This is a genomic window from Arthrobacter sp. zg-Y769, assembly GCF_020907405.1.
Lineage (GTDB): Bacteria > Actinomycetota > Actinomycetes > Actinomycetales > Micrococcaceae > Arthrobacter_B.
Genome location: NZ_JAJJOE010000010.1, coordinates 1 through 57,036, shown reverse-complemented (window position 1 = coordinate 57,036; position 57,036 = coordinate 1). Strand labels below are relative to the sequence as shown.

Here is a 57,036-nt window from a genome sequence, read left to right as displayed (position 1 = left end):
AGCCGATGTTCTGTACGGCGGACTTCGCCCGCGCACCCGCACCCGCAGCCGTCTCATCATTCTGCGACAGCGTCTGCTTCACCAACGCAATAATGTTCCGCGTCTCATTGGCAGCATTCCGGAAACGGTTCTCCACCGCCTGGTAATCCTCCGACACACCATCAGCCTGGAAATCCGACATAGCCGCATTCACGGCCTTCTCACGCTCACCGATCAACGACTCCAGCCGGGCAACAATCGACTGGATATCCCCCTGCACCGCAGAGGAAGTATCAGTGTCATAGCTCAAACGATCCTGGGACATGGCAAATCCTTTCAACACCGGCACCCACGCGCCGGAAAGCAACGAACTAAGGAAGAACTGGAAAAGGGAAGGAAGAACTAGCGCGAGGAACCAAAACGCGCAGAGTCGAACGACGCCGACCCCTGCTGCTGGGCCGCATTGTCCGCAGCCTCCTGGTCGCCGGCCTGGAAGTGCCGGTCCATCTCCGACTGACCCGTCAGGATCGCCGACAGCGAGCTGTTCAGCTCATTGGCAACCTCATCCGTGCGTGCCTTGAACTCGTCGAACTTCACCCGGCCGGCACCGTTGAACTTGCCCTCCAGCGGCGCCGCAGCCTCCATCAGGCTCCGCACCAGCTGACCCAGATCCTCATTCGAGGAACTCGTCTGCTGCGTCAACGTCCCAAGGGTCGAAGAACCCATATCAAACTTCATGGCAAACCACCTTTTCGGCGCCCCTCGGCGCCCTCGTCCGAACTGTTCCCCCGAGCAGCCGGACGAATTCACCCCAAGATAAATTCCGTTCCATTTGCCGGTAACCCCCATCAAACCCACAGAATCCAAACCGGTCAAGGAAAACACATGGGCAGAACTACCCATCAAGACTCAGGTCCGATAAGGCAGCTATGCACACGTGCACATTAAAACAACAACGGCGCCGGATCCAGCCCGGCGCCGTTGTTTTGTGTACTCAGTAATTAGCCGATGTTCTGTACGGCGGACTTCGCCCGCGCACCCGCACCCGCAGCCGTCTCATCATTCTGCGACAGCGTCTGCTTCACCAACGCAATAATGTTCCGCGTCTCATTGGCAGCATTCCGGAAACGGTTCTCCACCGCCTGGTAATCCTCCGACACACCATCAGCCTGGAAATCCGACATAGCCGCATTCACGGCCTTCTCACGCTCACCGATCAACGACTCCAGCCGGGCAACAATCGACTGGATATCCCCCTGCACCGCAGAGGAAGTATCAGTGTCATAGCTCAAACGATCCTGGGACATGGCAAATCCTTTCAACACCGGCACCCACGCGCCGGAAAGCAACGAACTAAGGAAGAACTGGAAAAGGGAAGGAAGAACTAGCGCGAGGAACCAAAACGCGCAGAGTCGAACGACGCCGACCCCTGCTGCTGGGCCGCATTGTCCGCAGCCTCCTGGTCGCCGGCCTGGAAGTGCCGGTCCATCTCCGACTGACCCGTCAGGATCGCCGACAGCGAGCTGTTCAGCTCATTGGCAACCTCATCCGTGCGTGCCTTGAACTCGTCGAACTTCACCCGGCCGGCACCGTTGAACTTGCCCTCCAGCGGCGCCGCAGCCTCCATCAGGCTCCGCACCAGCTGACCCAGATCCTCATTCGAGGAACTCGTCTGCTGCGTCAACGTCCCAAGGGTCGAAGAACCCATATCAAACTTCATGGCAAACCACCTTTTCGGCGCCCCTCGGCGCCCTCGTCCGAACTGTTCCCCCGAGCAGCCGGACGAATTCACCCCAAGATAAATTCCGTTCCATTTGCCGGTAACCCCCATCAAACCCACAGAATCCAAACCGGTCAAGGAAAACACATGGGCAGAACTACCCATGGGCAGCGCGGCTGGATGATGCTCCGGCTGTTGCCACTCAGGTACCCGCTGGCGCAAGGGACCGGCGCGGTCCTTGCGGCGGTGCGCCCTGACTGTTAGGCCTGTTGGTAGATAAACTGCGAGGGAAGCAGTTGCCGTCCGCGGCAGACTTGCAGCTAAGCGATGAAGGGAAGTGCGGCGTGGCCAGGAAAGAACCCCGCGTAAAAGAAGTGAACGAGAGCGACATAGAGGTTAAGGGGCATCCGAAGGAATGGGCAGCCGGCATCCCTGCCGTCTACCACTCCATGAAACCGGCCATTGAGAACATGGGGCTCTCCCGTGCCCTGGGGGCTACTTTCAAGATGAACCAGAAGCACGGGTTCGACTGCCCCAGCTGTGCCTGGCCCGATCCCAAGGACCGCAGTCCCTTTGAATACTGCGAGGAAGGCGTCAAGGCCGTCACGTGGGAAGCCACGCCGGTTGTCATTTCCTCGGAGTTCTGGGCCGAACACAGCCTCACCGAGCTGCGCGAACGCAGCGAATACTGGATGGGCATGCAGGGCCGGCTCACCGAGCCCCTGTACAAGCCTGAGGGCGAGGACCACTACCGTCCCGTCAGCTGGGATGAGGCGCTCGGCATTGTGGCCGACCGGCTCAAGGCTCTGGACTCCCCCGACGAGGCCGCGTTCTACACCAGCGGGCGTACCTCCAACGAGGCCGCTTTCCTCTACCAGTTGTTCATCCGTGCCTACGGTACGAACAACCTGCCGGACTGCTCCAACATGTGCCACGAGTCCTCGGGCTGGGGCATGGGCCAGACCATCGGCATCGGTAAGGCCACGGTGGCCTATGACGACTTCGAACAAGCCGACCTGATCATCCTGATGGGCCAGAACCCGGGCACCAACCATCCGCGTATGCTGACGGCACTGGAGCACTGCAAGCGCAACGGCGGCAACATCGTCGCCGTCAACCCGCTCCCCGAAGCAGGACTGAAGCGCTACAAGAACCCGCAGAAACCCCGCGGCATCGCCGGCAAGGGCACGGAACTGGCCGACCAGTTCCTGCAGATCCGGCTCGGCGGCGACATGGCCCTGCTCCAGGCCATCTCCAAGCGGGTCTTCGAGGCCGAGGAAAAGAATCCGGGAACCGTCCTGGACCACGACTTCCTCGAAAAGCACTGCGAGGGCCTCGCGGACCTCAAGGAGCACATCATGCTCCTTGACGACGACGAAGTCCTTGAAGCCACCGGGCTGCGCGTCGAGGAAATCGACGAGCTGGCCGACCGCTACCTGCGCGCGGAAAAGGTGATCATCACTTGGGCCATGGGCATCACCCAGCAGAAAAAGGGTGTCGCCACCATCAAGGAGATCATCAACCTGCTGCTGCTGCGCGGGAACATCGGCAAGCCCGGCGCCGGCGCCGCACCGATCCGCGGGCACAGCAACGTCCAGGGCGACCGCACCATGGGTATCTGGGAGCAGATGCCGCCGGCGTTCCTCGATTCGCTGGGCAAGGAGTTCAACTTCGACCCGCCCCGCGAACACGGGGCCGACGCCGTCGAAACGTTCTACCGGATGCATGACGGACGCATCAAGTTCTTCATGGCGCTGGGCGGCAACCTGATCTCCGCCATCTCGGACACCCAGTTCGCCGAGGCTGCCATGGAGAAGACGGACATGACGGTGCAGATATCCATCAAGCTGAACCGTTCGCACCTCGTCACCGGCAAGGAAGCACTCATCCTTCCGGTCCTGGGACGCACGGAATTCGACGACCAGGAGTCCGGCCGCCAATTCGTCTCCGTGGAGGACACCGTCTGCGTGGTCCATGCCTCGCACGGCGGCGTGGAACCTGTGTCGAAGAACCTGCTCTCCGAACCCGCCGTCATCGCGCGGCTCGGTGCCCTGGTGATCGGCGACCGGATCGACGCAGACTGGGCCGGCTATGAGAAGGATTATGACCTCATCCGGGACCACATTTCGCGGGTGGTTGTGGGCTGCGAGAACTACAACGAACGGATCCGCCATGACGGCGGTTTCGTGCTGCCCAACGGTCCCCGCGATTCGCGGACCTTCAACACGCCCACCGGCAAGGCCATCCTGACGGTCAACGACCTGGAAGCTGTTGAGCGTCCCGAAGGCACGCTGCTGCTGCAGAGCCTGCGCTCCCACGATCAGTGGAACACCACCATTTACGGGCACAATGACCGGTACCGCGGTATCAAGGGCGGCCGCCACATCCTGTTTATGAACTCCGGGGATATTGAGGAACTCGGTCTGGCGGACGGCCAGCAGATCGATATCCACGGTGTCTACAAGGACGGCGTCGAGCGGGTGGTGCGTAACTTCCGGGTGGTTTCCTATCCCACCCCCAAGGGCTGCGTTGCCGCCTACTACCCCGAGGCCAACGTGCTGGTACCGATGGACCACGTAGCCGAGGGCAGCAACACCCCGGTCTCCAAGGCCGTGGTGGTCCGGGTGGAGCCGGCCGCGCAGCCGGCCAGCGGGCCCGAGGACAAGATGCGCCGCACCCCCGCCTCCGCCTAGGCGCCGGAGGCTGGACGCACGAAAGGCCAGGACTTAGGTCCTGGCCTTTCGTGCGTCCGGCTGCTGCCCGTACGGCTTACTGGGCAGAGCCCTTCCAGCCCGGGGTGTCCGGCCCTTCCAGGCCGGTCTCGGCCAGCTGGAAGGCAGTATCCGCGGCCTTCTGGACGGCCTCGTCCGCACCCTTCCGCCCGCTGGTGGTGGTGAGTCCGGCTGCGTAGCCGACCACGAACGCGCTGATCACGCCGGCGTTGCCCGAAACGCTCTGTGCCGACTTCTCGCCCAGCTCAACGAGCATCTTGTGGTCCACTTCCAGGTCCAGGATCTGCAGGGCCTGGGTCAGGCGCCTGCTCCAATCGCTCAGCAGGCGTTCTTCCATATCCGGGTTGGTGCTCATTGCGGCTCCTTCATATTGGCGCAGATGCGGTTGTTAATTACTCAAGCTTTAGCATCCGCAGCCCGGCATCCACAACGTACGCCACAGCTTCGGCGGTGCGGCTCCGGCGCGTGTGACGCAGAGCTCAGCAGGATCGTGTAAGGATATGTCGGTACTTGTCCAAGTGGTGGGGGGACTTATTTTGGCGAGCGACTATGACAATCAGCTGATCGAATCCGTGACCGTGCGCCGGAACCGACTGCTCGGCGCACTGCTGTACGGGGAAAACCCGAACGAACGGCGCTGGATGGACAGCGTGCGCCTGTTCCTGTTCAGCGTGGCGGCCGCAGCGGTTATCGCGGCTGTATGCGTCGGCTATTCCTTTGTGAGCAACCTGCTGGAAGAGAACCGGCAGAAGCAGGAAGAGCAGCGCCGGCAGCAGAACTCGGCCGCCTACCGCCCTGCCGATCACCGCGATCCGGATTACGACGCCGGCACCGCCGCCGGCCGGTACAACGTTCCCTTTTCAATGCAGACAGGATCCTAGCCGCCATGGCCCATGCCTTCACCCGAGTAACGCTGATTGGCTCCCGGCGACACCTGGACCTCCTGCTGCCCTCTGACCAGCCCGTCGGGGCACTGATGCCCCAGGTGCTGGAGATGCTGAACGACCCGCCGTCGGACGACGTAGCCGCCAAGGTGCTGGTGGGACCCGACGGCACGGAGCTGGAGGCCGAGAGCACGCTGAGCAGTGCGGACATAGCCGACGGGTCCTCGCTGCTGCTCTGCAACGCCTCCGAGGCGCCGCCGGCCGCCGTCGTCTATGACGTCACGGACCTGGTGGTCGGTGAGACCGAGGCCGTCTCGGGCCGCTGGACGGACAGGTTCCGGGATCTGACCGCGGGATTCTCCGCCGCCGTCGGGCTGTGGGCCGGTGCAGAGATCCTGCTGGGCTCGACGGCCCCGGACGACGCCTGGTGGCTGCTGCTCTCCGCTTCCCTCATCCTCCTTACTGCCGGAACGGCCCTGGCCCGGCCGCCGCGCACCTCCGCCATCGGACCGGCGCTGCAGGGTACCGGCTGGCTGCTGGGCCTGGGCGCACTGCTGCGCAGCGACCTGGCCCCGGAAGCGACCCTGCTGTTGCTGGCGTGCCTGTCCGTGCTGACCCTGGTGGGCATGGGACTGAGCGCCGCCAACCCGCGGGCACTCTTCACCGGTGCAGGCACTCTGGCCCTGGCCACTGCCATCTGGGCGGCGGCCGGAATGATTTCCGAGGATCCCGCCCGGACGGCGGCACTGGCCGCCGTGTCGAGCGTGCTGCTGCTGGGGCTGCTCCCGAAGCTGGCCCTGTCCGCGTCCGGCCTGGCGGCCCTGGACGACCAGCGCGCCACGGGCGGAACCATCAGCAGAACGGATGCGCTTGAGGCCGTGGCCGGCGCCCATCGGGGCCTCACCCTGGGTGCGATCCTCACGGCCGTGTCCATTGCGCTGGGCCTTTGGCAGCTCGGCGCCGACACGGCCCAGCAGAAATGGACGCTGCCGCTGCTGTTCGCCCTGACCCTGGCGGTCTTCCTGCGCGCGCGGTCCTTCCCCTTGGCCGCCGAACGGCTTTCGCTTTACGCTGCGTCCGGCGTGGGGCTGACCGCCCTCACCGGGGCGTCCCTGCACTTTTTCTCCGCCGTGCCCTGGGCGGTGGGCCTGGCGGTGCTGGTCCTGGCTGCCTCCATCGCCGTCAGCCTGACCCTGCGTCTGCCGGACCATGCCGAAGCCCGCCTGCGGCTGCTGTCCAAGCGCCTGGAAACCTTCGCCATCCTGGCGTCCATACCCCTGGTTATCGGATTGTTCGGTATCTACGCCCAGCTGCTGGGCAGCTTCTGATGAGGACTACACCCATGAGCTCACCCGTGAATGCCGAACCGCTGCCCTACGGTGCCCCCGGTACCGCCACCGCAGACGGCTTTGAATCGACCCCCCAACGCCTCCGCCGGACCCTGCGGACCCGGCCCGCTGAAGGCGTGCTCCGCCGGACAGTCAGTTCGGCGGGAAACCTCTTCCGCGGCGATGACTATCCGCTACGGCTGGCGGAGGCCGCCGCCGGCGCGCAGGCACCGGTCGCCACCGGCCGGCGCATCGCCGTCGTCGGCTCCCGCGGCGGCGCCGGGAAAACCACGCTGGCGGCCCTGCTCGGACTGGTCTACTCCTCCATGCGCACCGATGCCGTCACGGTCCTGGACAACGCCCCCTCCGGCGGCACGCTGGCCCTGCGCACCGGGGTCCCGGACGCTTCCTCCCTGGATGCCGCCGCCGCCGAGATGGCCCGCCGCCCGCCGATGTCGCTGGCGGACCTCTCCGCGTTGCTGGCACCCGCCGGCCGGGGGAACCTGCTGGTCACCGGACGCCGCAGCGCCGGTGACCGGCCGGCTGCGGGGCGCCGCAGCGCCGAAGGTGCCGCAACTGCCGCCGCCAGTGCGCTGTCCCTCGCCATCTCCCGGTATTGCCCCATCACCGTGCTGGACTGCGGCACCGGACTGGACCACACCGGCACGCGCTGGGCGCTGTCCCAGTCCCACCTGGCCGTCTTCGCCACCCCCGCCTCCGTGGCAGGCCTTGAAGACGCCGGTCTTTACGCGGCGGCCTGGCGCCGGGATCCGGGCCTGGCATCCGTGCCGCTGCTGGTGGTGGTGGTCCAGACACTGCCGGACGGACCGTTCCGGGCCGACGCCGAGGCCCGCCGGCTGACGCGCATGGGCATCGACGCCGTCGGACTGGGTTATGACCGGCACCTCGCGGCCGGAGTGGAAATCAGCCTGGGCCTGCTGGCCCGCCGAACCCGGCTTGAGGCAGCTGCCCTCGCAGCCGGCGTCCTGGCAAGGGCATCGGCATGAGCGTCCGGATCCTCCACCGGCCTGCCCGTACCACTGCGCCGGCACGCGGCTTGGAACCGTTCACCATGGATGCTCCGCCGCAGATGGAACAGGGCAAGGGCGGCATGAACATGATGTCGCTGGTTCCCCTGCTCGGCGCCGGCATCTCCATGACGGTCATGATGCTCTTCCGCGGCTCGCCGCTGGCCGCCGTCGGCGCGCTGGCCATGGTGGTGACCATCCTGGCCTCCGTCGTGATGATGCTCAGCCAGCGCGGCAAGCAGGGCCGCCAGCGCAAGGACCAGCGGGAAAACTACCTCGAATACCTCGAGCGCTGCCGCACCACGCTCCGCGCCGAGGAGCACGCTGCGGTACGGGTGGCCCGGGTTGCCAGCCCGCCGCCGGACGCGCTGTTCGACATCATCCGCAACACGCGCCGCATCTGGGAGCGCCGCCGCCACAACGAGGACTTCCTGGACGTACGCATCGGCACCGGCCCCCGGCAGAACCGTGAAGTGCAGATCATGAACTCCGGCTCCGCGGTGATGCAGAGTGACACCTTCATGACAACGGAACTGGAGATCCTCAAGAGGCGTTACGAATCCAGCCCCGAGCTGCCGCTGACCGTACCGCTGGACTGCGCGGGAAACGTCAGCATTGTCGGCTCAAGGGAGTTCGTGCTGCGGGTCAGCCGCCTGCTGCTGGTCCAGGGTGCCGCCTTCCATTCCCCGGAGGACCTTCACCTGGCACTGGCAGTGCCCGAGGCGGAACGGGAAAACTGGGAGTGGGCCACCTGGCTGCCGCACCTGGCAGATCAGAAAAGCACCCACCGCACCGGCCCCGTGCGGCGGCTTGCCCCGTCCATGGGCGCACTGTCGGATCTCCTGGCCGATGACCTTCACGGCCGCTCCAGTCTGGCCGCGGAGTCGAGGAAGAACTTCCTGCGCGGAGGCGTGGGAACAGCCCTGCCCCGCCTGCTCGTGGTGGCCGATTCCTACGGCGAGCTGCCGGTGGAGCTGCCGGTCCCGGATAAGCAGTCCGCCCCCGGCGCCCTGGGGATCACCACGCTGTTCCTGGTACAGGAACGCCGGCAGGAGCCCGGCGAAGTAGCCATCCGCATCAGCGAGGACGGCGAGGGCTTCCGGGTGGAAAACTACCGGACCGATCCCGTGGAGCCCGTGGTGGAGGCCGGCATGCTGGACCGGCTGCCCGTCCCGCTCGCCCAGTCCCTGGCCCGCACCCTGGCCCCGCTGCGGCTCTCCCCGGATTCGCTGGAACACGATTCCTCCGAAAACTCCGAAGGGTTCCTGGAGATGCTGGGCCTGTCCCGCCGGCTGGATGAAGCCGACATCCGCCGGCTGTGGAAGCCGCGCGGGGAGGTTGACTTCCTGCGGGTTCCGCTGGGTCCCGACGACCGCGGCCGGCCGGCCCTGCTGGACCTGAAGGAATCCGCCCAGTTCGGGCACGGCCCGCATGGGTTGTGCGTGGGCGCCACCGGTTCGGGCAAGTCCGAAATGCTGCGCAGCCTCGTCGTCGGCCTGCTGGCCACGCACTCCCCCGAAGTCCTGGCCATGGTGCTGGTGGATTACAAGGGCGGCGCCACCTTTGCCCCCTTCGCCAACGCGCCCCAGGTCACCGGCGTCATCACGAACCTCTCCGACGACGTCAGCCTGATCGAACGCGTCTATGCCAGCCTCTCCGGAGAAATCCAACGCCGGCAGGAAGTACTCAAGGAGGCCGGCAACCTCGCCAACATCACCGACTACCAGCTGCACCGGCAGGAACTGCTGGCCCAGGGCAAAGACCTGGCGCCGCTGCCGCATCTGGTCGTGATCATCGACGAATTCGGCGAACTGCTGACCGCACGCCCGGACTTCATCGAGCTCTTCCTCTCCATCGGCCGCATCGGCCGGTCCATTGGCGTGCACCTGCTGCTCTCCAGCCAGCGCATTGAGGGCGGCAAGCTTCGCGGCCTGGACACCTATCTGTCCTACCGGATCGGACTGCGGACGCTCTCCGAAGCCGAGTCCCGCACCGTGCTGGACACCCCCGATGCCTTCCACCTTCCGCCGGTCCCCGGATTCGGCTACCTGAAGGTGGACACCACCACGTACACCCGGTTCAAGTCCGGGTATGTTTCCGGCCCCCTTGAGCTCGAAGAAGAGGACGAGCCGCAGACCGACGACGACGGCCGCCCGGCAGTCCTGCCGGTGCCGCGGTATGCCGCCACCCTTGAAGACGCCGCCCAACCGGACCCGGCCAAACCGGCGTCCACCTCCGGCTCGAAGCGGACCACCGGTCCCACGGTGCTCTCCACCCTGATGGACACGCTGGCGAAGTTCCCCCGCGCCGTCGAACCCATCTGGCTGCCGCCGCTGCCCGGAGGCATTGCCCTGGACACCGCCGCGGGCGGCCTGGACGCCACCAGCCACGGCATCCGCCTGGCCACGGGCGGCGGCCTGAAGATCCCCGTAGGGCTGCTGGACGATCCGGCGAAGCAGTGGCAGGGTATCTGGGAACTCGATCTGGCTGCCAACGGCGGCAATGCCGCAATTGTCGGCGGGCCGCAGACCGGCAAGAGCACCGCGCTGCGCACGCTCGTCGCCAGCCTGTCCCTGACCCACACCCCGGCCGAGGTGGGCGTCTACGCCATCGACCTCCTCGGCAGCGGCCTGGTTCCGCTCGAGGGGCTCCCCCACGTGGGCGGTGTGGCGGTCCGCACCAACCGTGAGGTGGTCCGGCGGACCGTGGACGAAATCCTCGCCATGCTGTCCCAGCGCGAACGGATCTTCGAGAAGTACCAGATTGATTCGCTGCCCACCCTGCGCCGGCTGTGCGCGCAGGGCGGCATCCCGGAACTGCCCAGCGCGGATATCGTGATGGTGCTGGACGGCTACGGGCAGCTCTCGGACGAGTTCGAAGAGATTGAAAAGTCCGTGCATGCCCTGATCAGCCGGGGCGGCGGCTACGGCATCCATGTGGTGGTGACCTGCTCCCGGATGAACGAAATCCGCATTGCCCAGCAAAGCTTCTTCGGTAACCGGATCGAACTGCGGCTGTCCGATCCCGGCGAGTCCGCGCACGGACGGAAACTGGCCGAGGCCGTCAGCACCGGAACACCCGGCCGGGCGCTGACGGACCGGAAGCTGCAGGGGCATTTCGCCCTCCCGCGCATCGATTCCGAGGCAGACCCGGATACCGCCAACACCGGGATGCGGGACCTGGTGGACGCGGTCTCCGCCTCCACCGACGAACGTGCCATGCAGGTTCGCGTGCTGCCGGCGGTGGTGGACGCTGCAACGGCGCCGACGCCGGCGGCTCCGGCCACGGTGCCCCTGGGCCAGCGCGAAACGGACCTGGGCACCGAACTGCTGGACCTGCACAACAAGGAACGGCACCTGGTGATCATGGGCGACGACGGCGCAGGCAAGACCAATGCCATGCGCTCGGTGATCCGCCGTCTGGCCGAACAACACCGGGCCGAGGACATTGTGTTCGCGGTTTTCGATCCGCGCCGCACCCTCGCGGAGGAAGTGCCGGACGATTACCTGGGCGGGTACGCCACCAGTGCCGCCCTGGCCGAACAGCTGGCATCCGCCGTCGCAGGCGAGCTGCAGAAGCGGATCAGCGCCACCCCCGAAGAGGTCGCCGCACTGCCCCGGGTGGTCCTGGTGATCGATGACTACGACGTGTTGACGGCCGGAGGTTCCTCGCCCCTGAGCAGGCTGACGCCGTTCCTGCCGCTGGCCCCGGAGATCGGGCTGCACGCGGTGCTTTCCCGCCGGGTACGCGGCGCGAGCCGGGGCATGTACGAGTCCTTCTTCACGGCGCTGCGCGATTCCGGTGCCGCGGCTCTGATTCTCTCCGGCGACCGGGGTGAAGGCACGCTCATCAACGGTGTGCGGGCCAGGGCGTTGCCCCCGGGACGGGCGCAGCTGGTCCAGCCGGGACGGCCCGTGCAGACCCTGCAGCTGTTCTGGAACGAGACGGCCAGCGACGTGCTGGTGGGAGGAGCGCCGCTGTAAGTCCGTGCGTCCGGCCTAAGGGCCGGACGCACGGCTGCGGTTCCGGTTGGCGGCTAGGCCGAGGCCACAGTGAAGCTGCGGTCGCCGAAAAAGACCGTGCTTCCTATGGGCGCGAGGACCGGGCGCAACGGCTCAAGTTCCTCGCGCAGCCCCTGGGCGGTAACGACGGCGCTGCCGTTGGTTGAATTGCGGTCCGTCACCCAGACGCCCTTCGGGTCTGCCTGCAGATGCAGATGGGTCTTGGAGACCGTGCGGCCCATGTCCGCGAAATCGAGCAGCTGGCCGGCGGTTTCCTGGGGCTTCGGGGTGGGATTGCGTCCCAGCAGTGCCGTGCCGGTCACAACGACGGCCGCGCCGTCGTCGAACTGCAGCCGCAGTCCCGCTGCGCGCCGCCGGGACGCCACGCGGGTCATTTCCAGCTCGTCGTCGGCATGCTGTGGAACCACAGCGGCCGGGGCAGCGGGCAGGGGTGCGGCTACCATCACGGGCGCCGCGGCGGCCGGGGACGGAGCAGCGGGGGCGGGAGCAGCCGGGGCCGGAGCAGCGGGGGCGGCCGGCACGGTCTGGAACGGCTGGGAAACAACCTGCGGGGCGACGGAAGGGGGGAAGCCCGGCACCGCAGTAACCTGGCCCGCACCGGGGACGGCAGACGCCGTCGCAGGCTGGGCGGCAGAAGCAGCCCCGGAGGCATCGAGCCCGGCCCGGATCCCGCCGGTCAGGATGGGATCCCGGCCTGCGCGTACGTCCACCACCAGGGTGCGGGCAACCTTGTCATGCCAGCCCTGCCGCTGGTGGTTCTTGTCCCACAGGTTGGAAACCAGCAGGATCACGGGCCCTACCACCACGACGCCGGACAGACCCAGGATGACGTTGCGCAGCAGCACAGCGACCAGTCCCGGGGCGGTGCCGTCGTCGCCTGTGGTCCGGATGCCCAGGGCCAGGTTGCCCGGTGTCTTGCCGGATCCCGCTTCCCAGATCCAGAGCCAGAGCGCATATCCGCCGGCCAGGACCACTCCCGTAACCAGGCCCAGGACCCGGGCATCTTCCCCGCCGGCCAGCGAAAACAGCAGTGTTGAGGCAAGCAGCAGGGCACCGGACGGCAGCGCGTCCAATGCCTTGGCGGCCAGGCGCTGGGGAGCCGTGGCGTTGACGAGGTTCGGGCTGGGCGCCATCTAGGTGTTCCTTGTCGTTCCGGTGGTCATGGTACGGGTCCCGGGCGGTGCCGCTCCGGCGGGCTGACGGTGCTCGGTTTCGCCGGCCGGTGCGGTGCCCGCCGGAGGATCCGCGGGGCGGTCCAGCAACGCCAGGTCAGCCGAGGTAACGAGCTGTGACGTCACGGCGTGCTCCACCAGCCGTGCCCGGCGGTTCGACGCCGGTTTACCCTCGGCTCCGCGCAGTCCAGCCACGCCCACCCGGTCCAGCTTTTCGCACACGTTATCCAGCTTCCGGTTGAACCGGGTCTGGGACCAGCCCAGCCGCTGTGCCGCCTCCGCGGAGGTAGGCAGAGCACTGTAGCCGGTGCCGTCGCGGCGCAGCAGCGGCTCGGCGAGCGCCACCATCACCGCCTTCTGGGACTCGGTGAACAGCACGGGACCGATGGTGGTTTCCCCGCCTTCAGCGGCGTTGAGGGGATCCTGCCGAAAGGTAGGGGTTGTCAGGTGGACGTCGAACTCGTAGGTAGTGGAACCGGCGCTGAAGATCACCCGGGTCTGTTCAAACACAACCGGCAGCCGGGCTCCGGGCGCCAGCCAGGCCTGCATGCCGCCGCCCGAGTCGGCAATGGTGGCGGAGATCCGGCTGCCGATATTGGTCAGCCACCAGATCCCGCTGTCCTTCGCGATGCTGAGGAACTTGCGGTGCAGGTAGGGATTGTCATCGATAGCGAGGTCACCCTCCCTGCCGATGCTGAAAACGGCAGGCTCCTGCGGCTCATACCATTCGCCGCAGTACTCTATGGCAAGCTCCCCCACGCGTCTCCCCCTAGTCCGGTTGCCCGGCTTTCCGTACGGCTCCCCCATGGCGCCGTTCCGCCCCTATTGTCCATGTGTACCCGCCGGTTCTCACTGCGGCGCGCAGAACGCAACCGGTGCGGATGCTTTTCCGTTCACCCGCGCCACCTGCACTTCAATACAGGCCTCACTGCCCGACGCCGGGACCTGGGCCTTGGCCTCGGCCGAACGGACCAGTTCACCCTTGGCAGTGGCACTGACCGTCCGCCACAAATAGATGTCCCCGTCCGCCGGCTCCGGGTTGTCCCAGGTGAACACCACTGAGCCTTCCGAAGCAGTGGCTGCCAGCGATTCGGGTGGAAGCACTACCCCTTCAGATCCTGCCAGGGCGTCCTGCGCGGACCGTGACGGCGTGGGCAGGACGCTCTTCGGCTCCGCCTCCGGCAGCAGCAGTGCGGCGGCGACAATACCCACGGCTGCCGCTGCCGCTGCAACCGCGCCGATGCGCAGGGCCGTCCTTCCCCGGCGGCGAGGCGGTTCCGGCCAGCTGAAGGCTTCCGGACCCGCGGCTGTTCCCGCGCCCGGCTCCGCCGCGGCAAGGCCCGACCGCATTACCGTTCCCTCGTGGGTCTCGCCACCGGCAGCGGCCTTGCCTGCGGCGGTATCCGGCGGAACCCCGGGGGCAGCCGCGCGTGCAGAAGCGGAACGGCCGGGGTCAGACGGCGTCGGGCGCTGCAGGGGTGCCCGACGCGGCGGTGCAGCTGCAGTGTGGGGATCAATGGAGACCACGCGCCGGATGCGGGTGCGGTCCTCGTCCTCGCCGCGGTCCTCGGTGGAGTCCGCTTCCTGCAGCACTTCAAAGGGTGTATTGGCCAGGTTCAGCTCGCCCTGGATCCGCTGGAGCGCCAGCCCGAAGGCGTAGGCCGACGAGAAGCGCGACTCGGGGGCCTTGGCCATCGCGGTGGCCAGGACCAGTTCCAGGGATTCCGGCACGTCGGCGCGGCCGGTGGGCCGCAGCGGCTGGCTGACGATCCGGTCGATTAGTTCGCGCTGGGTGTTGCCCTGCCCGGGCAGGACAAACGGCGAGCGCGCGGCCAACAGGGTGTACAGGGTGGCGCCGAGGGCCCACACATCAATCCGGATTCCATCCGCCCGTCCGCCGGTCAGCGCCTCGGGCGGGGACCAGGGAATGGACAGCCCCAGATCCTCGTCCTCGGCGGCGTCGGTGGTACCGGAGATGCCGAAGTCCGTCAGTGCGGGACGGTTGTAGTCGGTGGTGAGGATGTTGGCCGGTTTAATATCCCGGTGGGCGATGCCGGCACGGTGGGCGGTTTCCACGGCGGAGGCCACCTGGATGCCGACGGTGAGTACCTCAGCCAGCGGCAGGCCGCCCTGGCGGTACCGGATGTCCAGGCTGGGACGGGAGCAGTACTCCATTGCCAGGTAGGAGTGCCCGTCGTCGGTGATGTCCGCTTCGTAGATAGTGACGATGTACGGGTGTGAGGACAGCTGCGCCATCAGGTTCGCTTCGGCCTCGAAGCTGCGCCTGGCGCTGTCCGTCCGCAGGTCCGAGAGCAGCACCTTGACGGCTACCCGGCGGCGGGGGTGGTCCTGTTCGTAGAGATAGACATCGGCAAAGCCGCCCGAACCCAGGTGCCGGAGATAGCGGTAGCCGGCTATCTCCGGCGGCGGCGCCGGAGCACGCTTCGTCATGCCAGTCCCTCGAACCGGATCCACACATCATCGCCGAGTTCGGCGGTATCGCCGTCGAGCACGATTACCCCTTCGCCCTGGCCAAGCCGGTGCGGCAGCTGCCCGTTGCGGACCAGCACCGTGCCGTTCGTGGAGAACAGGTCGCGGAGCATCACATGCCAGCCCTCGAGCCGGATCTCGGCATGGGAGCGGGAGATATCTCCCCCGCTGCTGGGTACCTGCACCATCCGCGGCATGTCCGAGCCCTGCGTCCTGGCCACCGACGGCTGGCGGCCGACGACGATGTTCCGATCCAGGGTCTCCACCTGCCCGGTGGAAAAGACCACCCGGCCCAGGGGCGGCCGGTGGACCGGCTGCGGCTCTTCGCCCAGGGGCCCTCCGCATTGTGCGCACACCGAGCGCGTCGGCGGGTTGGCATGGCCTCCGGCGCAGATGCGTGCCAGCACGGTGGGGGCTGTGTTTGAGCGGCTGTCCGCGGCAGGGACAGGTTCGGTCCTGGGCAGGTCGCTGCTCATGATGGTGTCACCGTCGTGGTCCAGGTCCTCCTGAGCCTGGTCGGGGGCAACCGCCGGTGCCGGGGCTGCCGGGGCCGGGGCGGGGGCGGGTGCCGGTACCCGGGCCGGAGCAGGGACAGGCTGCACGCGCGTGGCCTCGACCGGCGCTGCCTCATTGCCGCGCAGCCACGGCACCGAATCGATCAGCGCATTGGGTGCCGCGGCCGCTGGCGGAGCGGGGGGAACGGCGGCTTCAACGGGCTGGAGGGTGGGGACAAGTGACTCTTCCAGCGGGCGCACGGTCTCGCTCAGGTCCGGTTCCTGTGCCTGTGCCTGTGCGGAAACCGGATGCTCGCCGGGTTTCACCGTGTCCTGGGACTCGGTGTCCGGTTCGGCGGGAGCGGCAGGGGTGTCCTCCGGCGCAGCAGGGAGCACCGGAGCAGGCTCGGGCTCGGCCGGACGGGGCTGAGTCGGCAACACCGGAGCAGGCAGGGGCGCGGCCGCAGGCAGGGACTGGGTCGGCAACGCCGCCGGGGCAGGCCGGGACTCCATCTGCCGGGCAGGCGCTGTCCGGCCGCCGTCCTCTACCGGACCGAATTCCAGCTCCGACACCAGTACGACACCGCGTTCGAGCGGCAAACGCAGGCTATCCGTGGAACTTACGGCAGCCGCACCGGAAGCCGTGACGGTCAGGCAGTAGGAACCGCCGGCGGGCAGGACCCGCTCGCTCCAGGTGGTGACGAATTCGCCCGACGCCGCCGGTTCATCCTTCCCTGCCTGCTGCAGTTCCAACGGACCGCGCAGGAGGACATGCATCCGGTCCCCCAGGGAAAGCACCCCGAAGAAGGGCATGTCGGCCAGGCTGCCGGACAGTCCGCCGGACACGGCCGTAAAAACGCGGTCCAGTGCCGGCGCAGTCCCCAGCAGGGACCAGATCTCCCGCACCCGTTCCTCCCCGGTATCCGGAGGCAGCAGGCACAGGACCGAATCATGGACAAGGCAGATCCAGGTGCCCGGGCGGTAGCGCAGTCCGTCCATCAGTCTGACCCGGCTGCGGGACGCGGGGTGGTGGACTGCTCTGCCTGGGCGGTTCCGGGCAGGGTGATGGCCGCGGATTCATGACCGTCCGGTCCGCCCTCGGCATCAATGACCAAAACGGTAATGTTGTCCCGCCCGCCCGAGCGCAGTGCAGCCTGGACCAGTGCGGCACAGGCATCCTGCGGGTTGCTGACCGAAGTGAGGATCTGCAGGATGTGTCCGTCCGCCACCTCGCCGGTAAGCCCGTCGGAGCAGACCATCAACCGGTCGCCGGGTTCCACCGGAATCAGCCAGAAATCCGCCTCGGCGTCGTTACCGGTGCCTAGGGCACGGGTGACGACGTGGCGGCGCGGATGCACCAGGGCCTCATCGGGGGTGATCTGCCCCAGGTCCACCAGTTCCTGGACCTCGCTGTGGTCCACGGTGATCTGTTCCAGCACACCGTGGCTCAACCGGTAGGTGCGTGAATCGCCCACGTTGAACACCAGCCAGTAGGGGTTTCCCCCTTCCCTGACGAGGACGGCGCCGGTCAGGGTGGTGCCCGCCCGTCCACCGGTCGCTTCGCGGATACGGTGGTCCGCTTCCCTCACCAGGGCCTCCAGCTGATCGGCGGAGAACTCAGGCAGGTGCTTTCCGACTATCGGAGAGTCCCCGAGGGTGCGGACGCAGATGCTGCTCGCCACCTCCCCCGCCTCGTGTCCCCCCATGCCGTCGGCTATGGCAAAGATCGGGTCTGCTGCGATCAGCGAGTCCTCATTCAGCTCGCGGCGGAGTCCACGGTCCGAGGCATAGCCGAACACGGCATGCAGATCAGTATCCGGAGATGCAGTTTCGTCGGAGTTCATTCACGCCCTATCCGGAAGGTTCACTAAAGTGATCTGGCTTACGAGTTCTCTTCCATACCCTAACCGACGGCAGCACCCGTCGGCCCGGCGTACGGCGGCGGGTCCGCATCTGTGCGTCGAGCAGCAGCGAGCGCGGGGAATAGCGGGCCCGCTGGCGCCGCCAGAAACCGACGGAGCCGGCAAGCCTGCCCAGATGCTCCTCGACCTGCTTCCAGTACTCCTGAACTTCGGCTTCGGTAGGTTCGCCGGGGCCGAAAATCCCGGCGTCCGCCCGCTGCGCCAGAAGCACGGTTGAGTCCGCCGCGGCAGGGAAGCCGCGCTGCAGCAGCTCTGCGTGTTCCCGACGGGTAGCGTTGCCGCTCGGACGGCTGCCGAGGTCGGTTGCCAGGCTCACGACCTCCTTCCAGGCGCCCCCGACCCGTCGGGAGGGAGTGCCGGTCCGCCGCCGCAGGCGCCGGCGTCGAACCTTAATAAGCAGTACCAGCAACAGCGGTCCCAGCAGGACCACGAGCGGCAGCGAGGCCAGCGCGATGATCCGCAGCCAGTACCGGAACGCCGCCCAGAAATCGTCTTTCTGCTCTTCGGGCTCCTTGGCGTCCGCGTTGGTGTCCGGCGGCAGCTCGGCCGGTTCCTGCGGCGGAGGCGGCGGCTGCAGGACCTGGGGCTTCGGCGTGGACTTGGGCTGCTGCTGCGGGGGCACGGGTTCGTTGTCTTCATCCGGAGTGGGGAAGAACGGCACCCAGCCCACGGTCTCAAACTCCACTTCCACCCACGCATGCACGTCATCGCCGGTGATTTCCAGGGGTGCGGACGGATCCTTCACTTCGTCCCAGTTCGGATAAAAGCCCATGACCACACGTGCCGGAATGCCGAGCTTGCGTGCCATCAGCGCCATGGCAACGGCATACTGCTCGTCGTCGCCCACCATCTGGTCCGCGTCCAGCAGGCGGGTCATGCGCGCGGAGCCGTGCCCGGGCAGCGACGGCGTCTCGCCTTCCTTGCCGTTGCTGAAAAAGCCTTCGGAGGCAAGGATCTGCTGCAGGCGGCGCGCACGCTGGACCGGGCGTTCCTCGTCGCCGACATAGTCGGCCGCCTTGGATCCGAGGACCGGCGGATCGTTGTAGATGCGGGGCAGCTGGTTGCTGGAGAACCGGTATTTGGACAACTGCGCGTCGTCGGGCTCTTCCGGGAACAGGACGCTGGCCTCATAGGTATCCCCGGACTGCAGCTGGGCGACCGTCAGTGCCGTACCGGAAGCCTCGCTGTAGTAGAGGCCGGCAGCCAGGTCCGCCGCTCGGTCACCCGACACCTTGAACCCCGTTGCCTTCCCGCCGGCCGGAACCCAGACCCCGGCGTACTCACCAACGGTGATTTTCAAAGTCGCACTGGTGCCCTCGCCGGAGCCCTCCGCCAGGTCCGAGCGGGCGTCGCCCACCCGGGTGAAGTTCCCGTCGCTGCCCGGATCAACGGTGTAGACCACACCGTCGTAGGCGTCGAGTGCGGCCAGGCGGATGCGCTGGCCCTTGGGCAGTCCTTCCACGGTAAACAGCGTGGTGTCCGCTTCGTCCTTGACGTATCGGCGGAAATCCGTGAGCGGGCTGGGATAGTCGAAGAGGTCCACGGGCGGCTCGACGACGTCGCGCAGCACCCGGCGTTCGGCACCCTGGGTCAGCAGCGGAGACACGCCCAGGGAAGCCGCCATCGCTGCGGCCAGCACGGCCGCACCGAAGCCCAGGCGCCGGGCCCGGGCCGCACGGGCTGCCGCGGACGGCTGCCCGGGGGCGTGGCGGAGGCTCCGCCGCGAGGTGTCCTCCTCAGCAGGAGCCGCGCTTTGCAGGCTAATGGTTTCCACGGCGCCCCGGCCCAGCTCACGCCGATAGGCCAGCCAGGGCATCAGGAGGGCAATGAGCAGGGCGCCGCGGATGCCGGGAAGCGGTGCTTCGTCCGTACCCAGGGCAATGCCCGCGGTAAACACAACAACCACGGGAGCCAGTACCCAGTAGGGCCGTCGGACCCGCCACGCCAGCAGGCCGGACACCAGCCCGCCGATCAGGGCAAGCAGGAAAGGCACCACCAGCATGCCCGCCGCCAGGCCAACGGGCGGGGCGATGGTCAGCAGGTCCTTCCAGGCGAAAACCACGCCCAGGACCAGCACGCGGACGGATGCGAAAGAGGGAACGACGCCGGCAATGGCTTCCAGCGGCGCCGCGAATGCACTGCCCAAAAGCACATAGCTGCCGACAGCCGCGCCGACTGTGGCCCAGAATCCCCAGCGGAACCGGGCGGACAGTTCGGCCAGGCCCAGGCCCAGCAGGATGCCCCCTGCTCCGGCCACCAGGAACCGCGGATCCCAGCCGAAGGTGGGACCGAATCCCAGCACCCCAAGTGCCAGCACCGCGGTGAGCAGCGCCCAGTCCCCCAGCCGGGGCAGCAGGGCAGCTGTTCCCGTACCGGTTGAATCCGTTTTCACGCGACCGCCTTCCGCAGTACGCCGGGAAGGCTGTCAAGGTCACCGATGTCCAGCACGGCCAGATCGCCGATGGCTGCCAGGGCCGGTTCCATCCCCGTACCGCAGCGCAGGGCAATGCAGCGGATCCCGGGCGGAACCTTCATGGATGCGGACCGCAGGGCGGCACCGTTGGGTTCGGTGCCGGTAACCAGGAACACCACGGAGGCGTTGGGCACCGCGTCGGCGGTGGTCCGGGCCAGGTCGACGATCCCGGAGGTGCGGCTCCGTCCCTCCGCCTCGGTCAGGCCGTCCAGCATCGTGCCCGAGGTGGAGCAGCGCACCGGCCCGTCCTGTGTCAGCACGGACAGGGCGAGCTGTTCACGGAAGGCCTGGACCCCAAGGGAACCCGCAACCGAGACCGCCAGCTCCAGGTCCTCCTCGGAGGCGTACTCGCTGCTGCTCAGGGACAGGGCGACCGCCACGTGGGAGCGGCGGGTCTCTTCGAACTGGCGGACCATGAGCGTGCCCGTCCGGGCGGTTGTCTTCCAGTGGATGTGCCTGCGGTCGTCGCCGGGAACATAGGCGCGCAGTGCGTGGAAGGCAACATCGGAACTGGACAGGTCAGTGGTGGGTTCCCCCTCCAGGTCCCTGATGAAACCGGTGGTGGAACCGCTGAGGGAAACCGTCCGCGGGTGCACGTACAGGTCCACCGGGTCCGCCCAGAGAAGCCGCCGGCCCATGAGCCGCAGCGGATCCTGGCGCACGGATTCCACCGGTCCCACCACAATCACGGCACGGCGGCGCGTGGGAATGCTGAAAAGTTCCTCATGTGACTGGCCCGGACGCATCCGGGGCAGGTCGAATGCGGCGACGCCGCCGCCCACGGGGAGTTCGAAGGTCACGGGCAGCAGCGGACGCGCCGCCGTGCTGGTGATGCTCAGGCTGCCTACGGCAGCGTCACCCACGGCTACCCGGGTGCGCGCGAGGTCCAGAGCCACCTCGTAGGACAGCCGTCCCACTACGAAAGCCGTGCCCAGGACTAGCAGGACGCCGGAACCGACGGCGGCCACCAGTGCCTCCTGCCAGTGGAACACGGCGCCCAGCAGCCAGAGGACGAGCGTCAGCACCGCGGCCAGCCAGCCGAGGGGGCTGACCGCGGCCGCAGCGGAGCGCACCCGGCGTCCGGCCGATCGCAGTGCGGCACCGGTCCGGGTGAGGACCGGCGCCAGGCGCCGGGCTGCAGGTGCCAGTTTCGGGGCTGCGGCCCGCCAGTAAGCGGAGCGCGTGACGGTGCCGCGTACCCTCAGCAGGCGACGGCGCAGGCGAACAGCGGCGCGCCGGCTCCGCCGGCCGGTACGCCCGGGAAACTTTGGCATGGTCCTACGCCTGTGCCTGCGCCCGCTGCTGGGGAGCAGCTACATCGGCGAGTACTGACAGCAGCACTGCTTCGGGACTGGCCCCGGCAAACTCGGCTTCAGGGTCCATCACCAGCCGGTGGGTCCAGACCGCCGGCGCCAGCGCCTTGACGTCGTCGGGCAGGACGTAGTTGCGCCCCTCGGAGGCGGCCCGGATTTTGGCAACGCGGACCATGGCCAGGGCGCCGCGGACGCTGACGCCCAGCCGGGTTTCGGCCGCCGTACGGGTGGCCGAAACCAGGTGTGAGATGTATTCGAGCACGGCCGGCTCCACATGCACGGTGGTGCCCAGTTCCGCCATGTCCCGGACGGCCGCCGTCGTGATCACCGGGGTGAGGGCTGCGGACCGGTCCCGGGTGGAGGAACCCGAGAGCAGTTCCAGCGTCGCCTCGTGGTCCGGGTAGCCGATGGAGGTCTTGATCAGGAAGCGGTCCAGCTGGGCTTCCGGAAGCCGGTAGGTACCCGCCTGCTCGATCGGGTTCTGTGTGGCGATGACCATGAACGGACGGTCCTGCGTGTACGTTTCGCCGTCCACCGTGACCCGGGATTCCTCCATCACTTCCAGCAACGCGGACTGCGTCTTGGGTGAGGCCCGGTTGATCTCATCCGCGAGCACAATGTTCGCGAAGATGGGCCCGCGGTGGAATTCGAACAGCTGCTGCTTCTGGTCATAGATGGTGATGCCGGTGACGTCGGAGGGCAGCAGGTCCGGGGTGAACTGGATGCGGGAGTTCGAGCCCTGCACGGTGGCCGCGAGGGAACGGGCCAGCATCGTCTTGCCGGTACCCGGCGCGTCCTCGAGCAGCACATGCCCCTCGGCGAGCATGGCGGTCAGCACCAGGCGGACCACCTCCGTCTTGCCCAGCACCGCTTCGCCCACGTTTACGGTGAGCCGCTCAAAGGTCTGCGCGAACCATGCTGCTTGTTCTTCTGTCATTGCCATGTTGTTCGTGTCTTCCGGTTCGTAGCTTGGTTGATTTTGCTGCATCACTGACGGTGGGGCTGCTAATAAAGGTTTGCCGGGCAGGCACCGGTTTCCGAGAATGCCGGGCCTCCCGTATGCGTCATATCCCGCGCCGGCAGGAAGGCCCTGGCACGCCATCCGATGACGTGCAGCCACTGCTCTCCACCCCAGGTGGCGGAACAGTCAATGATGACGGGAGTCTCTGCAGGGGCATCCTCGCGGCATTTGGATTTGTCCGCTTCGTTCCGCTCCCGCCAGCAGGAGTCCACGGCGAGCGTGCCTGTCGAGAAGGCACCTGTCCTGATGGGCTGCTCCAGCACTGCCCCCGGCTCACGCTTCGAATTGAGTGCGCGGACCTGCAGCGTCGCGGTTTTATTCATTCCTCCGAGCTCCGCCGTGTTGTTGCTGGGTGCAGGCTCCCATTTCTCGTCCTTTCCGTCCTCATGCCACCGGTATTCCATGGTGGTGACGTCGTAGAGAGCGGGATCCGGTGCAGCCCAGCGGACCACAGCCTCTTCGTACGGCGTACCGTTCGTCGCGTTCAAAAGCACGGGTTTGCCGGCAGTTCCGTACGGCTGCACGGGTGCGGAGTCAGCACCGGGGGTCCCGTCGTACGTTGCCCCGGCCACCGTGGCCAGGGCCTTCAGCCGGGCGGTGACCGGTTCACCGTTCGTGAAGCCGGTGACGATGTCGCCGCTCCGGACGGCACGTTCTTCGCCGTTGGAGAAGAGGGCCATGTAGGTGATTTCGTTCGAACGGGCTCCGTTTCGGCCTGCCGCGCCGAGTTCCGTGAAGGTGATTTTCACGGCCCGCCCCGCTGCATCCGTCCCGGCAGGTTCAAGGACCGGCGCTTCGGGAGCACTTGGCACGCCCTGCGCACGCCGGGGTGCCGACCGGGGCCCGATCTCCCCCCAGCCTGCCCGGTTCCTGGCCTGGACCGCGTAGGAGTATTCATCCTCGGAGTTGCCGACCCGGATGGTGGTCCGCGACTCGGGATTATTGGCGTCAATGGTCCTGGCCAGCGTGGACCCCTTGTACTCGTGCACCCTGTAGGCCTCCACCCGGGCGCCGTTTGCCGCAGCGTCGGGCCAATCGACGGTGAGCTGGGATTCGGGCCCCACTCCGGGCGCAGAGGAGGTGGTGGGTGCCCCGGGCGCGCCGGGAACGCCGGCCGGTGTCTCCGGCACCGAGTAATCGCTCCATTCCGAAGGTTCGGGCGCGGAGTTCCTGGCCTGGATCCGCACGCGGTAACTGGTCCCGTTCTCGAGACCGCTCCAGACCGTGGATCCGCCGGCGGCCGGAGCAGACTTCTGCATCACACCGTTGGGCGGAGCCGGGGAAATCTGCAGGTCGTAGCCCGTAATCGGCGAACCTTCATTGGGCGGCGGCGTCCAGTTGACGGTGAGCTCGCGGTCACCAAACACCAGTTGAGGCGGGGCCGGGCGTCCGGGCTGCGTGTCCGGCCGGGCAACGGCCGACGACGGCGACGGCGAGGAGGTGCCGTTGGCGTTGGTCGCCGTGACCTGGAACGTGTACTCGACGTTGTTGGTTAGTCCGGAGAGCGTGCAGGTGGTTGCCGGGCACTCCTGCGAATAGCCGTTGTTTCCGCGGACCGTGTACCCGGTGATCGGGGATCCGTTGGAGGCGGGCGGATTCCAGGTGAGAACCACTGTCCGGCTGCGCGTGGACTCGACAACGGGCGTTGTCGGCGCGGCGGGCTTTCCCTGGACCGTGAGGAGGATGTTGCCGGTTGCATTGCGTCCCGGCTCTCCGGTGCGGTCACGCACTACGTACTGAACGCTCATGCTGCCGACAAACTCCGCACCGGGAGTCACCACAATGGAGGACCCCTGCTGGACAGCCGTGCCGTTGCCGTCTGCCCGGACGTTGACGATTTCCAGTGGTTTGTCCGTAAACGGGTTTACGTCATTGTCCAGCACCGGAACCGTGACGGAACGGCCCTGGACAGCATCGGAAACGACGTCGTCCACCGCCACCGGCAGCGGACGTCCCGACGCCCGGACTTCAAGATCCACCCGGCCCGTGACCGGTTCGCCGCGGCCGTCGGACACGGACACGGACAGATGTGCCAAGGTTCCCACCGCAGCATCATCCTTGGCGCTGATCTTCAGGACGCTGCCTTCCAGCTCGCCTTTGAAACCCTCCGGAACGGGACCGGCGAGTGCGAAGCGGAGCCGGCCGGCGTCCTCGGGATTCGGGTCGGATGCGAGCGAGGCAAGGTCAAGCTCCTCGGCGGGCTCACCCTTGGCGGTATTCATGGAACCGGAACTGATAGTCGGCGGGTAATTCTGCTCCGGAAGCGGAATCACGTTGACGAGCACTGTCAGGGTTGCCTTCAACCCGTCCGGGTCCTCAGGCCCTGTCCCGTCGGTGACCTCGAAGGTGACCGAACCCAGTCCGGAGTAGTCCGGATGCGGGGCATAACGGAGCGTGGACGTGCCCATGATGCGCACACCGTTGTCCTTGGTCCCGATGGCCCTGACATGTTCCGCGGTGGTAATCCGCGGCGTCCTCCCATCCCGGACCACCACCAGGCTCTTCAGGTTCAGGTCCAGTGTCTTTCCCGCCTGGACCTCCAGCGGTTCACCCTCGCGGAGCATCGGATACTGCGTGCTCAGTCCGGGGACCCAGATCACCGCACTGGCGATGCCGCCGTCTTCGTCCGTGGTCTGGTACGGAATGATCTGGGCTTCGTTGGTCAGGTCAATGCGTACTGTTCCCCCGGAAACGGATGCCGTGGGATGGTCGCCGAAGATGCTGACGTCCATGTCCTCGGCCAGGCCGTCCGGGTCCTCGTCATTCTCCAGGACGGGAACTTCCACGAAGCTCTTGTCCCTGGTCTCCGCAGGGTCCACCAGATCGTCCCGCGAGACAGGAGGCAGGAGCGGGGCATTTTCGTCCGAGACAACAATGACGGTGCCGGTGCTCATGGCGCCCCGGTTGTCCTTGACGCCGTAGCTGATGCTGTAGGTTCCCGGCGTTTCGGGCGCCTGGAAAAGGACCCGGGAAAGGTCCGTACGGGTTTCGAGTTCAGGAACACTGCCGGAAACGGCCACGGTATTCAGTGAGATGGGATCGCTGTCAGGGTCCGAATCGTTCCGCAGCACCGGGAGGGCATTGCCCCGGCCGGGGCGCAGCGTGACCGTATCCTCCACGGCTACCGGAGCCTGGTTGGACTCGGCTGCCGGCGCAATTCCCACTTGGACCGTTGCCGAGTTTTCCACGCCCAGCCGGTCACGCACGGTGTAGGTGAAGGAATCCGTTCCGGCGGCCTGTGAGAGCGCCGTGTAATCGATGAAGTTGGGGCCGGGCTGTACGGCGCCGTGGGAAGGCGCCGTACCAATCCCGTTGAGTACCACTGAGTCGCCGTCTGCATCCAGCCCGTCCAAGGGGATGGGAATCCGTACAGTTGCGCCGGATACCACCCTGCCCTCGACGTTCTCCGGAACCGGCGGCGTGTTCTTCTCGTCGTCGCGGGGGCGGATGGTAATCCGCACCTGCGCTGAATTCTTCTGCCCGGTCTCATCGGAAACCTCATAGATGGCGTACACCGTCTTGGCTGTCTTGCCTGCCACAAACCGCAGCTGGTCGCCGGAGACGAACATCTGCCCGTCCGCGGGGTCCACGCTCTGGGGCAGGACGGGGCTGAGCGACAAATCCCCTCCCGTGGGAGACGAATCGTTGTCCAGGACCGGAATGCTGACAACATCGCCTACCCGCACCACTGCGTCGTCCGGACTCGCGGACGGCGGCTGCAGCGTTGCCTGCTGCGCCACGGGAATGATGTTTACTTCACCGGTGGACGTGGAGCCGCCGTTGGACACCGCATAGGTGACGGTCATCTGCTCCCGCAGGCTCCTGGCGTCATGGATCTGAAGCAGGTGGCGGTCCAGGACAGCCACATTCACCGCAGCACCCTTCGGCACGCTGACCGACTGGACCACGAGGATGCCTCCTGCCGGGTCGGTGTCATTGCCGAGCACATCGACCAGGACATCTTTGCCCTGGGGCAAAAGCGCGACGTCGCGCACTGCCACGGGAGCGCCCTGCAGACCGGCCGGTTCGGCGTCCACACGAATGAGGCCGTTTGCGCTCTGCGGGCCGTTGGTCACCAGGTACTCGATGTAGTAGCTGCCGGCTTCGGTCGGCAGGAACCCAATGGAACCGGTCTGGTAATCCGGAGTGACCGCTACGCCGTCCTCCCCTTCTGCTTTCGCCAGCGAAAGTTGGCCGCCGGCTGGATCCAGGTCATTCTTCAGGGGGAAAAGCTGAATGTTCTGCCCCACCGTCGCAGCAAAGTGGTCGAAGTTGGCTACCGGCGGCAGCACGCCTGCGGGACGGACGTCATAGGTGACCGTCCCCTTCACTTCCTCGTATCCGTCAGAGACGGTGATCGAGACTTCCTTGACGCCCTGGGTCTTCCCTACATCCCGGAACTCCAGCTGGCCGTCGGAGCTTGGCCGCACCTGGTCGCCGTCCTCGGTGGGTTCGGCGCTGACGAGGACGAGGTCGTCGCCGTCGGCGTCCTTCCAGTCGTTGAGGATGTTCTGGGTGACGGTTTTGCCCTGCTCGAGCAGGATCTTGGTGCTGCGGTGCGTTTCCGGCGGCGCATTCTCCCTGGCTCCGCGGATGTTCACCGTCACGGTACCCGTGTCCCTGCCGCCCCGGCCGTCCGTAATCTCGTAGGTGAAGGTTGCGAGTCCGGGTTTGGAATGGTCCGGAATGACAATCTGGAGGGCTGCCCCGTTGTAGATGGACTGGACCTGCCCTGCCGTCCCCGGCTGGTCGCCCAGCAGGCGTGCAGTGAGCAGATCGCCGTCCGCATCACTGTCGTTCTCGACGACCTGCAGGATGGTGGTGCGCCCCACCCTTACGCCGAAGGTGTCGTCAGTGGCAACCGGCGCACGGTTTTCGGTGGTGCGGTCCGGCAGGGTATTCACCGGGTTCTCGCTGGCCGATTCCTCTTCGTCATCGCTGGAATCCTGCTGGGGCGGGATGATGTCTCCCCAGTTATCCACCAGCTGCATGTTTTCGAGCACCAGCCAGACAGCCCCGCCGTTGACGTCATTGAGCACCACTACGTCCCGGTTGACACGGAACACCAGCTCCGAGGCAGCACCAAGCCCCGTGATGTCTTCACGGGCGTCCTCGGCATCGTTGCTGCAGTCGCGCACGTGCGTCCCGGATCCGGCCCAGGCGGCGTATACGCAGTTGCCCAGCTGGACGGGTGCCGCGGCACCGCCGCCGTCTCCCACGTCTTCAATCTCGGCTTCCCCGCCGTCCAGCGGCTGCAGTACGAGGGCGGTGTCGGTGGCTATGGCCACGAAGTCGGCCGCCGGACCGCTCTGCTGAAGCTTGGCGTTCTTCGCGTCCGGGATGCCCACGGTTTTTCCATTGGGCAGCAGGAGCGTCTCGGTTTCCGTATTCAGGACCACTGCCTGGTTTCCCACGGCCGCAATCTGTGCGTCCTCGAAGTCCTTCAGTACCGGAGCCTCCTGCTCCTCGGGTTCCCCGTACCCGCCGTCCTCATCCTTCTCGAACGTGTAGAGCATGCCGTCTTTCGGTGCGGCAACCACCACGTGGTCTTCGGCGGATACCGCCGCAAGCAGTCCGGGGTTCCCTTCCAGGACTGGTTCGGCCTCATCCTCACTGAAGAAGCCCACCTCCTTGGCGGGGGTGATCCAGAGGCTGCCCTGTGCAGGGTCTGCAATAGCCACGGTCTGGGCGCCGAAGGAAAATTCGGCGGCACCGGGAAGCTGGACCTCTGCGCCGCGGATAACGTTCGCCACATCCACGGGGCTGATCTTGGTTTGGTCGGTATTGAGGTTAAAGACGGTGCCAGCGTTCTGCAGGACGTCGAAATTGTCGCTGTTGGCGGTGTAGCCGCCGTCGAGGAGCTTGGAGGGGTAATTCAGATGGCCGACCATCCCCTGGGTGCGGTTGGTGACCCACACGCCGCCGTCATTCAGGTCCACATCGGCGCTGGCAAAGCCGGGATAAAGCAAGGCACCGGTAACCAGCGCCGTGGTGGCAGCGACCGCCGCCCCTACCGAGACTGCCTTGCGCCGCCTACCGCTGAGCAGACGTGCTTTTCCCCCGCGCACTGCCACTTTGTTCCCCCTGGTTATGAACCCGCAACGGAACCGTGGCAGCGCCGCCGTGTGCCCGGCAGATGCACCTGTTCCACCGCATAGTGTTACACAAATCCCAGAGGGAGGTAATGCACCTCACTTCCCGGGCCGGGCCCGGGCGGAACGCTAGTCGAGCACGAGGCCCGATCCGGTCCCCCGCGCCAGGGTGACCGGATGGATTTCCCCGAACCCCCGGACGTTGCGCGGCTGGTGCGGAATGAGCACGAACTTCGGGTTGTCCTTCAGCGCCGCTGCCGTCGAGGCGTCCGTGAGGACGGTACCCGGCTCGGCCAGCGAGGTAAGCCGTGAGGCGAGGTTGACGGTGGGTCCGTAAATGTCGCCCAGCCGCGAGAGCACCCGGCCCCAGACCAGGGACACCCGGGCCGAGGGCAGCAGGTCATCCTCGGTAAACGCCTTGGCCAGCGCCAGGGAGATCTCGGCCCCGGCCTCGGGCGTCTCCGCATTGAACAGGACTTCGTCCCCGATGGTCTTCACCAGCCGCCCGCCGCCCACCGAGATGATCTCCGCGCACTTGTGCTCAAAGCGCTGCACCATCTGGGCCAGCGTCTTTTCGTTCATCTGCCGGGAAAGACTCGTGTAGGAGACCAGGTCGGCGAAGCCCACCGCGCGCGCCAGCGGCAGCGGCGCGTCGTCGGAGGCGCCGTCGTCGTGGCTTGCAAGGCCGGCCTCCGCACGCAGCGCCAGCCGCTGGATGGCCGCGTTGAGCTGGCGTTTCCAGGCGTAGACGAGGGTCTTTTCGAGCGGCTCGATGAGGTCGGGAAGCGCCTCGACGAGCCGCTTGCGGGCCTCGGCGTCGGTGATTCCGCGGCGGACCACCATTTCCTCGACCAGCGCTTCAACCTGCCAGACCACCATGCGGTCCGTCATCTGGCCGATGGACCGCATGATCGAAATCGCTGCGTCCTCCGTGAGCTGTTCATCGCGCACCAGTTCGATCACGGTGCTCAGTGCCTCGCGGTCCTGCTCGGTGAAGAAGACGGCGTCGTCGTCGAGGTTCGGGAATCCCATGGCCCGCCAGAGCTTGCGGGCGGAGAGCAGGGACACGCCCGCTTCGGCCGCCGCCTCACGGCGCCGAAGCGTACGCGGGCCGCCGAGCAGCTGGGCCTCGAGCCGGCGTACGTCTTCGCGGTCAATCTCGGTGCCGGTACTGGCCAGCGAGTAGTCGGGACGGGGCACCGGGACGGGCTGCACTGGCTGGGTCACCGGTTCGGGGTGGCTTGCGGGACCGAACCCGCCGTGGCCGGCGTCAGTCATCGTCCCTCCCTTCGTAGTCATATCCGCCATCTGTCTCCATATCTACACCATCGAACATGGCCGTCAGCGGCAGCTGCCCGATGGCGGACACCACCATGGAGCGGAAACGGTGCACCTCGGGCACGGCGGGATACTGCATAATCCGGCCGTGGCCCAGGTCAAGGATCAACGTGCCGCTGCGCTGCATCCGGTCCGTCACGGACTGCCGGATTTCCAGCTGGTAGATCGCGGCGAGGGCAATTTCGTGCTCCCGGCGCATCAGCACACCCTGCCGCTGGATCAGCCTCCGGTCGGTGAGGATGATGCGCCCGGCAAGCCAGCGCAGCACGGGCGGAACGCAGTAACGGGCCAGCACCAGCACGGCCAACGCCACTACCGCCGGCTGCAGGTAGGGACTGAATTCGCCCAGCTGGCCGGGCAGCTCGTCACGGCCCAGCCAGCCGAGGGCGAATCCGCCAAGGGCTCCGGTGATTCCTGCGAGTACGAGGGGCTTCCACAAGGAACGGGCATGCGGCCGGCCGGCGGCAATGATGTGCTCGCCGGGAGAGAGTTTCAGGCGCACCGGATGCCTCTCCGTGCGCCGGCGGGTGCTTCCCTCACGGCTGCCCGGGACGCAGGTGCACGACGTCGGCGGCGCTGACGGTGTGCGCGGCACCGGCGTCGTCGACAATAACCAGTGCACCGGTCGGTGCGAGGGCGACGGCGCGGCCGGTAAGGACGCCGCCGCCGGGGAGCTGGGCGCTCACGCCCCGGCCCAGGGTGCCCAGGCGCGCGGTGACCTCGTTCCGCAGCGAGTCCTGCCTTCCGGCCGGTACCGCCTCGGGGTCTCCGTCCACGGAGCAGAAGTCCCGGTAGCGGCCCGCCAGTCCCAGCAGGTAGTCCTGCAGCAGGATGTTGCGGTCGGTGGTGGAGGCGTACTCCATCAGCAGGCTGGTGGCCGTGGGGACAGGCAGGTCTTCATCAGTGAGGCTCACGTTCAGGCCCGCGCCGACCACCACCGCCGGCGGTCCGCCGTCGGACGCGGGGACCAGCTGCGCCAGGACGCCGGCGAGCTTACGCCCGTCCACCATGACGTCATTCGGCCATTTCAGCCGGGCCTCGACACCGGTGCGCGCAGCCACGCTTTCGGCCAGGGCCAGGGCCGCCAGCAGGGACAGCCAGCCGTAGGAGGTAGTGGGGAGGGGGCGCCCGGAAGGATTCACCGGGCGCAGCAGCACGCTGACGAACAGCGAGGAACGTTCCGGAGCCACCCATCGGCGGTCCATCCGGCCGCGGCCCGCGGACTGCAGCTCGGCGGTCAGGACAGTCAGGTCCGCGACCTCCCAGGGGCGCAGCCGTGCAGCGTCCGCCAGGTCCGTATTGGTGGAACCCGTCTCCGCCACTACGTCCAGCGCAGCGAAGGGACCGTTGGGTGCCACCAGCGCCGCCCTCAGGCGGCCGGGGTCCAGGGCCGGTCTTTCCATGCTGGAGTAGTGCAGTTGCATTCTTCCGATCTTACGCGGGCGCCCTGACATTCCCTTCGCGCCCGCCCCGGCACCGTCCGGTTAGAGGAAGAAGTCCGGCATCAGCTTGTCCGCGGGTACTCCGGGTGCGTAGCGGCTGAAATCCGTGACGCCTTCCTCGCGCAGCACTTCTTCGTCGGTGTAGAAATTGCCGGTGGACTGTCCGCTGGGACGGGTGAGGATCGCGTGCGCGGCGTCCGCCATGATGTCCGCGCTGCGGGAGGCGGCGGCCAGCTTATCTCCGCCGGGCATGTTGCGGATGGCGGCGGTGTTGATGCCGGTCACCGGCCAGAGCGAGTTCACGGACACGCCGTCGTTCTTCAATTCCTCGGCCAGGCCCAGCGTGGTGAGGGACATGCCGTACTTGGCCATCGTGTAGGCGAGGTAGCCGCCGGCCCACTTGGGATCCAGGTTCAGCGGCGGGGAAAGCGTGAGGATGTGTCCGTTGCCGGACCGGCGCAGGGCGTCCAGGGAGAACTTGGAAAGCATAAACGTGCCGCGGGTGTTGATATCCGCCATCAGGTCATAGCTCTTCATCGTCACGGCGCCGGTGCCGGAAAGGTCGATGGCTGAGGCGTTGTTCAGGACAATGTCGATGCCACCGAACTGCTCGAGGGTGGTTTCGACGGCGCGGGCAACATCTTCGTCGCGGCGCACGTCGCCGATGATCGGCAGGGCCTTGCCGCCGGCCGCCTCCAGCTGTTCGGCGGCCGTGTAGACAGTCCCTTCCAGCTTCGGGTGCGGCTCCGCCGTTTTGGCGAGCATGGCGATGTTTGCGCCGTCCGCTGCTGCGCGCAGGGCAATGGCGAGGCCGATGCCGCGGCTTCCGCCGGACATCAGGATGGTGCGTCCTGCGAGGGACCGGGACGCCGTTTCCGGGGTGCTGTTGGGGATGCTCATAGCCAACAGGGTAATGCACCTCACTCTTATGTTACTAGCCAGTAACATCTTGCGGCAGGTCCTATCCGGCGGGGACCGGACCAACCGGCAGGGAACGAAATTGTAGGTTTTCTACACTCGGTCCCCCTGCTCCGGCTCACTAGACTGGGTAAACCGTTACGTATTTTGTGCGGAACCTACTTAACGCCCTGCACTGCCTCCTCCATCGGAATCCTCCGAAGGCCCGGCAGCGACCCAACCGAAGCACCCGGAGGCCCCCTTTGAGCATCGATCAGGACCTGTCCCTGCATACGACGGCCGGCAAGATCGCCGAGTTCCGGCGCCGCCAGGCCCTGGCAGCGGTGCCCTCGGGGAAGGCTGCAGTGGAGAAGCAGCACGCCCGCGGCAAGCACACCGCCCGCGAGCGCATCGACCTGCTGGTGGACGCCGGATCCTTCGTGGAGTTCGATGCCCTGGCAGTGCACCGCTCCACCGCCTTCGGCATGGAAAAAAAGAAACCCCTCGGGGACGGGCTGGTTTCCGGCTACGCCACCGTGGACGGACGTCCCGTGGCCGTCTACAGCCAGGACTTCAGCGTGTACGGCGGTTCACTGAGCCAGGTCAACGGCGAGAAGATCGTCAAGGTGCAGGAATTCGCCCTGCGTAACGGGTGCCCCGTGATCGGCATCCTCGACGGCGGCGGTGCCCGCATCCAGGAAGGCGTCGCCTCGCTGGCCATGTTCGCGGATATTTTCCGCAACAATGTCCACGCCTCCGGCGTCGTACCCCAGATCTCCCTGATCATGGGCCCGTCCGCCGGCGGGGCCGCGTACTCCCCCGCGCTCACGGACTATGTGGTGATGGTGGACAAGACCTCGCACATGTTCATCACGGGACCCGACGTCATCAAGACGGTCACCGGCGAAGACGTGGACATGGAGACCCTGGGCGGTGCCCGGCAGCACAATGCGAACACCGGCACGTCGGCCTACCTCGCCTCCGATGAAGAGGACGCCATTGAGTTTGTCCGCGAACTGCTCGATTTCCTGCCCTCGAACAACCTGGCCGAAGCACCGCTGACCGCGTTCGACCAGGACCCGGAACCCACGGACGCAGACCTGGCCCTGGATGAGCTGATCCCGGACTCGGCAAACCAGCCCTACGACATCCGCACCGTCATCGAGAACGTCCTTGATGACGGCCACTTCCTGGAAATGCAGGCACTCTACGCGCCCAACGTGATCATCGGTTACGGCCGCGTGGAGGGCCACACCGTTGGCATCGTGGCCAACCAGCCGATGCAGTTCGCCGGCACCCTGGACATCGCCGCCTCCGAGAAGGCCGCCCGGTTTGTCCGCAACTGCGACGCCTTCAACATCCCGATCCTGACCTTCGTGGACGTGCCGGGCTTCCTGCCGGGCAAGGACCAGGAATTCCAGGGCATCATCCGCCGCGGCGCCAAGCTGCTGTACGCCTACGCCGAGGCCACCGTGCCCAAGCTGACCGTCATCACCCGCAAGGCCTACGGCGGAGCGTACATCGTGATGGGTTCAAAGAAGCTCGGTGCGGACATCAACCTCGCCTGGCCCACCGCGCAGATCGGCGTAATGGGCGCCCAAGGTGCGGTGAACATCCTCTACCGCGCTCCGCTCAAGGCAGCGGCCGACGCCGGCGGCGACGTTGACGGCGTCCGCCGCCAATACATTGAGCAGTATGAAGACGAGCTGCTCAACCCCTATCAGGCAGCCGAGCTCGGCTATGTGGACGCGGTTATCGCACCCTCGGAAACCCGGCTGCAGCTGATCCGCGGCCTGCGGGCCCTGCGGGACAAGCGCGCCTCGCTGCCCGCCAAGAAACACGGGAACATGCCGCTGTGAGTACCGGAAACGAGGAGCTGGAACCGGTTCCCGGACCTTTGCTTTCAGTGGTCTCCGGCAACCCGACCGACGAGGAGCTCGCGGCGCTTACCGCCGTCGTCGCCGGGTTGGAAGCCCAGGACCTCCCGCTTCCCGCGGCCCGGCCCACGCACCGTGCCTGGGTGCGCCGGCGGAACCTGCGCCTGGACCCGAAACCCGGACCCGGCTCCTGGCGGCGGAGCTTCCGCTAGTTCCGAAGGGGGCCGCAGGGCCGATGTGGGGTTAGGCTACCTTTGTGACTCAAAAGACACCATCTTCCACACCCGTATCCTCCACTGGCGGCGCAGCTGCGGCGCGCCGGCCCACGGCAATCGACGCCGTCGCCGATGCCTTCACCGCGACGCTCCTGGACCTGGATCCGTCCTTCGCCACGTCCCTGGGCATTCCCGGGCGGGAAACCGAATACAGCGATTACTCGCCGGCCGGCCTGGAGTCCTATGCCGAAGCCGTCCGGGAGACGCTCAGCCGGCTGGACGGACTTGAGCCCGCGGACGACGTCGACCGCGTAACCCTGGACGCCATGGACGAACGCCTTGGCCTGGACCTCGAAATCCACCAGTCGGGCTGGGACCTGGCGGAGCTGAACAATATCGCCTCCCCGGCGCAGGGCATCCGCAGCATCTTTGACCTGATGCCCACGGACACCGAAGAGCAGTGGCACCACATTGCCGGGCGTTTGAACAACGTGGACGACGCCGTCGCCGGCTACATCACCAGCCTGCGCAGCGGCATCGGGCACGGCCGGGTGGCTGCCCGCCGGCAGGTGAAGATCGTGGTGGAGCAGGCTTCCGCATATGCCGCGGACGGCGGCTTCTTTGACGCCCTTGCCGCGAATGCTTCCCTGGCCGGCGGCGGAGCGCTGCCCGCGGCACTCCTTGCGGATCTGCGGACCGGCGCCGAATCCGCCCGCCGGGCCTATGCGAACCTTGCTTCCTTCCTGGAGGAGGAACTGCTTCCGGCTGCGCCCGCTGCCGATGCCGTGGGCCGGGAGCGCTACGCCCTGATGTCCCGCCAGTTCCTCGGATCCGCCGTCGACCTGGAAGAGACCTACCAGTGGGGCGTGGAGGAACTGGACCGCATCATCGCCGAGCAGGAAGCCGTGGCGGAGCAGATCCGGCCCGGCGCCACCGTGGCCGAAGCCATGCGCATCCTCGACGAGGATCCGGCGCGCCAGCTGCACGGCACGGACGAACTGCAGGCCTGGATGCAGGACCTCGCGGACCGCGCCGTTGCGGACCTGTCCGGATCCCACTTCGAGATCAGCGAACCGATGCGCCGGATCGAGTGCATGATTGCCCCCACGCAGGAGGGCGGCATCTACTACACCGGCCCCAGCGACGACTTCTCGCGTCCGGGCCGTATGTGGTGGTCCGTGCCGGCCGGCGAGGACACCTTCACCACCTGGCAGGAAACCACCACGGTCTACCACGAGGGCGTTCCGGGCCACCACCTGCAGATTGCGACGGCGACGGCGTCCCGCGGGCTGCTCAATGACTGGCGGCGGAACGTCTGCTGGGTTTCCGGCCACGGCGAAGGCTGGGCGCTCTACGCTGAACGGCTGATGGAGCAGCTGGGCTACCTCAGCGACCCGGGCGACCGGATGGGAATGCTGGACGCGCAGCGGATGCGTGCCGCACGCGTGGTCTTCGACATCGGGGTCCACCTGGAACTGGAAATCCCGGAACGCTGGGGCGAAGGCACCTGGACCGCCGACAAGGGGTACAAATTCCTGAAGCAGAACATCTCCATCAGCGAGGGACAGCTGAACTTCGAGTTCACCCGCTACCTTGGCTGGCCGGGCCAGGCCCCCTCCTACAAGCTGGGCCAACGGCTCTGGGAACAGATCCGCGATGAGGTCCGCAGCCGCGAGGGAGACGCGTTTGACGAGAAGGCGTTCCACACCCGCGCCCTGCAGCTGGGTTCCGTGGGCCTGGATACGCTGAGGCGTGCCCTGCTGGGCGAGTAGGAATTTGCGACGTTAGTCACACCGGCCCGGGCGAGTGTCCCGGGCCGGTGTCGTTTTCGGGCAGTAACGGCGCGGTTTCCGTGCGGAAACACCCGGCGCTGCGGCTTCTTATTGGCGTCACATTTCGCAACTTCGAGTCTGGTCTGATATTGGCTGGCCGCTAGAGTCTTTTCCGTGACTTCACAGACCTCCTCCCCCGAATCCCCCGCCCGGCGGCTGCCCAAGTGGGCAACGTCCTTCGGACCGCAGATCATCGCAGCCCTCATTGTCGGCCTCGCGCTGGGCCTGCTGGCCAAGTCCATGGGCACCGTTGACGATCAGCCGAACTGGCTCACCACCACGCTGGATACCATCGGCACGAGCTACGTCTCACTGCTGAAGGCCGCCGTCGTCCCGTTGATCTTTACCGCCGTGGTCAGCTCGATCGCCAACCTCCGGGCCGTGTCCAACGCCGCCCGCCTGGCCTGGCAGACGCTGCTCTGGTTCGCCATCACGGCACTGATCAGCGTGGTTATCGGCATCCTGCTCGGCTTCTTCCTGGAGCCCGGCAGCAACGCCGACGTCAAGGGCGAGGAGTTCAGCGGCAGCCAGGGCAGCTGGGTGGGCTTCCTGACCGGCCTTGTACCGGCCAACTTCCTGGGACTGGGCGCCAGCTCCAAGGTGGCGGAGTCCGGTGACGTCACCACCAGCGTCAGCTTCAACGTGCTGCAGATCCTCGTGATCGCAATCGCCGTCGGTATCGCCGCGCTCAAGGTCGGCAAGCCCGCCGAGGCCTTCCTGGCCCTGAATGCCTCCGCGCTGGCCGTCATCCAGAAGGTCCTGTGGTGGATCATCCGCCTCGCTCCGGTCGGCACCGTCGGCCTCATCGGCACGGCCGTCGCGACTTACGGCTGGGACACCATCGGTTCCCTGGGCATGTTCGCCCTCACCGTCTACCTGGGCCTGTTCCTGGTGCTCTTCGGCGTCTACCCGGCGCTGATCAAGGCCCACGGCCTCTCGGTCCGCCAGTGGTTCTCCGGCGCCTGGCCCGCCATCCAGCTGGCCTTCGTGTCCCGCTCCTCCGTGGGAACGCTGCCGCTGACCCAGCGCGTCACCGAACGCAACCTCGGTGTATCCCGGGCCTACGCCTCCTTCGCCGTGCCGCTGGGTGCAACCACCAAGATGGACGGCTGCGCCTCCATCTACCCGGCGGTCTCCGCGATCTTCGTGGCCCAGTTCTTCAACGTGGACCTGGCCTTCACCGACTACCTGCTGATCGCCCTGGTTTCCGTCCTGGGTTCGGCCGCCACCGCCGGCACCACCGGCGCCGTCGTGATGCTCACGCTGACCCTTTCCACCCTCGGCCTGCCGCTGGCCGGCGTCGGGCTGCTGCTGGCCATCGACCCGATCCTGGACATGGGCCGCACCGCCGTCAACGTGGCCGGCCAGACCGTGGTTCCCACCCTCGTGGCCAAGCGCAACGGCCTGCTGGATACCGGGCTGTACAACGCACGCCGCCAGGGCGATCCGTTCGTGGATGATTCCGAGCAGATCGAGGTTCCGCTGCTGGTCGAGTCCAAGAGCTGATTCCTCCCCGCAGTACGACGCCGGGCCGTTCCTTCGGGGGCGGCCCGGCGTTTTTGGTTTCCGGGCCGGTCCGCCCCGGCACTAGGCTGGATCCGTGACCAAACCGAACCTGAGCCTCATCCTGGCCTCCGCGTCCCCCGCCCGCACCAAGCTGCTCACCGATGCCGGCATTGCCCACACCGTCCTCGTCTCCGATGTGGATGAAGACGCCGTCACCGCCCGCTACGGCCTGACCGATCCGCATGACACGGCCCTGCTGCTGGCCCGTGCGAAGGCCGAGGCCGTTGCGTCCCTGCCCGAGGCCGACGGCGCGCTGGTGATCGGCTGCGATTCGGTCTTCGAGTTCGACGGCGAGGCGCACGGCAAACCGTGGGAGGCCGACGTCGCCCGCGAGCGGATCCGCCGCATGAGCGGTTCCTCCGGGGTACTGCACACCGGGCACTGGCTGGTGGACTGCCGCGACACCGACGAGGACGGTTCCGGGGCCACCCTCGGGGCGGTTTCCTCTGCCGAGGTGCATTTCGTGAAGCTGACCGACGAGGAGATCGAGGCCTACATCGCCACGGGTGAGCCGCTGCAGGTGGCCGGTTCCTTCACCATCGATTCCCTGGGCGGGGCGTTCATCGAGCGGGTCGAGGGTGATCCGCACGCCGTCGTCGGTCTTTCCGTTTCAACGCTCCGCCAGCTTCTGGCCAGCGCCGACGTACGGATCATCGACCTCTGGAAGTAGTTCCTGCTCCGCTTTCCCGCGGCTCCGATCGGTCTTTCGCCACCTGGTGCGACGGGCGTTCACCTTCCGTACAGCTAATGCGGGGGCCCCTTCACCTTCCGTACAGCTAATGCGGGGGCCCCTTCACCTTCTGTACAGGTACGGTGCTTCGGCCCCGCTGCAGGCCGCATTAGCTGTACAGAAGGGAACGTGCAGGCCGCATTTGCTGTACATAAGCGACGGGCGGATGCCGCATCTCAGCCCGAAGGCGTCCAGCCACCCATTGTCAGTCCCCTACGGACCTTAGCGGCTACCCAGGACGATCCCTGCGTCAGATCGGTCCGACTGATTTTCACCTGATTCCATCCGAGTTCGGCGGTCCGCAGGTCACGGTAGTGGTCTCGTGCCTGCTGCTCCGGAGTGAGGTGGTGGGCGCCGTCGTACTCCAGGCAGGTCCGGAACTCAGGACAACCGAGATCAGCCCATACCTGCGGCTGACCATACTCATCAAGCAGTGCAACGTTAGGTATGAACTCCGGCAGATCGGCCTGCTTGGCCAGCATCAGCCGAAGCCGAGTCTCGGGCGGAGAATCCACCCCCACCCGCACATACTCCAATGCTTCACGGCTGCGGCGGACCTTGGGTACCCCTGAGCGGTGCTTGACCAGGTCCCGCAGCTCTTCCAAAGGAACCAGGGGCCGGCGCGGCGTCCCGAAGGTGCGCTGATGTTCGCTCACTATCTGGTCCCCCATGATCACCAGCTCCTCGACGGACAGCATGCCGGCAAGGTCCAGCCAGGTGCGGGCGACAGTTGTTACGGGAAGGCCGTAAACCTGCGTTACCTCGTTCGATGCCAGCAGCAGGCGATGTCCGCAGATATGGCGCCGCCGCGGTGGTCCGCACGCCGGACTCCGGCTGAGATGAAGCAGAGGTTCCTCGGCAACCCTGCGTGGCAGGGCCAGCCCATGCAGCCGGGCTGCGGTGCCATGGCTGATGACGGCGTCCGGAAGCAACTCGAGGTACGGACGGCATCCGGCGGCCAGGTCAAAGGTTGTCGTCTTGGGAACCCGCACGGCTCTGCTGGGAATCCAAAGGTCCGAGGCGCGGAGTCGAGAAGCACTTATCCCGGCGTCAATGGCTTGTGGAAACGCAAAGGGTGCGGTGAATGGTTCCGGCAGAGGTTGAGGTTTCGGCATCGCTCTATTACAGAGGTCTCCGAAGCGCACTGAGGCGTTTTCCACAGGCAAACCGCCACCGGTGCGGAGTCCTGTACAGCAGATGCTGGCTGAGGTCGACCCAGGCAGCATCACCTGTACGGAAGCCGGACCAGAGGGACAGCGTCCACGCACCCACCCAGACGCCACGCACCCCAGACACCCGTCCCGCTTTGTAGAATCCCCACAACGATCCGCCGGTTCCCACGCAGAAACAGCACGCATTATGGCCCATGACCACAAAACCGCGCTAGGCTCCGAACAGATCAAAAGGAGCCAGTGCACCAATGAGCCAGAACACCCCCGCGCCTGCTGCGACCCCCGCCAAGGCACTCAACAAGATCCTCATTGCCAACCGCGGCGAGATTGCGGTCCGCGTCATCCGCGCCGCCCGCGATGAAGGCATTGCGGCTGTAGCGGTCTATGCAGATCCCGACCGCGACGCCCTGCACGTGCGCCTCGCCGACGAGGCCTATGCCCTGGGCGGCAGCACCGCAGCCGAGTCCTACCTGGACATGGGCAAGATCCTCGACGCCGCCGCCCGCTCGGGTGCCGACGCCATCCACCCCGGCTACGGCTTCCTCTCCGAGAATGCCGAGTTCGCCCAGCGCGTCATCGACGCCGGCCTGACCTGGATCGGCCCCTCCCCCAGCGCCATCTCGCAGCTCGGGGACAAGGTCCAGGCCCGCCACATTGCCGCCAAGGTGGGCGCACCCCTGGTCCCGGGCACCCCGGATCCGGTTGAATCCGCCCAGGATGTCCTGGACTTCGCGGACCGGCACGGCCTGCCTCTGGCCATCAAGGCAGCATTCGGCGGCGGCGGCCGCGGCATCAAGGTGGCCCGGACCCGCGAAGAGATCCCCGAAATGTTCGACTCCGCAGTCCGTGAGGCTACGGCGGCCTTCGGCCGGGGAGAGTGCTTCATCGAGCGCTTCCTGGATGCCCCGCGCCATGTGGAAACCCAGTGCCTGGCGGACGCCTACGGCAACGTCGTCGTCGTCTCCACCCGTGACTGCTCCCTGCAGCGCCGGAACCAGAAGCTCGTCGAGGAAGCTCCGGCGCCGTTCCTCACCGAGGAGCAGAACGCCAGCCTCTACTCGGCGTCGAAGGCCATCCTCAAGGAGGCCGGCTACCAGGGTGCCGGAACCTGCGAATTCCTGGTCGGGAAGGACGGCACCATTTCCTTCCTCGAGGTCAACACGCGCCTCCAGGTTGAGCACCCCGTGTCCGAGGAAGTCACCGGCCTGGACCTGGTCCGCGAACAGTTCCGCATCGCCCGCGGCGAGGCACTGGGCTACGGCGACCCGGAAGTGCGCGGCCACTCCTTCGAGTTCCGCATCAACGGGGAAGACCCGGGACGCAACTTCATGCCCGCCCCCGGCACCGTCTCCGAGTTCAAGCTGCCCACCGGCCCCGGCGTCCGCGTGGACTCGGGCATTGAAGCGGGCGAAACCGTGGGCGGAAACTTCGATTCCATGCTCGCCAAGCTGATTGTCACCGGTGCCACGCGCCGCGAGGCACTCCAGCGGGCACGGCGCGCCCTGGCCGAAATCGACGTCGCCGGCCTGCCCACCGTACTGCCCTTCCACCGCGCCGTGACTGCGGACCCGGCCTTCACCGGCGAGGACGCTTTCGGCGTCCATACCCGCTGGATCGAGACCGAGTTCGCGAACACCATCCCGGCCTGGAGCGGGGAGGCGGGCACGGCCGACGACGACGACGACGAGCGCCGGCGCGTCACCGTTGAAGTAGGCGGCAAGCGGCTCGAGGTTGTGCTCCCGGCCGGCCTCGGCGGTTCCGCCGGCGGTGCTGCCAACGGCGCCCGCGGCAACGGCAACGGCAAGGCACGCAAGCGCTCCCGGGGCGGGGCGTCCACCGCAGCCGCGGGCGATGACCTCACTTCCCCCATGCAGGGAACCATCGTCAAGGTGGCCGTCGAAGACGGAGCGGTGGTACGCGAGGGCGACCTCGTAGTGGTGCTGGAGGCCATGAAGATGGAACAGCCGCTCACCGCGCACAAGTCCGGCACCGTCACGGGCCTGAGCGCCCTTCCCGGCGCGACCGTGTCCGCCGGCGCCGTCATCGCCTCGATCAGGGACTAAGCAGCAAAAAGAGACTAAGCAGCAAACGCAGGCAGGCCCGGCTCCCCCACGGGGAACCGGGCCTGCCTGCGTTGAATGAACCGGCTAGAGGACCTTCACGGCCTCGCTGGAATTGTTTTCGTAGTCGACGTCGCGCGTCTCCTTGGTCACGAACAGCGCGATCAGGGTCAGCACCGCCATGGAGGACAGGTAGATGCCCACCAGCCACGGGCTGCCGTCGGCGGCCTGCCAGAGGGCAACGGCGATGAACGGAGCCACGGCCGCACCCAGGATCGAGGAGAAGTTGTAGGCAATCGCCGAGCCTGTGTAGCGCACGTTGGTCGGGAAGAGTTCCGGCAGCAGGGCTCCCATGGGCCCGAAGGTCAGGCCCATCAGGGTGAAGCCGATGATCAGCAGCGCCATGACGCCCACGGTGCCGCCGTCGAACAGCGGCGCGAAGGTGAAGCCGAAGGCGAAGATCCCGGCGGTCACCACCAGCAGCGTCTTGCGCCGGCCGTACTTCTCCGCCAGCGGCCCGGCCACCAGGGTGAAGATGCCGAAGAACACCACGCCGATGATCAGCATGATCAGGAAGTCGTTGCGGGCGTAGCCCAGACCGGCGGCAAAGGCCTCCGGGTCGAACGCCTTGCCTGCCTTCTCGGCCGCGGCACGGGCCGCTTCCTCGGTCTTGGCGGTCGTGCCGTAGGACAGGGTGAAGGTGGTCATCAGGTAGAAGAGCACGTACGTGGCCAGCATGATGAACGTGCCGGCAATCATCTGGCGCCAGCTGAACCGGAACGCCTGGCCCAGGGGCAGCTTCTTCACTTCACCGGAATCGAGCGCCTTCTGGAAGGCCGGAGTCTCGACCAGCTTCAGCCGGACATAGAGTCCGATGATGACCATCACGGCGCTGGCCAGGAACGGCACGCGCCAGCCCCAGCCCATGAACTGCTCATCGGTCAGCTGCATGCTCAGCAGCAGGAACAGGCTGTTGGCCAGGATGAACCCGATGGGTGCGCCCAGTTGCGGGAACGTTCCCCACACCGCACGCTTGTTCGCCGGTGCGTTTTCCGTGGCGAGCAGCGCAGCGCCGCTCCATTCCCCGCCGAGGGCCAGACCCTGGGCGAAGCGCATAACCACCAGGAGGGCGGGAGCCCAGAAGCTCCAGCCGGCCATGTCCGCAGTCGGCAGGCAGCCGATCAGGAACGTGGCAATGCCCATGGTCAGCAGCGAGGCGACCAGGGTTCCCTTGCGGCCCACCTTGTCCCCGAAGTGCCCGAAAATGATCGAGCCGAGCGGGCGGGCAATAAAGGCCACCCCGAACACGGCGAAGGAACTCAGCAGTGCCGTGGCGCCCTCGGCCTCCGGGAAGAACAACCGGGGAAAAACGAGGACGGCGGCGGTTGCATAGACATAAAAGTCATAGAACTCAATGGAGGTGCCGATCAGGCTGGCAACAATAACGCGGCTCTTGGAATTGGCCTTGGCCGGCGCCGGCGCCGCGGAGGGTTTCGATGTAGACATTGGAAGTCTTTCGCAAGAGGAAGTGAAGTATCCACATCGTAGGAGCTTGCGTCCGTTATTTGAGATTTGTGTCCAAATACTGGACAAATATTTCACCGAACCGAAATCCGGGCAGAAAAAATCCCGCGCCCGCGGACGGATAATCCGCCGCGGACGCGGGATGGAGAAGGGAAATTCCTACAGGTGTACGTGCAGCCGCCGTGCGGCTTCCGAAATGGACCCGGTGAGGGACGGATACACGGCAAACGTGTTGGCGAGGTCATCCACGTGCAGCTTCTGGGTGACGGCGATGGCAATCGGGAAGATCAGCTCCGAGGCACGCGGTCCCACGACGACGCCGCCGATGACGCTGCCGGACCCCTTGCGGGCAATGATCTTCACAAAGCCCTCCTTGACGTCCATCATCTTGGCCCGTGCATTGGTGTGCAGGGACAGCTTGATGACGTCGCCCTGGTAGCGGCCCTCGGCCACGTCGGCCTCGGTGACGCCTACGGACGCAATCTCCGGGGAGGTGAAGATATTCGAAGCCACCGTCTTGAGCTTCAGCGGCCTCACGCCGTCGCCCATCAGGTGCGCCACCGCGATGCGGCCCTGCATGGCTGCCACGGACGCCAGGTTGAACACGCCGGTGCAGTCGCCTGCGGCGTAGACGTTGTCCGCCGTGGTGCGGGAGACGCCGTCGACCCGGATCTGGCCGCGTTCGTCCAGCTGCACGCCGGCCTCTTCCAGCCCGATCCCGGCGGTGTTCGGGATGGCACCCACGGCAACCAGGCAGTGGCTGCCCTCAAGGGTGCGTCCGTCCGAAAGCGTCACCAGCACGCCGTCGCCGGTGTTCTTCACGGAGTCGGCGCGGGACCTGCTGAGCACGGTCATCCCGCGGGCCTGGAAAACGTCTTCCAGCACGACGGCGGCGTCGGCGTCCTCGCCCGGCAGCACGCGGTCACGGCTGGAGATCAGCGTGACCTTGGTGCCCAGGCCGTTGTAGGCGGACGCAAATTCGGCGCCGGTCACGCCGGAGCCGATAACGATCAGGTGCTCCGGAACCTCGGTGAGGTTGTAAATCTGCTTCCAGGTGAAGATCCGTTCACCGTCAGGCACGGAGGTCTCCAGCTCGCGGGGGTTCGCGCCGGTGGCAATCAGCAGCGCCTCGGCCTTGACCGTCTCCACGGTGCCGTCGGCGGCGGTGACCTCGATGGTGGAGTTGTCCAGCAGCCGGCCGTCGCCGATCTTTACTTTCACTCCCACCCGTTCGAGGGTGCTGCGGATGTCGTTCGACTGTTCCTTGGCCAGGGCCAGCAGACGGTGGTTGACCACCTTCAGGTCCGCAAAGACAGGCGAGGCCACGTCCCCGAATTCCACGCCGAGGTTCCGCGCAGCGTTCATCCGGGTCATCACATCGGCAGTGGCGATCAGGGTCTTGGAGGGAACGACGTCGGTGAGCACTGCGGAGCCGCCCAACCCCTGCCGTTCGACAATGGTTACGTCCGCACCGAGGGATGCGGCCACGAGGGCAGCCTCATAGCCGCCGGGGCCCCCTCCGAGAATCGCAAGTTTCCGGGCAGTAAAATCTAGTTGGCTGGTCACAAGGCTCTATTCTGTCCCATCCCGTGACGGCGCTCAAACGGTGGCCGCCGGCGCGGACTCCGGCGGTCCCCGCAGGCTGTAAGTTTGTTAAGTGACTAACGACCCATTTGAACTTGCCCAGCAGGCCGCCGACTACATTGCAGAGCACACCGGCGTGCCCTCCCACGACATAGCCCTGGTGCTCGGCAGCGGCTGGGGTGAAGCCGCCGAACTGATCGGCGAGACCACCGCAACGCTCTCCGCCTCCGATATCCCGGGCTTCTCCGCCCCCTCCGTGCAGGGTCATGTGGGCACCATCCGCTCCGTCCTCACCACCGATGGAAAGCGCGCCCTGGTCCTGGGTGCACGCACCCACTACTACGAGGGCAAGGGCGTGCGCGCCGTCGTCCACGGTGTCCGCACCGCAGCTGCCGCGGGTGCGAAGGTCATGGTCCTCACCAATGGCTGCGGCGGGCTGAACCCCGAGTGGCAGCCGGGCACTCCGGTGCTCATCAGCGACCACCTGAACCTCACGGCTACGTCCCCGCTCGAAGGCGCCACCTTCGTGGACCTGACCGACCTTTACTCTTCGCGCCTGCGCGATGTGGCCCGCAGCGTAGATCCCACCCTTGACGAAGGCGTCTACGCACAGTTCACCGGCCCGCACTACGAAACCCCGGCCGAGGTCCGCTACGCCAAGACCATCGGCGCCGACCTGGTGGGCATGTCCACGGCACTCGAAGCCATTGCCGCACGGCACGCCGGCATGGAGGTCTTCGGCATCTCCCTGGTCACCAACCTCGCTGCCGGCATCAGCCCGGTGGCCCTGAGCCACGGTGAGGTCCTGGAAGCGGGCCAGGCCGCCGGACCGCGCATCTCCAAGCTGCTCGCCGAGATCATCAACAAGATCTAGCAGCTCCCGCCGCACAGCTATCCGCACCAGCAACATTAGGTATCCAACATGACTCTGATTCCCGCTGAACTTGAAGAACTCACCGCCTCCGCGCAGGAATGGGCGGACAGCGACCCCGACCCTGACACCGTGCGCCAGCTCCGTACCCTTCTGCGCACCATCGCGGACGGTACGGACGCCGGGGCTGCCGCAGCGGCGCAGGAGCTGGCCGACCGGTTTGCCGGCACGCTCGAGTTCGGAACCGCGGGGCTGCGTGCGGAGCTGGGCGCCGGACCCAACCGGATGAACCGCGTGGTGGTGCGCCGCACCGCCGCCGGTATCGCTTCCTTCCTGCAGGACACCGCCGGTGACAGCTGGACCCCCAGCGCCGTCATCGGGTACGACGCCCGGTACAAGTCGAAGGACTTCGCCCTGGAGACGGCCGCCGTTTTCGGCGCCGCGGGCATCGAAACGTTCCTACTCCCCTGCACGCTGCCGACGCCGCTGCTCGCCTATGCGGTGCGCGCCCTGGACACGGACGCGGGCGTGATGGTCACGGCCAGCCACAACCCGGCCGCGGACAACGGCTACAAGGTCTATCTGGGCGGCCGTACGGTCAAGGGCCCGGGCCGCGGCGCGCAGATTGTCACGCCTTACGACGCCGAGATCGCCGCGCGGATTGACTACACCGTGCCGCTGGGCTCCATCGAGCTGGCACCGGACGGCTACACGGAGGTCTCCGAGTCCCTGATCGCCGACTACATCGGTGCCGTGGACGATCTGGCCCACCGCGAAGGCTACCCGGCACGGGACCTGGACATTGTCCTGACGCCCATGCACGGCGTCGGCGGCGAAACCATGTCCGCCGTACTTCGCGGAGCCGGTTTCACCTCGGTGACCCTCGTTCCCGAGCAGGCGCTGCCGGACCCGGACTTCCCCACCGTTGCCTTCCCGAATCCGGAGGAGCCGGGCGCGCTGGACCTCGCCTTGAAGCTTGCCGCGGAACGGGATGCCGACCTGGTCCTGGCCAATGACCCCGACGCCGACCGCGCCGCCGTCGCCGCCAAGGATCCCGCCACGGGTGCTTGGCGGATGCTGCGCGGTGATGAAGTGGGTGCCCTGCTGGGCCGCCACATTGCCCGGCGGATCGCTGCCGGCCGCTGGAAGGTACGGGGTGAGAAAACCCGCTCCGGCGTGGTCTTTGCCAACTCGATTGTTTCCTCCCGTCTGCTGGCCCGCATCGCGGACGCTGCAGGATTCGAGCACCAGGAAACCCTGACCGGCTTCAAGTGGATCTCCCGGGTGCCGAAGCTGACCTACGGCTACGAGGAAGCGCTGGGCTACTGCGTGGCTCCCGGACTGGTCCGGGACAAGGACGGCATCTCCGCCGGCGTGCTCCTGGCCGAACTTGCGGCCTCCCTGAAGGCCTCCGGCCGGACCCTCTTCGACGAGCTCGACGAGCTCGCCCTGGCGCACGGCCTGCACCAGAGCGATCAGCTCTCCGTCCGGGTGGAGAACCTGGGCCTGCTCACGGAAATGATGCAGCGGCTGCGCGAGCACCCCCCTGCCTCCTTCGCCGGCTCCCCGGTGGAAACCGCCGTCGATCTTTCCGAAGGCGCCAACGGACTGCCTCCCACAGACGGGCTGCGGTACATTACCCGAAACAACACCCGGGTCATCATCCGCCCCAGCGGAACCGAGCCCAAGCTCAAGTGCTACCTCGAAGTGATTGAGCCCGTCGGTTCGGCGGCAGAGTTGCCGACTGCGCGTTCCAACGCACGTGCCACCCTGGACGCAGTGCTGGCGGATGTACGGACGGCCCTGGGACTTTAACCAGGCAAGGAGGCCGGCATGGGACGGCTGATCTACACAAGCATCACTTCGCTCGACGGGTACATAGCGGACGAGTCCGGTTCCTTTGACTGGAGCATGCCCGATGAAGCGGTCCACTCCTTCGTCAATGAGCTGGAGCGCGACGTACGCACGCATCTGCTGGGGCGGCAACTGTATGAGGTGATGGCTTACTGGGATGCCGTGCCCGCCGAGGACGAGCCGCCTGCCATCCACGAATACGCCCGGATCTGGCAGGCGGCGGACAAGGTGGTCTTTTCCCGTTCGCTCTCCGAGGTCTCCGCGCCGCGCACGCGGCTGGAGCGGGAGTTTCGTCCCGCTGCCGTGCGGGCGCTCGTGGAGGCGTCCGACGGCGACGTGTCCGTGGGCGCAGCGAACCTCGCCGGCCAGGCGCTGAAGGCTGGACTGGTCGACGAGCTGCAGCAGCTGCTCTCCCCCGTGATCGTCGGCGGCGGGAAGCGGTTCCTGCCGGACGGTCTGCGGCTGGACCTGGAACTGCTGGAGGAGAAACGCTTCGCCAACGGCGTCGTGTTCCTGCGGTACCGGGTCCGGAACTGAGCTTCTGTGCCCCGGGCGTCCCGTTAGGCCAGCAGTGTCCGGTTATGCCAGCAGTTCCGTGGCCAGCGGCAGGCGACTGCCGCTGGCCAGGAGCGTCCCCACCTGCTCGGCGGTGAGCGGCCGGCTGAAATAGTAGCCCTGGCCGCTGCAGCAGCCCATCTCCTGCAGTAGTTCAGCCTGTTGCAGGGTCTCTATCCCTTCGAAGACGGCTTCCATTCCGGCTGCCTGGATCAGCCTATGGACCGCGTCCACGAACTGCAGCTGCCCTTCGTCACGGCTGATTTCGGCGATCAGCGCACGGTCCACCTTGACGGTGTCCACCGGCAGGCGCCGCAGGTAGCTGATGGACGAATAGCCCGTGCCGAAATCGTCAATTTCCAAGCGGACACCCAGAGCCTTGAGCGATCTCATGGAGTAAGTCTCCACGTCCCCGCTGCCCACGAAGGCGCTCTCGGTGATTTCCAGGATCAGGTCCCGGGGTGCTGCGCCGGTTTCGCGCAACTGCGCCCGGGCATAGTCCGCGAGGTCCATGCTCTGCAGTTGGGACGGGGAGACATTGACGCGGATATGGAAGCCGTCCTGGTCCTGGCCCGCCGCACGCCAAGCCGCTAGCTGCTCCAGGGCCGACCGCATCACCCAGCGTCCGATCCCCAGGATGGCTCCGCTTTCCTCCGCCAGTGGAATGAAGATATCCGGCATGACCAGTCCCTGCGTCGGATGATCCCAGCGCAGGAGCACCTCCGCCCCCTGCATCTTTCCGGTGACCAGATCAACGACGGGCTGGAATGCCAACCGAAACTCGTTGCGTTCAATGGCATTACGTAGATCAGAGGCCATTTCCCGTCGCAACTGGCGGGCATAGAGCATTACCGGTTCAAATAACCGGACCAGGCCCGGCCCATCCTCCTTCGCCTTATACATGGCCGTGTCCGCGCGGAGCAGCAGATCCTCGGCGGATTGCCCGGACTCAGCCAGATGCACGCCGATGCTGGCACGAGGCCAAATGTCCAGTCCCTCCAGAACGGTCCGCACTCCCAAAGCCGCCTGGATCCTTTCCGCGGCCGCGAGTGCCGATAACCTCGAAACCCCGGGGAGCAGAACCGCAAACTCGTCACCGCCGAGCCGCGCTACGACGCTTTCCTCCGGCACCGAGGCGAGCAACCGTGCCGCTACGTCCTGCAACACCAGGTCCCCGGCCTTGTGTCCAAAGCTGTCGTTGATTTCCTTGAACCCATCCAAATCGATCATCAGCACGGCCGGTGCGGACTCCCTACCATCCCAGTCCGTCAGAGACTGCTGGACCTGCTGCATCAAGTCGATCCGGTTACTCAGTCCGGTGAGCGGATCCGAAAGCGCCATCCGCTGCACCTGTTGGTGCGCTTCGCGGAGTTCCAGCGTGCGGGACTCCACCCGCTGCTCCATGTCCTGGTACATGTCGTCCAGTTCCGCTGCCAGGAGGTTAATGCCCGTGCTGACGGCATCAACCTGGTCGCGGGCAGATGAAACCGGAATTCGGGAGGCGAGGTTTCCCGCTGCGATCCTGACAATGCCTTCGACGATCTGGCCGAGGCGCGGGTCCGCCGGCTGGTCCCCGGCTCCCTCTTGTGAACGAATCACGTGTCGTACCTTCTAAGCCAGGTCAGGGCATCGTCTTCCTGCGAAAAATACTTGGTGGGACAAGGCTGGACCTCTCCGCCAAGCAGGAAATTCGCGATCACCCGGTCCACCGGAGAAACACCAATGACGGCGACGGCGGACAGGGAACGTGCAGCACTGAAGACGTCCCGGGCACTACGGGAAATAGATTCCACACCCGTCAGTGTCAGCAGCAGCGGGAGACTGTGCGCAGCCGCCAGACGGTCGATCTTTTCGGCAACGGCGACAGCCATGGACCCGGTAATCACCTCGTTTGGAGGCAGTACCAGCACGAGGTGTCCCTCATCCGCCAGATTTACCAGGGCTTCGCCGGGCGATGAAGGGTTTTGGATCCCGATTCCAGAATCGGGTCCTGCACTTTTAGACATGCTCCGGAGCGAGCTGTCGCTGTGCGGGCCGGAGCTGTTGTGCTGCACCGTTTCCTGTCTTGTCATAGCTTCCCCCAAGTCGCCGCGCAGGACCTCAATGCAGCGGAATATGCCTTACCGTACCGGTGCTTCCGGAGTCACCGCGTGGAATCGGTAGCCCAGCTCGTAGTATGCGCCTTTATTACTCATTCATCGAGATGCTGAAACCTGAATTCGGTGACTTGCGATTATGCGACCGGCTCTCCACCTGTGTCAATGAGTTCCCGTGATTCGGACGCATACACGTCAGCCCCCAGCTTGGTAAAGATGCTTTCACATTGCATCGCGCAGTTCCTGGCTTCGGTTTTACGATCCAAGGAGTAGAGGCAGCGCGCCAGAAGCAGCAATGAGCGTCCCTGCAGGAAGGGATGGCTATCTGAGGCTTGCCTTTCCACCGAACGCAGCAGCCTTTCTGCCGTACTCGCGCTTCCCGACTCAAATTCCCACCAAGCCCGCGTTATAAGCATTTCAATTCGGTCTATCTCAGCCACACCAGCGACTTCAAAGGCCACCTCGGCTCGCCTGATGCATTCACCGGTCTCTTCTTCCACAAGTCCGGCTGCCAGACGAAAATGGGCGGATGCCTTGTTGAATTGCGCCCAGTTCCGGACATCACTCACGGAGGCTAAGTCCTCCGCCGCCCGCCGGTGGTACTTCAATCCTTCTTCGATCCGGGCCGACACAAAGGCTGCGTTGCCAATCGCCCAGCACGCGATGCCTTTCACCCGCGGGCTCGCCTCGGAGGACACCATGGTGGCGAGATTCATAGCCTCCTCCCACGCTCCCTCGGTATCCCCCTCTTCGGCAAGCGCTGCAACAAGCACGTGTTGAACGTTGAGCCGGCTCCCTGACGGAAGCACCTCCTGCGGGACGTTCGACGCTTCACGGGCAGCGGCAAGCGCCCCGCTCATCTCGCCCTTGTCCTGCAGTGCATGGGTTATCAGTACTCTTGCCCGGGATTGATAATCGGGAAAGTCGTTGATCGCCTCGGTCGCGAGCAGGGCTTTGCCGGTGGCGAAACACGCTTCGACCTGTCCCAATTCAAGTTGAAGCTCCGCAATGTTGAACGTCATGCGGCAGAAACCCCGATTGTCTGCAGTTGCGACCGCAGCCTGCGCCGCCAGGCGGGAATACTCAATCGCGGAAGCATACTCCCGTCGGGCTTTTGCTTGTGCGGCACGGTATTCGTTCAAAACGAAGACTGTATTGCTGTCCATGGCAAGGGCACCTTCTGGTAGTAAAAATCCCGCGGGACTGGACTCTATTGTCATGGCATACCGCCGATTCCTCAAAAGATATGACGCACGCCGCCTCCGTCAATTCTTACCAGCTGTCCAGGTTGTCCTCAGTTTTTCTACAAGAAAGATCCGAGTGCAGCGATGTCGTCAAAATGTGTAGCTATACTTCAGGTGTCTTGATGAGCCCGTTCAATTGAGGAGTAGAAATGAAGAAACTCGGTGCAGCACTGTTGCTATCAGCCGTAATTGCGGGAGCGGGTGTCGCAGCACCGGCAGCGGCCTCTGCCGCTCCGGCCTCCCAGTCACCCGGCAAGCTAGTCCAGCCGTTCGGCATGTGGCCGCACACGCAGTAAATCCCGTCAGGGCCCGGATGAACCGCTAAGACGCGGGGCACCCGGGCCTTTGTCGTTTCCGGCGTGCAACCTAGGTACGTTGCCCGTCGATTACAGCCCGCCGCGGCCGTGATCTCGACCACGCGGCACCACTGCCTTGTGGCAAGATGGATCCCATGTCTACACCCATTGCCTCGTATATTGATCACACGCTCCTCAAACCCGAGGCCAGCCGCGACGACATCCTCCGGGTCTGCTCCGAAGCCGCTGAATACCAGTTCAAGTCCGTCTGCGTTAACCCGATCTGGGTCGGCACGGTCCGCAACGCCCTGAAGGGCAGCGGAGTGCTTACCTGCTCGGTTATCGGCTTCCCGCTGGGAGCCACCACCACCGAGGTGAAGGTCTTCGAAGCCCAGGGCGCCCTTCAGGACGGCGCAGATGAGATCGACATGGTCATCGACATCGCCGCAGCCCGCCGCGGAGACCGGGCCGCCCTGGTCCGCGACATCGCAGCGGTAGCCGACGCCGTCCACGCTGCCGGCGGGATCCTCAAGGTCATCATCGAAACGTCCCTGCTCAACGATGAGCAGAAGGTCCTGGCCTGCGAAGCCTCCGTCGAGGCAGGAGCCGATTTCGTCAAGACCTCCACCGGTTTCAACGGCGGCGGAGCCACGGCCGAAGACGTCGCACTGATGCGCCGCACCGTCGGCCCGGACCTCGGAGTCAAGGCTTCCGGAGGTGTCCGATCGCTCGAAGATGCCCGGGCAATGATCGACGCCGGCGCCACGCGTATCGGGGCAAGCTCCGGAATCGCTATTGTTAATGGAAGCAAAGCCACGTCGGACTACTGACCGGCATAGCTACTGACACTTTTTGAAACGGAGAACTTCATGGTTGGAACACGGTCAAAGCAGCCTTCACACTCGGGCGAGGGCCATCTGGTCAGCAACGTCCTCATCTTCACCGTGATGTTCGCCATCTTCCTTGGCGCCATCTACGCGGTGAACTTCCTGACGCTGGACAATGTCTGGCCGATGGCTGTCCTGCTGATCGCCGCCACCGGGATGTACCTCGTGGCATTCAGCATCGGCCGTTCCGACACCACCACCGAGCTGGCCAAGGGCTACTCGCACAACGAGTAGCCACATCACGCAGACAGCGATGCACTCCAGTCCGCGGGCTGGGGTGCATCGCTGTTTAACTGAGTAGTGGCCGGGGGGAAGCAGGTGTCTCCTACTCTTAGCTGCCTGAGACCACGATCCCTAGATTCAACACATGACTACCACCATGACCCGCAGGGAATGGCGCCGGGACCGGGCCCGGCAGCAGCGCATCGTCCTCGTCGGTTACGCGGTACTCGCTACCTGCGTAGTGGCCGCCGCCGCCGTCTTCGTCATTGCGGTGATGGGCTAGCCAGACGTTCTACTCCTTGAATACTGCGTCCAGCACCTGCTTGGCCCAGGCGAGGATTTCGGCGTCCACCAGATCCCGCCCGCCGATCCTGGCGGTCTTCGGCTTGGGCACCAGTACGGCATTCAACGCCGGCTTGACGAGCGCCCCGGGGTACATGCGCTGCAGCCGCATGGTCCGCGATTCGGGCAGGTCCGCCGGCGCGAACTTAATGAAGTTGCCCTGCTGCGCGATGTCGGTCAGCCCGGCGGCGCGTGCATCCACCCGGAAGCGGGCCACATCGATGAGGTTCTTCACTTCCTGCGGCGGCTCGCCGTAACGGTCCACCAGTTCGGCCAGGACCTCGTCGATCGCCTCGTTGGTCACTGCCGAGGCCAGTTTGCGGTAGGCCTCCAGCCGCAGCCGCTCCCCCGGCACGTAGTCGTGCGGGAGATGGGCATTGACCGGCAGCTCGATTTTCATTTCCGCTGCCTTTTCCTCGGCCTCGCCGCGGTAGTCGGCCACGGCTTCGCCCACGAGCCGGATGTACAGGTCAAAGCCGACGCCGGCAATGTGGCCGGACTGCTCCCCGCCCAGCAGGTTGCCGGCCCCGCGGATCTCCAGGTCCTTCATGGCCAGCTGCATGCCCGCACCGAGTTCGTTGTGCGTGGCCACGGCCTTCAGCCGCTCCAGGGCCACCTCGCCCAGCGGCTTCTCGGACGGGTACAGGAAGTAGGCGTAGGCCCGCTCCCGGCCGCGGCCCACCCGGCCGCGCAGCTGGTGCAGCTGCGAAAGCCCGAAGTGGTCCGCCCGGTCCACGATCAGGGTGTTGGCGTTGGAGATATCCAGGCCCGTTTCGATAATGGTGGTGCAGACCAGCACGTCGAAACGCTTCTCCCAGAAGTCCACAATGATCTGCTCGAGCTTGGACTCGCTCATCTGGCCGTGGGCGACGGCGATACGTGCCTCCGGGATCAGCTCGCGCAGGTGCGCGGCGGTCCGGTCAATCGAGGAGACGCGGTTGTGGACAAAGAAGACCTGGCCCTCGCGCATCAGTTCGCGGCGGATGGCCGCGGAAGCCTGCTTGTCGGTGTAGGGGCCCACGTAAGTGAGCACCGGGTGCCGTTCCTCCGGCGGGGTGGCCAGCGTGGAGGTTTCGCGGATCCCGGTCAGGGACATCTCCAGGGTGCGGGGAATCGGGGTGGCGCTCATGGCCAGCACGTCCACATTGGTGCGCATCTTCTTCAGCGCTTCCTTGTGTTCGACGCCGAAGCGCTGTTCCTCATCCACGATCACCAGGCCCAGGTCCTTGAACTGGACTTCCTGCGACAGCAGGCGGTGTGTGCCGATGACCACGTCCACGGCGCCGTTCTTTACGCCTTCGACCACTTCCTTTGCTTCCTTGGCTGTCTGGAAACGGGACAGCGTCTGCACCCGGACCGGGAAGCCGGAGAACCGTTCGGCGAAGGTCTCCACGTGCTGCTGGGCCAGCAGCGTGGTCGGCACCAGCACGGCCACCTGCTTGCCGTCCTGCACGGCCTTGAACGCCGCCCGGACAGCAATCTCCGTCTTGCCGTAGCCCACGTCGCCGGAGACCAGCCGGTCCATGGGCACTTCGCGCTCCATGTCCGCCTTGACCTCGTTGATGGTGGTCAGCTGGTCCGGGGTCTCGATGTAGGGGAAGGCTTCCTCGAGTTCACGCTGCCACGGGGTGTCCGCAGCGAAGGCGTGGCCCTTGGACGCCATCCGTGCGGAATAGAGCCGGATCAGCTCGCCCGCAATCTCCTTGACCGCCTTGCGCGCGCGGCTCTTGGTCTTGGCCCAGTCGGAGCCGCCCATCTTGGACAGGACGGGCGTTTCGCCACCCACATAGCGGGTGATCTGGTCCAGCTGGTCGGTGGGGACAAACAACCGGTCCCCGGGGGCCCCGCGCTTGGAGGAGGCGTATTCGAGCACCATGTACTCCCGCACCGTCTTGTTGGTGCCGGCTCCGGTGGCCCGCTGGATCAGTTCGATGAACTTGCCCACGCCGTGCTGCTCATGGACCACAAAGTCGCCCTCCTGCAGCTGCAGGGGGTCGACGGCGTTGCGCCGCTTGGAGGGCATCTTGCGCATGTCGCGGGTGGAGTAGGCACTCGCGCGGCCGAGCAGGTCCGCTTCTGTCAGCAGGCCGGTCTTGAGGTTGTCGAAGACATACCCGCGGCCGGCGCTTGCCGTGGTGATGGAGATGACCCCGGGCCGCGGTTCCTCATCCACGGAATCCACCAGGGCGGCGGGGATGTCGTTCTCCTTGAAGAGCTCGGCCAGGCGGGCAGCCGGGCCCGGGCCTTCAGTCACCACCACCACGCGCCAGGCGTCCCGGACACGGCCGCCGATGAAGTCCATCATTTCCGCAACATCGCCCCGGTACCCCCGGGGTTCCCGGGCATTGATGGTCATGGTATCGATGTCCAGGACGGTTTCGTCATCGGGGTTGAAGGAGGTGATGGACCACCAGGCCACGTCATTGGCATGCGCGGCAGTGCGCGTGTCCGCCAGGGAACGGAAACTGGCAGCGTCGAGGTCGGCAGTAAGCGCGGCGGAGAGATCCAGGGGCGCCGCACCGCCGTCGGACGCCGTGGCCCACGCGGCGGCCAGGAACTCCTCGTTGGTGGCGGCTAGGTCATGGGCACGTGCCCGGACCTTTTCGGGCTCGATCACCACGGCAATGGAGCCGCGGGGCAATTCGCCCATCAGCGGGACCATGGAGTCCACCAGGACGGGGGCGAGCGATTCCATGCCCTCCACCGCAATCCCGCCGGCGATCTTCTCCAGCATGTCGGCGGCCGCCGGCATCTGGTCCTTGAGCTTCGCGGCGCGGCTCATGACCGACGGCGTGATCAGGATTTCGCGGCAGGGCGGGGCGTAGAGCTCGGAAGGGTGGGTGATGTGCTCCCCGGTGAGGGTCCGCTGATCCGCCACCGCGAACCAGCGCATGGAATCCACTTCGTCGCCGAAGAAGTCGATGCGGACGGGGTGGTCCTCGGTGGGCGGGAAGACGTCCAGGATGCCGCCGCGCACGGCGAATTCGCCCCGGTGGGAGACCATGTCCACCCGTGCGTAGGCGGCTTCCGCCAGTGCGGACACCACGGAGTCGAAGGGCTGCTCCTGGCCCACCTTCAGGGCCACGGGTTTAAGTTCACCCAGTCCGGCAACCAGCGGCTGGACCACGGCGCGCACCGGGGCAACCACAATCTGCACCGGCGCGGTTTCCGGGTGCTCCAGCCGGCGGAGCACCGACAGCCGCCGCCCCACTGTGTCGGAGCGCGGTGAAAGCCGCTCGTGCGGCAGGGTCTCCCAGCTGGGGAATTCCTCGATCCCGGCCAGCGGGAGGTAGCTGCGCAGGGCCGCGGCCAGATCCTCGGCTTCGCGTCCCGTGGCCGTAACGGCCAGCACCACCGGCGGCACACCGTCGCCGGTGGCGGCCGCGGCCAGCCCGTCCACAACTTCCGCCAGCAAGGCGGCGCGCATACCCTGCGGTGCACCTATCTGCAGGTCTTCGCTGCGGCCTGCTGGAGGCCGGGAGGAAAGGGTCCGCACCCTTGCGTACGAGGGGTCCTCAGCGAGGGCGGCACGCAGTCCGTTCAGGCTCATGGGGGTGGTTTCTCCTTCATGACGGCAACGCAAATACCCGAAGTTCACAAATGGAACCCCGGGGTTTTCTTCCACATTACCTGCTGACGGGGCTATGGTCCGGCCCTCGGAGCTGAGAGCGGAAACCACAGAAAAGCGGGAGGCCGCTGTACGGCCTCCCGCCGTTGTGTTTGCCCCGGCCCCCCCCCGCGCGGCTGTGGTGGGGAGTGGGT

The 57,036-nt window shown here is 66.3% G+C and carries 42 protein-coding genes; 17 read left to right on the top strand and 25 right to left on the bottom strand.

Annotation, left to right across the window (positions count from 1 at the left end):
- The 4 genes from LOC60_RS10650 to LOC60_RS10635 all read right to left on the bottom strand — a co-directional run.
- On the bottom strand, window positions 1-304 hold a 304-nt coding region (locus LOC60_RS10650; RefSeq protein WP_227924368.1), incomplete at its 3' end, for a pore-forming ESAT-6 family protein.
- A gap of 77 nt (window positions 305-381) precedes the next feature.
- Window positions 382-717, bottom strand: a complete 336-nt coding sequence (locus LOC60_RS10645; RefSeq protein ID WP_230025011.1) for a hypothetical protein — start codon at window positions 715-717, stop codon at window positions 382-384.
- Window positions 718-980: 263 nt separating this feature from the next.
- Window positions 981-1,286, bottom strand: a complete 306-nt coding sequence (locus tag LOC60_RS10640; protein ID WP_227924368.1) for a pore-forming ESAT-6 family protein — start codon at window positions 1,284-1,286, stop codon at window positions 981-983.
- A 77-nt stretch (window positions 1,287-1,363) separates the two neighbouring features.
- On the bottom strand, window positions 1,364-1,699 hold the full coding sequence (locus LOC60_RS10635) for a hypothetical protein (protein ID WP_230025011.1): 336 nt from the start codon (window positions 1,697-1,699) through the stop codon (window positions 1,364-1,366).
- A 344-nt stretch (window positions 1,700-2,043) separates the two neighbouring features.
- Between LOC60_RS10635 and LOC60_RS10630 the strand changes: the two genes are divergently transcribed.
- Window positions 2,044-4,392 carry an FdhF/YdeP family oxidoreductase gene (locus tag LOC60_RS10630; RefSeq protein WP_230025009.1) on the top strand — a complete coding sequence of 783 codons (2,349 nt, stop codon included), beginning with the start codon at window positions 2,044-2,046 and terminating at the stop codon, window positions 4,390-4,392.
- Window positions 4,393-4,468: 76 nt separating this feature from the next.
- Here LOC60_RS10630 and LOC60_RS10625 read toward each other — a convergent pair whose 3' ends face one another.
- On the bottom strand, window positions 4,469-4,786 hold the full coding sequence (locus LOC60_RS10625) for a DUF6457 domain-containing protein (protein ID WP_230025007.1): 318 nt from the start codon (window positions 4,784-4,786) through the stop codon (window positions 4,469-4,471).
- A 145-nt stretch (window positions 4,787-4,931) separates the two neighbouring features.
- On the opposite strand from LOC60_RS10625, the gene LOC60_RS10620 reads away from it, so the two are divergent.
- The 4 genes from LOC60_RS10620 to eccCa are packed head-to-tail and all read left to right on the top strand — an operon-like array spanning window position 4,932 to window position 11,654.
- The gene (locus LOC60_RS10620) at window positions 4,932-5,312 is read left to right on the top strand and encodes a hypothetical protein (protein ID WP_230025005.1); all 381 of its coding nucleotides are present in this window, start codon (window positions 4,932-4,934) and stop codon (window positions 5,310-5,312) included.
- A gap of 5 nt (window positions 5,313-5,317) precedes the next feature.
- Window positions 5,318-6,643: a type VII secretion integral membrane protein EccD gene (gene eccD / locus LOC60_RS10615; RefSeq protein WP_230025003.1), complete on the top strand. Its 1,326-nt coding sequence runs from the start codon at window positions 5,318-5,320 to the stop codon at window positions 6,641-6,643.
- 14 nt (window positions 6,644-6,657) lie between these two features.
- Window positions 6,658-7,650, top strand: coding sequence for a hypothetical protein (locus LOC60_RS10610; RefSeq protein WP_230025001.1), 993 nt, complete (start codon window positions 6,658-6,660; stop codon window positions 7,648-7,650).
- Window positions 7,647-11,654, top strand: a complete 4,008-nt coding sequence (gene eccCa, locus LOC60_RS10605; RefSeq protein WP_230024999.1) for a type VII secretion protein EccCa — start codon at window positions 7,647-7,649, stop codon at window positions 11,652-11,654. Before LOC60_RS10610 ends, eccCa begins: the two co-directional genes overlap by 4 nt.
- 53 nt (window positions 11,655-11,707) lie before the next feature.
- Here the strand turns inward: eccCa and LOC60_RS10600 are convergent, their stop codons facing one another.
- The 13 genes from LOC60_RS10600 to LOC60_RS10540 form a co-directional block, all read right to left on the bottom strand.
- Window positions 11,708-12,826 (bottom strand): RDD family protein, encoded by a 1,119-nt coding sequence (locus LOC60_RS10600; protein ID WP_230024997.1) that lies wholly within the window; start codon window positions 12,824-12,826, stop codon window positions 11,708-11,710.
- Complete coding sequence (locus LOC60_RS10595) at window positions 12,827-13,624, bottom strand: hypothetical protein (RefSeq protein ID WP_230024995.1); 798 nt, start codon at window positions 13,622-13,624, stop codon at window positions 12,827-12,829.
- 90 nt (window positions 13,625-13,714) lie between these two features.
- Window positions 13,715-15,316 carry a serine/threonine-protein kinase gene (locus LOC60_RS10590; RefSeq protein WP_230024993.1) on the bottom strand — a complete coding sequence of 534 codons (1,602 nt, stop codon included), beginning with the start codon at window positions 15,314-15,316 and terminating at the stop codon, window positions 13,715-13,717.
- On the bottom strand, window positions 15,313-16,848 hold the full coding sequence (locus LOC60_RS10585) for an FHA domain-containing protein (protein WP_230024991.1): 1,536 nt from the start codon (window positions 16,846-16,848) through the stop codon (window positions 15,313-15,315). The genes LOC60_RS10590 and LOC60_RS10585 overlap by 4 nt, the downstream gene beginning before the upstream one ends.
- On the bottom strand, window positions 16,848-17,693 hold the full coding sequence (locus tag LOC60_RS10580) for a PP2C family protein-serine/threonine phosphatase (protein WP_230024989.1): 846 nt from the start codon (window positions 17,691-17,693) through the stop codon (window positions 16,848-16,850). The genes LOC60_RS10585 and LOC60_RS10580 overlap by 1 nt, the downstream gene beginning before the upstream one ends.
- A 7-nt stretch (window positions 17,694-17,700) precedes the next feature.
- On the bottom strand, window positions 17,701-20,163 hold the full coding sequence (locus LOC60_RS10575) for a transglutaminase family protein (protein WP_230024987.1): 2,463 nt from the start codon (window positions 20,161-20,163) through the stop codon (window positions 17,701-17,703).
- Window positions 20,160-21,518, bottom strand: coding sequence for a DUF58 domain-containing protein (locus LOC60_RS10570; RefSeq protein ID WP_230024985.1), 1,359 nt, complete (start codon window positions 21,516-21,518; stop codon window positions 20,160-20,162). Before LOC60_RS10570 ends, LOC60_RS10575 begins: the two co-directional genes overlap by 4 nt.
- A gap of 4 nt (window positions 21,519-21,522) precedes the next feature.
- Complete coding sequence (locus tag LOC60_RS10565; protein WP_230024983.1) at window positions 21,523-22,500, bottom strand: AAA family ATPase; 978 nt, start codon at window positions 22,498-22,500, stop codon at window positions 21,523-21,525.
- A gap of 62 nt (window positions 22,501-22,562) precedes the next feature.
- Complete coding sequence (locus tag LOC60_RS10560; RefSeq protein ID WP_230024981.1) at window positions 22,563-28,646, bottom strand: Ig-like domain-containing protein; 6,084 nt, start codon at window positions 28,644-28,646, stop codon at window positions 22,563-22,565.
- 153 nt (window positions 28,647-28,799) lie between these two features.
- On the bottom strand, window positions 28,800-29,948 hold the full coding sequence (locus tag LOC60_RS10555) for an adenylate/guanylate cyclase domain-containing protein (RefSeq protein WP_230024979.1): 1,149 nt from the start codon (window positions 29,946-29,948) through the stop codon (window positions 28,800-28,802).
- Entirely contained in the window at window positions 29,941-30,510 is a 570-nt protein-coding gene (locus tag LOC60_RS10550; protein ID WP_230024977.1) for a PH domain-containing protein, read from the bottom strand. The genes LOC60_RS10555 and LOC60_RS10550 overlap by 8 nt, the downstream gene beginning before the upstream one ends.
- Before the next feature lie 34 nt (window positions 30,511-30,544).
- Window positions 30,545-31,411: a biotin--[acetyl-CoA-carboxylase] ligase gene (locus tag LOC60_RS10545; protein ID WP_230024976.1), complete on the bottom strand. Its 867-nt coding sequence runs from the start codon at window positions 31,409-31,411 to the stop codon at window positions 30,545-30,547.
- A gap of 81 nt (window positions 31,412-31,492) precedes the next feature.
- Window positions 31,493-32,350: an SDR family oxidoreductase gene (locus LOC60_RS10540; RefSeq protein ID WP_230024975.1), complete on the bottom strand. Its 858-nt coding sequence runs from the start codon at window positions 32,348-32,350 to the stop codon at window positions 31,493-31,495.
- A 260-nt stretch (window positions 32,351-32,610) separates the two neighbouring features.
- Between LOC60_RS10540 and LOC60_RS10535 the strand changes: the two genes are divergently transcribed.
- The 5 genes from LOC60_RS10535 (at window position 32,611) to LOC60_RS10515 (ending at window position 38,507) form a co-directional block, all read left to right on the top strand.
- The gene (locus tag LOC60_RS10535; protein WP_231713378.1) at window positions 32,611-34,206 is read left to right on the top strand and encodes an acyl-CoA carboxylase subunit beta; all 1,596 of its coding nucleotides are present in this window, start codon (window positions 32,611-32,613) and stop codon (window positions 34,204-34,206) included.
- The gene (locus tag LOC60_RS10530) at window positions 34,203-34,436 is read left to right on the top strand and encodes an acyl-CoA carboxylase subunit epsilon (protein WP_230024974.1); all 234 of its coding nucleotides are present in this window, start codon (window positions 34,203-34,205) and stop codon (window positions 34,434-34,436) included. Before LOC60_RS10535 ends, LOC60_RS10530 begins: the two co-directional genes overlap by 4 nt.
- 44 nt (window positions 34,437-34,480) lie before the next feature.
- A complete protein-coding gene (locus LOC60_RS10525) occupies window positions 34,481-36,211 on the top strand; it encodes a DUF885 domain-containing protein (RefSeq protein WP_442860404.1) in 1,731 nt (576 codons plus the stop codon).
- A 174-nt stretch (window positions 36,212-36,385) separates the two neighbouring features.
- Window positions 36,386-37,777, top strand: coding sequence for a dicarboxylate/amino acid:cation symporter (locus LOC60_RS10520; RefSeq protein ID WP_230024973.1), 1,392 nt, complete (start codon window positions 36,386-36,388; stop codon window positions 37,775-37,777).
- Window positions 37,778-37,871: 94 nt separating this feature from the next.
- Window positions 37,872-38,507: a Maf family protein gene (locus LOC60_RS10515; protein WP_230024972.1), complete on the top strand. Its 636-nt coding sequence runs from the start codon at window positions 37,872-37,874 to the stop codon at window positions 38,505-38,507.
- Between the two features lie 236 nt (window positions 38,508-38,743).
- Here LOC60_RS10515 and LOC60_RS10510 read toward each other — a convergent pair whose 3' ends face one another.
- Window positions 38,744-39,559 (bottom strand): endonuclease domain-containing protein, encoded by an 816-nt coding sequence (locus LOC60_RS10510; protein WP_230024970.1) that lies wholly within the window; start codon window positions 39,557-39,559, stop codon window positions 38,744-38,746.
- Between the two features lie 428 nt (window positions 39,560-39,987).
- Between LOC60_RS10510 and LOC60_RS10505 the strand changes: the two genes are divergently transcribed.
- Window positions 39,988-41,802, top strand: a complete 1,815-nt coding sequence (locus tag LOC60_RS10505) for an acetyl/propionyl/methylcrotonyl-CoA carboxylase subunit alpha (RefSeq protein WP_230024968.1) — start codon at window positions 39,988-39,990, stop codon at window positions 41,800-41,802.
- Window positions 41,803-41,886: 84 nt separating this feature from the next.
- Here LOC60_RS10505 and LOC60_RS10500 read toward each other — a convergent pair whose 3' ends face one another.
- Both LOC60_RS10500 and LOC60_RS10495 read right to left on the bottom strand, forming a co-directional pair.
- Window positions 41,887-43,305: an MFS transporter gene (locus LOC60_RS10500; protein ID WP_230024966.1), complete on the bottom strand. Its 1,419-nt coding sequence runs from the start codon at window positions 43,303-43,305 to the stop codon at window positions 41,887-41,889.
- A gap of 177 nt (window positions 43,306-43,482) precedes the next feature.
- Window positions 43,483-44,889, bottom strand: a complete 1,407-nt coding sequence (locus LOC60_RS10495; protein ID WP_230024964.1) for an NAD(P)H-quinone dehydrogenase — start codon at window positions 44,887-44,889, stop codon at window positions 43,483-43,485.
- Window positions 44,890-44,980: 91 nt separating this feature from the next.
- On the opposite strand from LOC60_RS10495, the gene LOC60_RS10490 reads away from it, so the two are divergent.
- From LOC60_RS10490 to LOC60_RS10480, 3 genes are read left to right on the top strand one after another with little or no spacing between them, the layout of a single operon-like run.
- Complete coding sequence (locus tag LOC60_RS10490) at window positions 44,981-45,781, top strand: purine-nucleoside phosphorylase (protein ID WP_230024962.1); 801 nt, start codon at window positions 44,981-44,983, stop codon at window positions 45,779-45,781.
- A gap of 48 nt (window positions 45,782-45,829) precedes the next feature.
- A complete protein-coding gene (locus tag LOC60_RS10485) occupies window positions 45,830-47,593 on the top strand; it encodes a phospho-sugar mutase (protein ID WP_230024960.1) in 1,764 nt (587 codons plus the stop codon).
- A gap of 18 nt (window positions 47,594-47,611) precedes the next feature.
- Window positions 47,612-48,169, top strand: coding sequence for a dihydrofolate reductase family protein (locus LOC60_RS10480; RefSeq protein ID WP_230024958.1), 558 nt, complete (start codon window positions 47,612-47,614; stop codon window positions 48,167-48,169).
- Between the two features lie 42 nt (window positions 48,170-48,211).
- On the opposite strand, the gene LOC60_RS10475 is transcribed toward LOC60_RS10480, so the two are convergent.
- From LOC60_RS10475 to LOC60_RS10465, 3 genes are all read right to left on the bottom strand, one after another.
- On the bottom strand, window positions 48,212-49,786 hold the full coding sequence (locus LOC60_RS10475; RefSeq protein ID WP_230024956.1) for a putative bifunctional diguanylate cyclase/phosphodiesterase: 1,575 nt from the start codon (window positions 49,784-49,786) through the stop codon (window positions 48,212-48,214).
- A complete protein-coding gene (locus tag LOC60_RS10470; RefSeq protein ID WP_230024954.1) occupies window positions 49,783-50,193 on the bottom strand; it encodes a DUF7793 family protein in 411 nt (136 codons plus the stop codon). Before LOC60_RS10470 ends, LOC60_RS10475 begins: the two co-directional genes overlap by 4 nt.
- Before the next feature lie 227 nt (window positions 50,194-50,420).
- Entirely contained in the window at window positions 50,421-51,449 is a 1,029-nt protein-coding gene (locus LOC60_RS10465; protein ID WP_230024952.1) for a hypothetical protein, read from the bottom strand.
- A 529-nt stretch (window positions 51,450-51,978) separates the two neighbouring features.
- Between LOC60_RS10465 and deoC the strand changes: the two genes are divergently transcribed.
- The 3 genes from deoC (at window position 51,979) to LOC60_RS10450 (ending at window position 53,215) form a co-directional block, all read left to right on the top strand.
- Window positions 51,979-52,653 (top strand): deoxyribose-phosphate aldolase, encoded by a 675-nt coding sequence (gene deoC / locus LOC60_RS10460; RefSeq protein ID WP_230024950.1) that lies wholly within the window; start codon window positions 51,979-51,981, stop codon window positions 52,651-52,653.
- A 39-nt stretch (window positions 52,654-52,692) separates the two neighbouring features.
- Window positions 52,693-52,944 carry a hypothetical protein gene (locus tag LOC60_RS10455; protein WP_230024948.1) on the top strand — a complete coding sequence of 84 codons (252 nt, stop codon included), beginning with the start codon at window positions 52,693-52,695 and terminating at the stop codon, window positions 52,942-52,944.
- Window positions 52,945-53,077: 133 nt separating this feature from the next.
- Window positions 53,078-53,215 carry a hypothetical protein gene (locus LOC60_RS10450; protein ID WP_230024946.1) on the top strand — a complete coding sequence of 46 codons (138 nt, stop codon included), beginning with the start codon at window positions 53,078-53,080 and terminating at the stop codon, window positions 53,213-53,215.
- A gap of 9 nt (window positions 53,216-53,224) precedes the next feature.
- On the opposite strand, the gene mfd is transcribed toward LOC60_RS10450, so the two are convergent.
- Complete coding sequence (mfd, locus tag LOC60_RS10445; protein ID WP_230024945.1) at window positions 53,225-56,824, bottom strand: transcription-repair coupling factor; 3,600 nt, start codon at window positions 56,822-56,824, stop codon at window positions 53,225-53,227.
- Between the last annotated feature and the right edge of the window lie 212 nt (window positions 56,825-57,036).

Bases quoted from the DNA above. Each gene is read 5' to 3' on its own strand.
- LOC60_RS10645 (WP_230025011.1), bottom strand. From the start codon at position 717: ATGAAGTTTGATATGGGTTCTTCGACCCTTGGGACGTTGACGCAGCAG.
- LOC60_RS10640 (WP_227924368.1), bottom strand. From the start codon at position 1,286: ATGTCCCAGGATCGTTTGAGCTATGACACTGATACTTCCTCTGCGGTG.
- LOC60_RS10635 (WP_230025011.1), bottom strand. From the start codon at position 1,699: ATGAAGTTTGATATGGGTTCTTCGACCCTTGGGACGTTGACGCAGCAG.
- LOC60_RS10625 (WP_230025007.1), bottom strand. From the start codon at position 4,786: ATGAGCACCAACCCGGATATGGAAGAACGCCTGCTGAGCGATTGGAGC.
- LOC60_RS10620 (WP_230025005.1), top strand. From the start codon at position 4,932: ATGTCGGTACTTGTCCAAGTGGTGGGGGGACTTATTTTGGCGAGCGAC.
- eccD (WP_230025003.1), top strand. From the start codon at position 5,318: ATGGCCCATGCCTTCACCCGAGTAACGCTGATTGGCTCCCGGCGACAC.
- LOC60_RS10610 (WP_230025001.1), top strand. From the start codon at position 6,658: ATGAGCTCACCCGTGAATGCCGAACCGCTGCCCTACGGTGCCCCCGGT.
- eccCa (WP_230024999.1), top strand. From the start codon at position 7,647: ATGAGCGTCCGGATCCTCCACCGGCCTGCCCGTACCACTGCGCCGGCA.
- LOC60_RS10600 (WP_230024997.1), bottom strand. From the start codon at position 12,826: ATGGCGCCCAGCCCGAACCTCGTCAACGCCACGGCTCCCCAGCGCCTG.
- LOC60_RS10590 (WP_230024993.1), bottom strand. From the start codon at position 15,316: ATGACGAAGCGTGCTCCGGCGCCGCCGCCGGAGATAGCCGGCTACCGC.
- LOC60_RS10585 (WP_230024991.1), bottom strand. From the start codon at position 16,848: ATGGACGGACTGCGCTACCGCCCGGGCACCTGGATCTGCCTTGTCCAT.
- LOC60_RS10580 (WP_230024989.1), bottom strand. From the start codon at position 17,693: ATGAACTCCGACGAAACTGCATCTCCGGATACTGATCTGCATGCCGTG.
- LOC60_RS10570 (WP_230024985.1), bottom strand. From the start codon at position 21,518: ATGCCAAAGTTTCCCGGGCGTACCGGCCGGCGGAGCCGGCGCGCCGCT.
- LOC60_RS10565 (WP_230024983.1), bottom strand. From the start codon at position 22,500: ATGGCAATGACAGAAGAACAAGCAGCATGGTTCGCGCAGACCTTTGAG.
- LOC60_RS10555 (WP_230024979.1), bottom strand. From the start codon at position 29,948: ATGACTGACGCCGGCCACGGCGGGTTCGGTCCCGCAAGCCACCCCGAA.
- LOC60_RS10545 (WP_230024976.1), bottom strand. From the start codon at position 31,411: ATGGAAAGACCGGCCCTGGACCCCGGCCGCCTGAGGGCGGCGCTGGTG.
- LOC60_RS10540 (WP_230024975.1), bottom strand. From the start codon at position 32,350: ATGAGCATCCCCAACAGCACCCCGGAAACGGCGTCCCGGTCCCTCGCA.
- LOC60_RS10505 (WP_230024968.1), top strand. From the start codon at position 39,988: ATGAGCCAGAACACCCCCGCGCCTGCTGCGACCCCCGCCAAGGCACTC.
- LOC60_RS10500 (WP_230024966.1), bottom strand. From the start codon at position 43,305: ATGTCTACATCGAAACCCTCCGCGGCGCCGGCGCCGGCCAAGGCCAAT.
- LOC60_RS10485 (WP_230024960.1), top strand. From the start codon at position 45,830: ATGACTCTGATTCCCGCTGAACTTGAAGAACTCACCGCCTCCGCGCAG.
- LOC60_RS10480 (WP_230024958.1), top strand. From the start codon at position 47,612: ATGGGACGGCTGATCTACACAAGCATCACTTCGCTCGACGGGTACATA.
- LOC60_RS10470 (WP_230024954.1), bottom strand. From the start codon at position 50,193: ATGTCTAAAAGTGCAGGACCCGATTCTGGAATCGGGATCCAAAACCCT.
- LOC60_RS10465 (WP_230024952.1), bottom strand. From the start codon at position 51,449: ATGGACAGCAATACAGTCTTCGTTTTGAACGAATACCGTGCCGCACAA.
- deoC (WP_230024950.1), top strand. From the start codon at position 51,979: ATGTCTACACCCATTGCCTCGTATATTGATCACACGCTCCTCAAACCC.
- LOC60_RS10455 (WP_230024948.1), top strand. From the start codon at position 52,693: ATGGTTGGAACACGGTCAAAGCAGCCTTCACACTCGGGCGAGGGCCAT.
- LOC60_RS10450 (WP_230024946.1), top strand. From the start codon at position 53,078: ATGACTACCACCATGACCCGCAGGGAATGGCGCCGGGACCGGGCCCGG.
- mfd (WP_230024945.1), bottom strand. From the start codon at position 56,824: ATGAGCCTGAACGGACTGCGTGCCGCCCTCGCTGAGGACCCCTCGTAC.